The organism is Brevibacillus formosus (assembly GCF_003013405.1).
Lineage (GTDB): Bacteria > Bacillota > Bacilli > Brevibacillales > Brevibacillaceae > Brevibacillus > Brevibacillus formosus.
This window is the reverse complement of record NZ_PXZL01000007.1, coordinates 57,672-115,342: the sequence shown is the minus strand read 5'-3', so window position 1 is coordinate 115,342 and position 57,671 is coordinate 57,672. Positions and strand designations below refer to the sequence as shown.

The 57,671-nt window shown below is 43.8% G+C and carries 48 protein-coding genes and 1 riboswitch (2 of these 49 cut by a window edge); of the genes, 46 read left to right on the top strand and 2 right to left on the bottom strand.

Annotated features, from left to right (window positions below; all coding sequences use genetic code 11):
• The 13 genes from murA to C7R91_RS07230 all read left to right on the top strand — a co-directional run.
• Positions 1–1,048, top strand: the 3' portion of a protein-coding gene (gene murA, locus C7R91_RS07290) for a UDP-N-acetylglucosamine 1-carboxyvinyltransferase (protein WP_016740202.1). 278 nt of this gene lie to the left of the window's left edge; 1,048 of the gene's 1,326 nt are visible here — the last part of the coding sequence; its start codon lies beyond the left edge, outside the window; its stop codon occupies positions 1,046–1,048.
• Between the two features lie 174 nt (positions 1,049–1,222).
• Entirely contained in the window at positions 1,223–2,239 is a 1,017-nt protein-coding gene (spoIID, locus tag C7R91_RS07285; RefSeq protein WP_047069794.1) for a stage II sporulation protein D, read from the top strand.
• Between the two features lie 87 nt (positions 2,240–2,326).
• Complete coding sequence (locus C7R91_RS07280) at positions 2,327–3,061, top strand: M23 family metallopeptidase (RefSeq protein WP_047069793.1); 735 nt, start codon at positions 2,327–2,329, stop codon at positions 3,059–3,061.
• 180 nt (positions 3,062–3,241) lie between these two features.
• Entirely contained in the window at positions 3,242–3,526 is a 285-nt protein-coding gene (gene spoIIID, locus C7R91_RS07275; RefSeq protein WP_003388385.1) for a sporulation transcriptional regulator SpoIIID, read from the top strand.
• 81 nt (positions 3,527–3,607) lie between these two features.
• On the top strand, positions 3,608–4,624 hold the full coding sequence (locus C7R91_RS07270) for a rod shape-determining protein (protein WP_047069792.1): 1,017 nt from the start codon (positions 3,608–3,610) through the stop codon (positions 4,622–4,624).
• 7 nt (positions 4,625–4,631) lie between these two features.
• Complete coding sequence (locus C7R91_RS07265; RefSeq protein WP_047069791.1) at positions 4,632–5,621, top strand: flagellar hook-basal body protein; 990 nt, start codon at positions 4,632–4,634, stop codon at positions 5,619–5,621.
• A 15-nt stretch (positions 5,622–5,636) separates the two neighbouring features.
• Positions 5,637–6,470: a flagellar hook-basal body protein gene (locus C7R91_RS07260; RefSeq protein ID WP_047069790.1), complete on the top strand. Its 834-nt coding sequence runs from the start codon at positions 5,637–5,639 to the stop codon at positions 6,468–6,470.
• 35 nt (positions 6,471–6,505) lie between these two features.
• On the top strand, positions 6,506–6,760 hold the full coding sequence (locus C7R91_RS07255; protein ID WP_047069789.1) for a DNA-directed RNA polymerase subunit beta: 255 nt from the start codon (positions 6,506–6,508) through the stop codon (positions 6,758–6,760).
• Between the two features lie 130 nt (positions 6,761–6,890).
• A complete protein-coding gene (locus C7R91_RS07250) occupies positions 6,891–7,412 on the top strand; it encodes a CDP-alcohol phosphatidyltransferase family protein (protein WP_047069788.1) in 522 nt (173 codons plus the stop codon).
• 175 nt (positions 7,413–7,587) lie between these two features.
• A complete protein-coding gene (gene fabZ / locus C7R91_RS07245; RefSeq protein ID WP_047069787.1) occupies positions 7,588–8,046 on the top strand; it encodes a 3-hydroxyacyl-ACP dehydratase FabZ in 459 nt (152 codons plus the stop codon).
• A 267-nt stretch (positions 8,047–8,313) separates the two neighbouring features.
• A complete protein-coding gene (locus C7R91_RS07240; RefSeq protein WP_047069786.1) occupies positions 8,314–9,051 on the top strand; it encodes a WecB/TagA/CpsF family glycosyltransferase in 738 nt (245 codons plus the stop codon).
• Between the two features lie 27 nt (positions 9,052–9,078).
• Complete coding sequence (locus C7R91_RS07235; RefSeq protein WP_047069785.1) at positions 9,079–10,179, top strand: glycosyltransferase family 4 protein; 1,101 nt, start codon at positions 9,079–9,081, stop codon at positions 10,177–10,179.
• Between the two features lie 175 nt (positions 10,180–10,354).
• A complete protein-coding gene (locus tag C7R91_RS07230; protein ID WP_047069784.1) occupies positions 10,355–14,857 on the top strand; it encodes an S-layer homology domain-containing protein in 4,503 nt (1,500 codons plus the stop codon).
• Positions 14,858–14,933: 76 nt separating this feature from the next.
• Here C7R91_RS07230 and C7R91_RS07225 read toward each other — a convergent pair whose 3' ends face one another.
• On the bottom strand, positions 14,934–15,593 hold the full coding sequence (locus tag C7R91_RS07225; protein ID WP_047069783.1) for a YigZ family protein: 660 nt from the start codon (positions 15,591–15,593) through the stop codon (positions 14,934–14,936).
• Between the two features lie 272 nt (positions 15,594–15,865).
• On the opposite strand from C7R91_RS07225, the gene C7R91_RS07220 reads away from it, so the two are divergent.
• From C7R91_RS07220 to C7R91_RS07060, 33 genes are all read left to right on the top strand, one after another.
• Entirely contained in the window at positions 15,866–17,074 is a 1,209-nt protein-coding gene (locus tag C7R91_RS07220) for a TolC family protein (protein WP_047069782.1), read from the top strand.
• A gap of 451 nt (positions 17,075–17,525) precedes the next feature.
• Positions 17,526–20,693, top strand: a complete 3,168-nt coding sequence (locus tag C7R91_RS07215) for an S-layer homology domain-containing protein (RefSeq protein ID WP_047069781.1) — start codon at positions 17,526–17,528, stop codon at positions 20,691–20,693.
• 118 nt (positions 20,694–20,811) lie between these two features.
• Complete coding sequence (locus C7R91_RS07210; RefSeq protein ID WP_047069780.1) at positions 20,812–23,151, top strand: Ig-like domain-containing protein; 2,340 nt, start codon at positions 20,812–20,814, stop codon at positions 23,149–23,151.
• A gap of 170 nt (positions 23,152–23,321) precedes the next feature.
• Positions 23,322–24,041, top strand: a complete 720-nt coding sequence (locus C7R91_RS07205; RefSeq protein WP_047069779.1) for a tetratricopeptide repeat protein — start codon at positions 23,322–23,324, stop codon at positions 24,039–24,041.
• 30 nt (positions 24,042–24,071) lie between these two features.
• A complete protein-coding gene (locus C7R91_RS07200; protein ID WP_047069778.1) occupies positions 24,072–26,375 on the top strand; it encodes an O-antigen ligase family protein in 2,304 nt (767 codons plus the stop codon).
• Positions 26,376–26,492: 117 nt separating this feature from the next.
• Entirely contained in the window at positions 26,493–27,935 is a 1,443-nt protein-coding gene (locus tag C7R91_RS07195; RefSeq protein ID WP_047069777.1) for a lipopolysaccharide biosynthesis protein, read from the top strand.
• The gene (locus C7R91_RS07190; protein WP_047069776.1) at positions 27,932–29,371 is read left to right on the top strand and encodes an O-antigen ligase family protein; all 1,440 of its coding nucleotides are present in this window, start codon (positions 27,932–27,934) and stop codon (positions 29,369–29,371) included. Before C7R91_RS07195 ends, C7R91_RS07190 begins: the two co-directional genes overlap by 4 nt.
• The gene (locus tag C7R91_RS07185; protein WP_052773393.1) at positions 29,364–30,284 is read left to right on the top strand and encodes a glycosyltransferase; all 921 of its coding nucleotides are present in this window, start codon (positions 29,364–29,366) and stop codon (positions 30,282–30,284) included. The genes C7R91_RS07190 and C7R91_RS07185 overlap by 8 nt, the downstream gene beginning before the upstream one ends.
• Positions 30,281–31,378, top strand: coding sequence for a glycosyltransferase family 4 protein (locus C7R91_RS07180; protein ID WP_047069775.1), 1,098 nt, complete (start codon positions 30,281–30,283; stop codon positions 31,376–31,378). The genes C7R91_RS07185 and C7R91_RS07180 overlap by 4 nt, the downstream gene beginning before the upstream one ends.
• Positions 31,379–31,435: 57 nt before the next feature.
• Positions 31,436–32,539 carry a glycosyltransferase family 4 protein gene (locus C7R91_RS07175; protein WP_047069774.1) on the top strand — a complete coding sequence of 368 codons (1,104 nt, stop codon included), beginning with the start codon at positions 31,436–31,438 and terminating at the stop codon, positions 32,537–32,539.
• 23 nt (positions 32,540–32,562) lie between these two features.
• A complete protein-coding gene (locus tag C7R91_RS07170; protein WP_047069773.1) occupies positions 32,563–33,507 on the top strand; it encodes an NAD-dependent epimerase/dehydratase family protein in 945 nt (314 codons plus the stop codon).
• Positions 33,500–34,906 (top strand): sugar transferase, encoded by a 1,407-nt coding sequence (locus tag C7R91_RS07165; RefSeq protein WP_047069772.1) that lies wholly within the window; start codon positions 33,500–33,502, stop codon positions 34,904–34,906. The genes C7R91_RS07170 and C7R91_RS07165 overlap by 8 nt, the downstream gene beginning before the upstream one ends.
• Positions 34,907–35,998: 1,092 nt before the next feature.
• Positions 35,999–36,946, top strand: a complete 948-nt coding sequence (locus C7R91_RS07160; protein ID WP_047069771.1) for an accessory Sec system S-layer assembly protein — start codon at positions 35,999–36,001, stop codon at positions 36,944–36,946.
• A gap of 91 nt (positions 36,947–37,037) precedes the next feature.
• On the top strand, positions 37,038–37,985 hold the full coding sequence (locus tag C7R91_RS07155; RefSeq protein WP_047069770.1) for an SLAP domain-containing protein: 948 nt from the start codon (positions 37,038–37,040) through the stop codon (positions 37,983–37,985).
• A 41-nt stretch (positions 37,986–38,026) separates the two neighbouring features.
• A complete protein-coding gene (locus C7R91_RS07150; RefSeq protein WP_047069769.1) occupies positions 38,027–39,022 on the top strand; it encodes an SLAP domain-containing protein in 996 nt (331 codons plus the stop codon).
• A gap of 179 nt (positions 39,023–39,201) precedes the next feature.
• Positions 39,202–41,778 carry a S8 family peptidase gene (locus C7R91_RS07145; RefSeq protein WP_047069768.1) on the top strand — a complete coding sequence of 859 codons (2,577 nt, stop codon included), beginning with the start codon at positions 39,202–39,204 and terminating at the stop codon, positions 41,776–41,778.
• Between the two features lie 61 nt (positions 41,779–41,839).
• A riboswitch (SAM riboswitch) is annotated at positions 41,840–41,941 on the top strand.
• A gap of 132 nt (positions 41,942–42,073) precedes the next feature.
• The gene (gene metK / locus C7R91_RS07140) at positions 42,074–43,279 is read left to right on the top strand and encodes a methionine adenosyltransferase (protein WP_047069767.1); all 1,206 of its coding nucleotides are present in this window, start codon (positions 42,074–42,076) and stop codon (positions 43,277–43,279) included.
• Between the two features lie 149 nt (positions 43,280–43,428).
• A complete protein-coding gene (locus C7R91_RS07135) occupies positions 43,429–44,445 on the top strand; it encodes a polysaccharide deacetylase family protein (protein WP_047069766.1) in 1,017 nt (338 codons plus the stop codon).
• A complete protein-coding gene (locus C7R91_RS07130) occupies positions 44,442–45,584 on the top strand; it encodes a sensor histidine kinase (protein ID WP_047069765.1) in 1,143 nt (380 codons plus the stop codon). The genes C7R91_RS07135 and C7R91_RS07130 overlap by 4 nt, the downstream gene beginning before the upstream one ends.
• 33 nt (positions 45,585–45,617) lie before the next feature.
• Positions 45,618–46,325: a response regulator gene (locus tag C7R91_RS07125; RefSeq protein ID WP_047069764.1), complete on the top strand. Its 708-nt coding sequence runs from the start codon at positions 45,618–45,620 to the stop codon at positions 46,323–46,325.
• Between the two features lie 70 nt (positions 46,326–46,395).
• A complete protein-coding gene (locus C7R91_RS07120) occupies positions 46,396–46,761 on the top strand; it encodes a glycosyltransferase family 2 protein (protein ID WP_047069763.1) in 366 nt (121 codons plus the stop codon).
• A 147-nt stretch (positions 46,762–46,908) separates the two neighbouring features.
• Positions 46,909–48,897, top strand: coding sequence for an ATP-dependent helicase ComFA (locus C7R91_RS07115; RefSeq protein ID WP_047069762.1), 1,989 nt, complete (start codon positions 46,909–46,911; stop codon positions 48,895–48,897).
• Positions 48,894–49,673 (top strand): ComF family protein, encoded by a 780-nt coding sequence (locus tag C7R91_RS07110; RefSeq protein ID WP_047069761.1) that lies wholly within the window; start codon positions 48,894–48,896, stop codon positions 49,671–49,673. The genes C7R91_RS07115 and C7R91_RS07110 overlap by 4 nt, the downstream gene beginning before the upstream one ends.
• Positions 49,674–49,760: 87 nt before the next feature.
• Entirely contained in the window at positions 49,761–50,189 is a 429-nt protein-coding gene (locus C7R91_RS07105) for a TIGR03826 family flagellar region protein (RefSeq protein ID WP_047069760.1), read from the top strand.
• Between the two features lie 110 nt (positions 50,190–50,299).
• Positions 50,300–50,575 carry a flagellar biosynthesis anti-sigma factor FlgM gene (flgM, locus tag C7R91_RS07100; RefSeq protein WP_016742371.1) on the top strand — a complete coding sequence of 92 codons (276 nt, stop codon included), beginning with the start codon at positions 50,300–50,302 and terminating at the stop codon, positions 50,573–50,575.
• A gap of 72 nt (positions 50,576–50,647) precedes the next feature.
• A complete protein-coding gene (locus tag C7R91_RS07095; protein ID WP_047070324.1) occupies positions 50,648–51,139 on the top strand; it encodes a flagellar protein FlgN in 492 nt (163 codons plus the stop codon).
• A gap of 12 nt (positions 51,140–51,151) precedes the next feature.
• Positions 51,152–52,639, top strand: a complete 1,488-nt coding sequence (gene flgK, locus C7R91_RS07090; protein ID WP_047069759.1) for a flagellar hook-associated protein FlgK — start codon at positions 51,152–51,154, stop codon at positions 52,637–52,639.
• A gap of 17 nt (positions 52,640–52,656) precedes the next feature.
• Positions 52,657–53,559, top strand: coding sequence for a flagellar hook-associated protein FlgL (flgL, locus tag C7R91_RS07085; protein ID WP_047069758.1), 903 nt, complete (start codon positions 52,657–52,659; stop codon positions 53,557–53,559).
• A 22-nt stretch (positions 53,560–53,581) separates the two neighbouring features.
• Entirely contained in the window at positions 53,582–54,160 is a 579-nt protein-coding gene (locus C7R91_RS07080; RefSeq protein WP_047069757.1) for a DUF6470 family protein, read from the top strand.
• 14 nt (positions 54,161–54,174) lie between these two features.
• Positions 54,175–54,591: a flagellar assembly protein FliW gene (gene fliW, locus C7R91_RS07075; protein WP_047069756.1), complete on the top strand. Its 417-nt coding sequence runs from the start codon at positions 54,175–54,177 to the stop codon at positions 54,589–54,591.
• 11 nt (positions 54,592–54,602) lie between these two features.
• The gene (csrA, locus tag C7R91_RS07070) at positions 54,603–54,851 is read left to right on the top strand and encodes a carbon storage regulator CsrA (protein ID WP_047069755.1); all 249 of its coding nucleotides are present in this window, start codon (positions 54,603–54,605) and stop codon (positions 54,849–54,851) included.
• 175 nt (positions 54,852–55,026) lie between these two features.
• Positions 55,027–55,845, top strand: coding sequence for a flagellin N-terminal helical domain-containing protein (locus C7R91_RS07065; protein WP_106786178.1), 819 nt, complete (start codon positions 55,027–55,029; stop codon positions 55,843–55,845).
• A 73-nt stretch (positions 55,846–55,918) separates the two neighbouring features.
• Positions 55,919–56,737 carry a flagellin N-terminal helical domain-containing protein gene (locus C7R91_RS07060; protein WP_106786177.1) on the top strand — a complete coding sequence of 273 codons (819 nt, stop codon included), beginning with the start codon at positions 55,919–55,921 and terminating at the stop codon, positions 56,735–56,737.
• Between the two features lie 154 nt (positions 56,738–56,891).
• Here the strand turns inward: C7R91_RS07060 and fliB are convergent, their stop codons facing one another.
• Positions 56,892–57,671, bottom strand: partial view of a flagellin lysine-N-methylase gene (fliB, locus tag C7R91_RS07055; protein WP_047069753.1) — the 3' portion only. The gene runs 462 nt beyond the window's last position; only the last 780 of its 1,242 coding nucleotides appear in the window; its start codon lies off the right edge, out of view — the gene reads right to left on this strand; it ends in the stop codon at positions 56,892–56,894.

Sequence of the window (57,671 nt, the reverse complement as noted above, 5' to 3'; positions counted from 1 at the left end):
CGCATCTTTCCTCGTGATGGGGCCGCTTTTAGCCAGAAAAGGACAAGCTCGTGTCGCTCTTCCGGGTGGATGTGCCATTGGTACACGCCCGATTGACCAGCACCTAAAAGGGTTTGAGGCTATGGGAGCCAAAATCGAAATCGGACAAGGGTTTATTGAAGCGACGGTAGAAGGACGATTGAAGGGTGCGAAAATCTACCTGGATATTGCTAGCGTCGGTGCAACAGAAAATATTATGATGGCCGCTGCTTTGGCAGAGGGAACCACATTGATCGAAAATGCGGCAGAAGAGCCGGAGATCGTTGATTTGGCGAACTTCCTGAACAGAATGGGAGCAAAAATCCGCGGAGCGGGTACAGGTTCGATCCGTATCGAAGGCGTGGAAAAGATGAAGGGCTGCACACATTGTGTCATTCCTGACCGCATTGAAGCAGGAACTTTCATGGTGGCTGCAGCGATTACTGGCGGAGATGTCTTTGTGGAAGGTGCGATTTGCGATCATCTCAAATCCGTGACCGCCAAGCTTCGTGAAATGGGTGTGGACATTGAGGAGCAAGAAAACGGCATTCGTGTACGCCGCACAGGCCCACTGAAAGCAGTTGACCTCAAAACGCTGCCATACCCTGGCTTCCCGACAGATATGCAGTCGCAAATGATGGCGCTTTTGCTTGTTTCAGAAGGAACGAGCATAGTGACCGAAACGGTATTTGAGAACCGCTTTATGCACGTGGAAGAGTTCCGCCGCATGAATGCGAACATCAAGATCGAAGGCCGCAGTGCCATCGTCGAAGGCGGTTCCAAGCTGACAGGCAGCAAGGTAGCAGCAACTGACTTGCGTGCGGGTGCAGCACTTGTACTGGCTGGGCTCGTATCGGAGGGAGAGACTGAGGTTTCTGCCCTGCACCATATTGACCGTGGCTACGTGAACTTTACGGAAAAGCTGCTGGCTTTGGGAGCAGATGTAGAACGCGTGGTTCCAGAAGAAAAGGCTCGTGAAAAAGCAGTTTCCGAAACCATCAAAGTAAGCTTCTCTCCTAATTTTGCTTGATAAATGCGTCAACCATATGGCAAAACGAAAGATTCTCTGCTTATGCAGGGGGTCTTTTTTTCGTTCTCTCGACTCTCTCATTCTCTCGTTCTACCGCTCTGTTGCAGAACATAGACTTTAGTAGGTTATTTTAAGACTTTTCGTGTCTAGTACGTAACGGGGAGGATCTCTTGCATGAAACGCTATCTACTCATGTGGTTTATCGCTTTGCCGATCTTGCTCGTCCTGATGCCTGCTGCTCTGGTATTTTGGTTTTCACCCGCAATAGGCCCTGTCAGTCAGCCTACTGTGGCCGTCTCGGAGCCTGCCATACCGGCGATGAAGGAATCCGCTTCCTCTCTGCCGGTAAAGGTATACCGAACAGAAAAAAAGGCCGTGGAAACATTGCCGTTAGAAACGTATATTACCGGAGTCGTAGCGGCGGAAATGCCAGCCGAGTTCGAGCTGGAGGCTTTAAAAGCACAGGCGTTGGCGGCCAGGACCTATATTGTGCGCCGATTAAAAGAGGGCAAGTTTGATGATGTGCCATCAGGCGGTCAGGTCTTGGATACGGTGCAGCATCAAGTGTATATGGATGAAAAGCAACGGCGTGAGCGTTGGGGAGACCAGTACGAATGGAAAAATAAACGCATCCAGCAAGCAGTTATGGCGACGGCGGGAATTATCCTGACCTACCAGAACGAGCCCATTGACGCGACGTTTTTTTCCACCAGTAATGGTTTTACAGAAAACTCGGATGAATATTGGGAAAAGCCCATTCCTTATTTGAAGAGTGTTGCGAGTCCTTGGGATATTCAATCTCCCCGCTATGAGGAAACGGTCGTCATGTCTACGGTGGAGCTAGAAAAGAATTTGGGCGTCAAGCTCACGCAGGAGGCTTCTACCAATGGTTCCTGGTATCGGATCGAATCGCGTACAACCGGAAATCGCGTAGGGACCATCAGCATTGGCGGCAAGGAGTTTACAGGAAGAGAGTTTCGTGAAAAGCTCAATTTGAATTCTTCTTCCTTTACGTTGGATTTGCGTGGCAATCAGGTTTTCATTACGACCAAAGGGTACGGTCATGGTGTCGGGATGAGCCAGTGGGGAGCGAATGGAATGGCCAAAAGCGGCAAAAGTGCGGAGCAAATCGTCAAGCACTTCTATCAAGGAATTAGTCTGCAAGAGTATAAAAGAGTGATCCCAGCTTAAAAGCAGAGCAAATTTTTACTTTTCCCTACTCTCTCAGGTTTATACGCCAAAATTCTGGCGATACTGAGGGATGAGGTGATGAATAAAATGGAAGATCAAAAAAATCAAAATCAACCGATTCCATTCAAGAAGGCAAGTTCTTGGAAAAAAGTTTTGGGCAAGAAATGGGCGTTTCCTGCAATCTACATCGGCACCGCAGCAATCATTCTCGCTTTTGTGATGTGGTATCAGGGCAATGTCATGGACACGGTATCCAAAATGACGAATGGCACAGATGGCGTGGCAGTGACAACTCCTACAGCACCTGAGACGACTACACCGCAAAACGAAGAAGCGGTACCTGCTACAAGTGGCGTACAACCACTGGCTTGGCCAGTAGGAAAAGGCGTACAGTACAATGTGGGCATGAATTACTACGATGAGAAAGCCTCCAAGGAAAATCAGCAAAAAGCGTTGGTGAGCTTCGACAACTCCTTCTACCCGCACACAGGTATTGACCTCGTATCCACGGATGGCAAGGGCTTTGATGTCATCGCAGCTCTTGCTGGAAAAGTAGTAAAAGTGGTGAACGATCCACTTGTCGGCAACGAGATTGAGATTGAGCACGCAGACAAAATGATTACGGTATATCAAAGTCTGGAAAGCGTAACAGTCAAACCAGGCGATGAAGTGACACAAGGTCAAGTAATCGGATCTGCTGGACGCAACACCTTTGAAAAAGACGCTGGCGCACATCTTCACTTTGAAGTTCGCATCGATAACAAGCCTGTCAATCCAGAGCAATACTTGATTCAGGCTGATACAGAAGTAAAAAATCAATAACCAATGAATTTTGAAAAACACCTGCAAAATACAACAATTGCGGGTGTTTTTTTGCGTGTAGTACAAACTGTTGAAAAAAGATGCGGCCGTGCTGGCTTGTCAGGCTTGGAAACGTAGAATATGTGTCCCTACGCACCCATATATTGTATCAGACAATGTAGATACAAGGAGGCGAGTAATGTGCACGACTACATCAAAGAGCGGACCATCAAAATCGGCCGATATATTGTAGAGACAAGAAATACGGTTCGGATGATCGCCAAAGAGTTCGGTGTTTCGAAAAGTACTGTGCACAAGGACTTGACTGAGCGGCTGCCTGAGATAAATCCAGAGTTGGCGAACCAGGTTAAGGAAATTTTGGAATATCACAAAGCCATCAGACATCTTCGGGGAGGCGAAGCGACTAAAATCAAGTACAAACGACGTAGTAAAAAAGTACGAGTAGAACAGGAGGAGAGTGTGTAAGAAAGAATTTCCTTGTCCTCTCACGTAGAAGAGCCTATGATATTAGGTAGAAATGTAACTGGTAATCAGGGAGGACCTTTCATGTTTGGCAAAGATATCGGAATCGACTTGGGCACGGCCAATGTCTTGGTTTTTGTAAAAGGCAAGGGAATTGTCCTAGACGAACCATCTGTCGTGGCAATAGATAGTAAAACCAGAAAAGTTTTGGCCGTAGGAAATGAAGCCTATCGCATGGTAGGCCGCACCCCGGGAAATATCGTAGCGATCCGACCTTTGCGAGAAGGGGTTATCGCGGATTTTGAAATCACAGAGGCCATGCTGAAGCACTTCTTAAACAAAATTGGTGGGAAGAGCATGTTTGCCCGTCCGCGAATTTTGATTTGCTGCCCGACCAACATTACCTCTGTTGAGCAAAAGGCCATTCGCGAAGCAGCTGAGCGGAGCGGTGGGGCAAGAGAAGTATTTATCGAAGAAGAACCGAAAGTTGCCGCAGTTGGGGCAGGTATGGACATTTTTCAGCCGTCCGGTAATATGGTAGTGGATATCGGTGGGGGAACGACCGATGTAGCGGTATTGTCGATGGGCGATATTGTCACGTCTTCCTCCATTAAAGTAGCAGGCGATACATTCGATGTGGCTATTATGCGTTACATAAAAAATAAATACAAATTGCTGATTGGAGAGCGTACGGCTGAAGATATCAAGGTTCAGATTGGAACCGTATCCGGCGGACGCCAGGACGAAATGGACATTCGTGGTCGAGACATGGTAAGCGGCTTGCCGCAAACGATTACCATTCGCTCCAATGAAGTCCAAGAAGCCCTGGCTGAGTCGGTGAGTGCGATTGTACAAGCCTCAAAATCTGTTTTAGAACGAACACCTCCGGAGCTTTCTGCCGATATAATTGATAAGGGTGTTTTCCTGACCGGTGGCGGCGCATTATTGCACGGTATTGACGAGATTCTGGCAGAGGAGCTGAAGGTTCCTGTGCTGGTTGCGGACGAGCCAATGATGTGTGTTGCAAAAGGAACAGGAATGATGCTGGACTATTTGGACAAGATGCCGGCTCACTCGAATAAGCGATTATTCAGGGGGTAAGATTTAAGTGATCAGAGGCTTGTATACGTCTGCATCTGGCATGCTGGCTTTGCAGAACAGGCAAGAATCGCTGGCGAACAATTTAGCAAATATCAATACACCCGGGTTCAAACAGGACGTGGGTGTCATGCGTGCGTTTCCGGAGCAATTGCTCTCCCGCATGAATGATCAGGAAGGACTGGATGTTCCGGGCGTCCCTACTATGCCTGGACAGCCTGCCATTATCGGGCGTTTGCACACAGGGGTTTACATGTCAGAGGCGCTACCGAATTTTGCGCAGGGGGATATTGAAGAGACACGCAATCCGTATGATCTTGCGTTGATGGACAATATTCAACCAGATCAGGATGGCAATGAGCGGCGGTTGTTTTACAGTGTGGCACGGATTGAACAAGCAAATTTGGCACAGCCAGTACAGCAAGAGGATATCCGCTATACGAGAAATGGGAACTGGAGCGTGAATTCGGACGGGTACCTGGTGACAGCGGAAGGATATTATGTGCTGGATAGCTCTAATCAGGCGATTCGAATCAACCATGATCCCGCACTCGGTACCAATGTCGGTCAAAACCTGAAAATTTCCGAGCGTGGCGAATTGATGCAAGTTACCATTGATCCAACCACAAATACAGAACAGTATACGGCGCTTCCTACGCATGCTCGATTGGGACTTGCAGTGGTAACCGATCCGCTAAAGCTTGTACGTGAAGGAACGAATGTTTTCCGATTTGAAGGCGACATAGCGGTAGAAGGGATTGATTTGGCGGAAGCCAACGATCAGGCTGCTATAGCAGCTGGTACGTACAACACCCCTATGGTCGTAGGACGTTTCGGTACACAACAGGGCTGGCGTGAACGATCAAATGTAGACCCAGCTCAAACCATGACGAGTATGATGAGTGTTCTTCGCGCCTATGAAGCGAACCAACGGGTGATCACCACGATTGACGGTACGCTGGACAAGGCCGCTAATGAAATTGGTCGGGTTAATGGATAATAGGAGGTAGGAAGGATGCAGTCGCTTAATATTTCCACATCAGCTATGCGCGGTATTCAGCAAGCGTTGGACAATACAGCCAACAACCTGTCGAACATTGATACGATTGGGTACAAGCGCAGGGTCGCATCGTTTTCCGAGCTTCTCACAGACTCAATGAATGAGCAGCCGGCAGCGGACAACCAAAATCGTAATACACCAGTGGGGATAAGAATCGGTAGTGGAGCGCATCTTGGCATGACCAAGCTGGATCTCGGTCAAGGCAGTCTCAAGCAGACAGATGTGCCGACAGATGTTTTGATTGAAGGAGATGGCTATTTTTTGGTCACTCGTAAAATCAAAGATGCGAATAACATCACCGTGGATGAAGAAAGTCGCTTTACGCGTAATGGTTCTTTTAAGCTCAGTTTTGATGCTGATGATAATGGATACGTATTGCACACCGCTTCTGGTCATATTTTGACAGACGAAGATGGTACGAATATCGTATTCCCGGAGCCAGTAAAAAACATCTCGATTTCTCCTGATGGTACTTTCAGTGCGGATGGAATGCCGGCACCTGTAAAAATTGGTGTATGGAATGTAGAGAACCCTGATCAGCTAAAGGAAGTCGGTGAGAATCTGTTTGATGCCGAATTGGCTTTCCGGGCAGGACCGCAAAGTAAATATACCAGTGCCTATGATAATGGTGTAACATTGCGCCAAGGTGCTCTCGAATCATCCAACGTCAGCATGACAGAGGAAATGTCCCAACTGGTGAACATTCAGCGTGCGTATCAATTGAACTCACGTGCAATCGGCATCAGTGATCAAATGATGGGCATTGCGAACCAACTGAGAAGCAGATAAACCCATATCATTTCAACATGACGGAGGAGAGGAGCATGGAACAAGGGAAGGGCAAACGTTTCCCGCGTCAGACCGAAGAGGTTAAGTCAAAAGCAAGAGAGCGGGAACGGAGCGGCAAAAATTGGCGGCTGAGAGTTGCCAAGATGGTGCTGGTCCCACTCCTGCTGTTTTTCTCACTGGTCATTGGTCTGATGATTGGATACGGTGGGGTTGGCAAGAAGCCAATGTCTGATGTATTCGATCCGGGAACCTACAAACATATGTGGGATTTAATGTTTGAAGATACGTAAAAACCAAGCTGGACAAGCCCGAACCTATGGTTGGGGCTCCTATTTTTTCGAGGACTTGTTGTGGTGTTTGTCCACAGAGTATAATAGGTCGAGTGGTTGAAAAAGGAAGTGACGATTTGAATACGGAGGGATGTCCGTGAATCTTCCTAATTTGCTTACGATCTTTCGCATCGTGCTCATCCCTTTGTACCTGTATGTCTTTTTTTCGGAGTTTCCGTATCATGTTGAAATCGCTTTAGGCATTTTGATTTTGGCGGGAGTGACCGATATTGCGGACGGGTACATCGCGCGGAAGCATAAGCTTGTGACCACCATCGGAATGATGTTAGATCCTCTGGCAGATAAATTAATGATGCTGGCGGTCATCGCCTCATTATTTTTGACGGATCGAATCAGTGTATGGGCCGCCTTGTTTTTCTTTGTGCGCGATCTGGCAATGATAGTAACAGGAGCTATTTATCATTTCCGTGGCAAAAAAACGGTCCCGGCAAATGCCTATGGCAAGCTGACAACTGTTCTTTTGTATCTGGTCATTCCGCTCGTTATGTACCGTTATGAGTACAGTGAAGCGATACTTTGGTCGGTTATAGCGTTCTCATTTATTGCGAGTGCGATTTATCTGGCAAAGGCTCGACTATTGAACCGCGTGTAAGGGTTCCTGCACGTTGAAAAAGAGCACTTCCCGCTTTTATGGGAGGAAGTGCCCCTTTTATCTTAACCCCGCTTGTCCGTTTTACTGGGGCGGGAGTTATGTATATTGTTTCGTCAGTTAAAGGGTATTCATGCATAGACAAGTCTAGTTAAGTATGGAAATGGAGCGATACATAATGGAAATCAAAGCGCCTTTGGATATTATGCAAATTCAGGAAATCATCCCACACCGTTACCCGTTTTTGCTGGTAGACAAAATTGAAGAGCTGGAGCTAGGAAAAAGAGCGGTTGGAATTAAAAATGTCACGATAAACGAACCGTTTTTCCAAGGCCATTTTCCTGGTTATCCAGTCATGCCTGGCGTCCTTATTGTGGAAGCATTGGCACAGGTTGGTGCAGTAGCGATGCTCAGCATGGAGGAACATCAAGGAAAAATCGGACTGTTTGCAGGCATTGATGAATTCCGTTTCAAAGATCAGGTGAAGCCGGGAGACACGCTGGTGCTAGAGGTTGAGCTTACTCGTGTACGTGGAACCGTCGGCAAAGGGCATGGCAGAGCACTGGTAAATGGGAAAGTAGTAGCAGAGGGCGGATTGATGTTTGCCCTGACGGCAGGAAATAAGGCACATTCATGATCATCTTGAATGTGCCTTTCTTTTCGGGTAGAATGGCTAATGGGCAGCTCCATGCATGAAAAGGTAGTTTAAAAGTCGTCTTTTGATCACGAAGTAAGTTATGAAAGCTCATTCGACATCGAAACTGACGTTCACCATCGAAGTCCGGTGCTCATGTAGGTTCCCTACACTCCGCTCCTCCTTCTTCAGGTTCTCGCCATTTTCTCGGTGCTGAAAAGACGACTTTTTAATACATTCATTTACTAAGAAGCACTTGAAGGTGAAGAAATGACCAAACAGGTCGCAACCATATTAGATGTGCCATTTACGACTCGCGGTTTTCGTGAGACTGTCGATCATATAACAGAGCGCATACAAAGCGGTCAAAAGACCCACGTGGTGACTGCCAATCCGGAAATCGTCATGGTAGCGAGAGAGAATCGCGCTTTCCGTTCTATTGTAGAACAAGCCTATGTCGTTCCAGATGGAATTGGAATCGTGTACGCTGCTAAATGGACGAATCAGCCGATTTATGAGCGCGTTACCGGTGTGGAGCTTCTGGAAGCGCTCATGGCGAAAGCCGATCAACATCAGTGGGGCGTGTATTTACTCGGCGCCAAGCCAGATGTCATTCATTTGGCAAAAGACAAACTGAGTGCTCGTTACCCGAACGCCCGAATCGTCGGATGCCGGGATGGCTATTTTTGCCCAGAGGAAGAAACTCAAATTGTACAAGAAATTGCCGAAGCGAAACCGCAGCTCCTGTTCGTCGCGCTGGGTGCGCCCAGACAAGATGAATGGATGGCGAAGTATCGCGATCAGTTAAATGCCTCCCTGATGATGGGGGTAGGCGGTAGCTTTGACGTCATTTCCGGGAAAGTAAAGCGCGCTCCCGAGATTTGGCAAAAACTGCATTTGGAATGGTTTTATCGACTTGCTTCTGAGCCTTCCCGCTGGAAGCGTCAACTGGCTATTCCTCGGTTTGTTCTAACCGTACTGAAAGAAAAATGGAGTAGCCGTTCCTAGATGCATCCGTAGAGAGGAGAACAGTCGATGTCTACACTAATCCTCGGATTTCTGACTTCGCTGATCATATCGTTTATTGCAACACCGTATGTAAAAAACCTGGCTGTAAAAGTAGGAGCAGTGGATGCCCCGAACCAGCGCAAGGTACACACGCGAATCATGCCACGTATGGGTGGCTTGGCTATTTATATCGGTTATTTGGTTGCGTTCTTTCTATTTGTCCCGTATACAAGCATATCGGAAATGCTGGGAATTTTCATCGGAAGCACGATCGTTATGGTTGTCGGCATGCTCGATGACAAATACCAGCTCTCGCCAAAATGGAAGCTGCTCGGGCAGCTAGTCGCAACAGCGATTGTCGTCATTCCTTTTGGCTTGCAGATCGGCGTCGTGAATCTGCCGTATAGCGGAAGCATTGATTTCAGCAGTGGCTGGCTCTTCTGGCTGGCGATTCCGATCACGATGTTTTGGATTGTCGGGGTAACCAATGCGGTGAACCTGATTGACGGTCTCGACGGCCTGTCGGCAGGTGTGTCTGCGATTGCTGCAGGGACAATGGGCGTCATGGCCTTGTTGATGGATGATTACAAGGTAGCGACCTACTGTTTCGTGCTCCTCGGAGCGATTTTGGGCTTTCTCTACTTTAACTTCCATCCGGCTCGTCTGTTCATGGGCGACACCGGTTCGCTTTTCTTGGGCTTCAACCTGGCTGCCTTGTCGATCATGGGCTTTAAAGAAGCGTTGTTCGTTTCCTTTATCATTCCAATCGTCGTGCTGGGTGTACCGCTCTGGGATACGTTCTTCGCCATCGTACGCAGGATCGTGAACAAAAAGCCGATCTCGAGCCCAGACAAAGGGCATTTGCATCACTGCTTGCTAAACATGGGTCTGTCGCACCGCTCGACTGTACTCACGATTTACTCGATCAGCATTTTCTTCGGGACGATGGCGATCCTGCTGACGAAAACGACGAAGTGGACTACGATTATCGTCATGGTCGCGCTGCTGATTGCCATTCATCTCGGAACGGAGATCGTTGGACTCGTAAGCCGCCGTCACCGCCCACTGATTAATGCTTACAGACGCATCAAAATTAAACAGACCGAGCAACAACGGCGGACGAATTAGAAATACAAAGAACCCTAGCATCCTTTTGGTGCTAGGGCTTTTTTTCGCCAAAATTTAGGGGGAAACACTTAAGTATAAAAGGGAATTGTCCGATAAATAAAGGGAGAAGGATTATGCCCGATCATTCCTATTGCGGGACAAAAAGCGATTCATAATAACACAGAGAGGTGAAAAAATGAATAAGTCCTATCAACAATTCCGTCGTTGGCTGGCAATGTGCCTGACGATGATGCTGATTGTTACAGGTGTATTGCCTGCCGTTCCTGCTTTTGCGGCATTTGGTTCCAACTGGAATACTGGAGCAGGTATCCAGACACCAGCTGACTATGTTGTGGCACCTAAAGGCGATGGTACAACTTATGGCACGCCGATCAAGACCATAACCAAACTGGTACATGGAGTCGAACTTACTTACAAGGATAGCTCTAAAAATGGTCAAGGCGTGGACGTACTGATTGATAATGTCGCGCTTCCGAACAATCAACTATTCGTAAACGACAAAATTAAACTACCAGATTTTCAATTGAACAGCAGTGGAGCAGTGACAAAAGTAACGGTGAGGCCAAAAGTAACGGTTGAACCAACAAATGATACAGCAGAGATTTTCTTTCAGTATACGCCAAACCCTGCTGCTCCTGGGTTAGGAAAGCTAACATTTAATAACACCGGACAAGGTGAGCATCAAAGTGACCCAAAAAAGGTAACCAACAGAACAGTTTCTAATCTGGGGTACACTTATAGTGTCACAACGGCAGTAGATAAAACACAAGCTGTTGAAGTCCAAGTAAATGGTGTGACTGTTCGTACTGTAACGGGTCCTGGAGGTACCCTGCCAGATATTGATTTGTCTCCTGGTCTAAATGCAGTTCAAATATTTGCGCCAAATACAGGAGAACGTGACATTATCTATTACGAGTACAACTCGCAGAACAGCCCAATCTCCATTACCAACTTCTCTGGAGGAACGACAGCTTATACTCCAGTAGTTTATGGAGACTCTACGATAACCTTAGTTGGTACGTATGGCAGTGGAGTAACAGGAAGTAGCTTGCGACTGAAGCTGATCACGAACAACGGCACTTCCGTTCAAGACTTGGCCAATACTGCGCCAGCGATTAATGGTAGCACCTTTACATTTAGCAATATTGGTTTGAAGCCAGGTCTGAACCAGATCGCTTTCTACGAAAAAGTGGGGAATGTAACCAAAGAGCACTACCAGTTCTATGTTCAATACAACAACACACCACTTGTCAGTGACTTGAAAGTAAATGATACACCACTGAACGATCCGAATGTCAATACGAGTCCGACCTATATCACGGTTCCTTCGATCAATCGTCTGAATTTGAATATGGATGGAAAAGCGCTCAATGCGGATACCGTTGAAGTGAAAAACCTGCGCACAGGTGATGTGGTCAAAACGCAAGTGAACCGCACTGGATCTTTTGGGTTGAGTGTACCTTCGCAGCTTGGTGAAAATACCCTGGAAATCAGAGTGTTTAACCAAAATAAAGAAGTGGGGACATTTGTCCGCAAGCTGTTGGTCACCACTACATCATCGGGAAGCTCTGATCAGTATTACAAAGTAACATTGGGTGGAGTAGCGCTGCAGCCTAACCAGCTATCTACGGTAACTGGTTCAACGTATTCTCCTGCGATGACTTTGAATGGTGCGGCACTTTTGAAATTTGTAGATATTGCTGGTACTCAACAGTTCCAGGAATTCAAGGTCACGATTTCAGAAGGTGGAAGTAAGACTGAATACAAGAGTGGAAATGGAGTAACCTTTACGCCGATCGGTAATCCGCAAAGTGGTTTTACCGAATATGCGGTTTCTCTGGCGGTACCTGCTGGAGTCTTCCAAGATGGAAAAACGTACAAAGTATCTTTGAGCTATCAATATCTGACAAAGGCATCGGATAATACAGTAACTTCTCCATCAGGCTTTATTAACGTCGCGAACTACGAATACGAATTCAAATACTTGGATAGCTCTAAGCCGAGCATTTCACAAGTGATTAATTTGGCAAATGCACAAGTATTGTCTCCAACGGCTTCGAATATCATTGTTACTTCACCGTTGGAATTGAAAGCAGTTACGAAAAATATACCAAATCCAACTACTGCAACGATTGCTTATAACGGGCAAGTATTAACTTCAGGAACAGACTATGTAATTACGGCTGGGACAGATGATTTTACGCTTACTCTGAAAAAGCTGCCTCAAGGTCAAGGAAAATTGGTGATTGGATATACTAGTGCAGCGGGCTCATTATCTGCTACTTACACTCTGGATATTCGCATTACCCCATTTGCCCAAGTCACCTATGTAGATGCTACCGGACAGGTGCGCAGCTTTGAAGATGGGTATCAAGTAAAGAGTGAGAATGACATCCGCAATCTCGACGGGAAAGTGTACAACTATGTTTTGAAGTCAAATAACATTGAGGCAACGTTGAACGGCGCGGCCATCACAATATCTGATATTAACACAGACAAGGGTACGTTCCTTATTGCGAAGGATGTGCTGAAATACAAAAAAGGCAGCAACGTCCTGAAAATTACCTTGAAAGACGATCCAAAAACAGTATTCACCTATAACGTTTCCTACAACTCATCCAAGACGCCATCTGTCGAGGATGTGAAGCTGGAGATCATCTCCAATGGTGAAAATGAGGAACTGACCAAGAAAGCTGGAGATGCATCTTATAAGACAGGTGCCAACTTCCTGACCAACTTGAGCTTTACAGTAAATGATGCAACACATGTCTACATTGAAAAGAACGGGAAGCGTATCAATGATTTCCGCTACAAGAGTGGAGATTGGGAACAAGATACGACAAACCAGGAATACGTAAAAGCACGCCTGGAAGCATCGTTGAATAATGATTTGGAAGACTTGTTCGATGAGCACAACATTGATTCACAATCTCGTTCCCGATTTGAAGGAAAGATGACCACAAAGAAATACGGAGATCTTGTTGAAGAAGTGCAAGATGCTGTGACTGATGCTAAAGAACAGGAGCAGAAACTGGCGCTCTTCCCACTGACGCTGAAGAAAGGTGGCACAACGGTCTACACCATCGTAGCCGAAGATGACAATGGTACTGTCATTCGCTATGACATCAACATCGATCAGAAGTATTCCAGCTGGGAAGTTTTGGCCCCAGTGAAAGCAAAAGAAACTGACCCATACATCATCGTAAATAGCAACAGTGCGGTTGTGAAAGTGTTTGCGGAAAATGCAGACAAAGTATTGTTCGGCAAAACGGAGGCAAAAGTAACCAATACAAGCAACCCTGACTTCTATTACGATGACGATCAAGGGAAAACAATCCCTGAGACTTACTATGTCTTTACATCTACAGTTGCACTTAAAAAAGGTCTAAACACAATTAAATTCTCTGTTGTGGTAGGCGATAGCACCTATAAAGACGAAATCAAGATTTACAATGCAAGTTCGACTGTAAATGGTGCAGAATATCGTGATGTATTAGGGAAGAAAACTACTTTCAGCGTATTTGATAAGCAGTTTGAGTTGAAGTTCCCGAAAGGTACCGTATTGCTGTCACCAGATGACAGCCGTGCTGGTCAAGAAGTGAAGAATCCTAACGGTGATATTTTTGTCGATGTACCTCTATACTTCGGTATGGCAGACCGGACAACAGGACAAATAAACATCGACGAGGATAATCTGGAAGAACGACTGGTTCTGGAAGCGAACTTTAACTATGCAAGTCCTCTGTACTATGTAGATGCAGGTGATACAGAAGCTCCGGGTGGTCGTGATCCATACTTCGATGAAGGCGATGCAGAAGACTTCAAGAGCCGTTGGCAAGACAATCTAGTTCCTAGCCTTCGTGGTACACTTACCATCAAATACGATCCATCCATTGTAAACGCAGCGAATAACATCCTGACCGTTTACTATCACAATGGGGATGAATGGAAAAACATTGGTGGCGTAGTGAGTACAAGCAAAAAGACTATTACGGTGCCGTTTGCTGGTTTTGGTTATTACATGGTCATGAAAACGAGAGAAACATACGATGATGTCATCGGACATGATTTCGCTCGTGATGCAATTGAGACGCTGTACGCCAAAGGAATCATGCCAGCATACAGTGGAAGCAGCTTTGGTGCTAACCGTGACATGACTCGCGGCGAATTTGCAACGATGCTGGTCAAAGCGATGGATCTGCCAATTAACGCTGGGCCATATCGGGATAGCAACGAGCGTGATCCGTTAGAACCGACCTTTACCGATGTTCGTCCGAATCGCGATTCGTGGGATTATCAGTACAAATACATTGAGACGGCTGCTCGCGCTGGGATTATTCGTGGAAAACAACCAGGGTATTTCCGTCCAGATGAAAATCTTACTCGCGAAGAAGCTTCAATTATGATCGCCCGTGCGCTTAATCTCAAATTGGGCACACTCGATGCTTCCAAGCTGGCTTTGAACAAAATGTTCTCAGATGCCAAAGACGTTAGCTACTATGCAGCTCCATCCGTACTTGCTGTCAGCAAGGCGAAGCTGATGAACGGCGAAATAAATAATCCAGGTGAGAAAAAGTCAACCTACAGCTTCAAACCAACAAACAACCTGACTCGTGCTGAGATGGCTGTCATCACTATCCGTGTCATGGTCCAACTCAAAAAACTGCCTAAGCAGTAAGCCGAGATATTTCGCTATATATAATAGAAGAAAAGCTGAAGAGGTCATCGCCTCTTCAGCTTTTTTCATTGAGAAATTACTCTTCTTCCACATCGCCAACCGCGTCTACAGGAACCTCCACATATTCCTTTTCCCCGAGCACGATCTGAGCTTGTCCATTCGTCAAATCAACCATCCGTGCAACAAACTCATCCTGTTCCCCCTCAGGGATCAGCACATGAGCGGTAACCTTGTCTGTAAAATCCGTACCACTCACGCGATGTTCGCCTAGACGCAGCTCGTTCTCCACCTTGCCCCACCACGTATAGTCCACGCTGACAGAGATCGTCTGATGCAGCGTGTGCACCACGATCTTTGCAGCCTTCAATGCAGTGACGGTTCCAGCTGTATAAGCCCGAACGAGTCCACCAGCCCCAAGCTTGATTCCGCCGAAATACCGAGTGACCACCACGACCGTATCCTTCACGCCATTTTTCTTGATGCATTCCAGGATCGGCTTGCCTGCCGTACCGCTAGGCTCCCCATCATCACTCGAACGTTGAATCTGGTCGTTTTCGCCGATGACAAAAGCAGAACAATTATGGGTAGCGTCCCAGTGCTTCTTTTTAATCATCGCGATAAATGCTGTCGCTTCTTCCTCAGTGGTTACCCGCTGGGCATATCCGATAAAACGGGAGCGCTCAATGACGATAGAATCCTCACCGTAGCCAGCAATGGTTTTGTATTGGGTAAGCATCGTACAATCACCTCAAGAAAAGGATAGCATGCCAAAGAAATGTTGGCGAACATTGAAATGTTTTTGACACATAATCGTAGTACTCTATGTGGTGCTTGTGGAATAAAAGAGGAAAGGGAGGAGTTACTTATGATTCCCTTATGAAAATGCTGGTATGGCATAATTTTGCGTGTGAGAAGTATAACTCTGTGATATAGTGATCTTGGGACAAACCACATATTTAATGTGGTTAATAATTTTATGCTCAATATAAAATAAAGGAGTGGAATTCAGTGAATTTTCCATATTCGAAAAAGAAATGGATGTCTATCAGTTTGGCGGCGTTATTAACAACAGCACTTGGCGCAGGAACCTTGACAGCATCTGCGAATACAGGCTCCGATCAAGCAAAGGCACCTACGACTGTACAAGCATCTACCGATAAAGTAGCAGCTGAGGCAGGCAAAGATAATACGACAACACCTGATACTGCCGCAACAGAAGAGTTGACGCTGGATAAAGCGATTGAACAAGCTTTGAAAACCAACGTTACATTGCAAAATGCTATTCTGGATGCGAAAAATGCGGATATTAACAACTCAATTACTTACAGAAGCACGGCACAAATGACAGCAGACATGCTGGAATCCTTGGACGCAGCGCAAGCAAAGTATGTAAGAAGCGCCCAAAGTGAAATGACCAAGAAGCTGAATGCTCTCGCTGTTAAGTCTACAGAAGGAAAAATCAAGTTAGGCGCACAAGATGCCTATTACAAACTGATTTTTGCTCAAGATGACGTGAACCTGAAAAAACAAAGCTTGGCTCGTGCAGAAGCACAACTGAAAGTAGCCAAGGCTGCATTTGATGTGGGAACGAACGCGAAGACTGACGTCCTCGAAGCAGAAATGGGCGTAGCTGGTGCAAAAGCTCAGTTGACGACTGCGGAAAACAACTTGGAAATTGCCATGATGAATTTGAACGATTTCCTTGGCGTTGATCTGCAAAAAGAATGGAAAATTGTCTCTGCCAATAAGAAAATGGCTCCAATCTCGATCACCATGGAAGATGCCGAGAAGCAGGCCCTCTCTAAACGTTTGGAAATTACCAAAGCAGAAGAAGAGCTCAAGCTGGCAGAATTGAATGTAAAGCTGATCGCTGAGTATACAGCGGCGTCAACTCTTTCTGGTCAACAAGCTCGCAACAACGTCGAGAAATCGAAGCTTGCCATTGATGAGGCAAAACGTACCGTTTCAAAAGATGTTGCTCAGGCATACCTCAACCTAAACGCAGCTCGCGAGGCGATTGACTTCCAAAAAGCAGCAAAAGATTCCGCAGCTGAGAGCTATCGCTTGAAAAATTTGCGTTTTGAAAATGGACTCGCGACGACTTTGGAAGTTATCCAATCGGAAGAAGCACTGTCTACTCGTGAGAACGAATACCAAAAAGCTGTTCTGTCTTACAACCTGGCTGTCGTAAACTTTGAAAATGCGTTAGGAAATTAACCTAATTCAAGCAAGATTTATGAGGTTTTGAACCAAATTGGAAAAAGGTTCAGTCGTGACAGCCCGCCATATGTCCTCTATAATACGGATTGTGGCGGATGTCACTTCGTACATAATAGACAGGTGAATAACGAACCACGAAAAAAACTTTAAATTTTTTTCGAAGGCGCCGCAACTTTTGATTCGCTCAGGCGTTTAATAGGATGTCACACGAAAAACGGGGAATTGTGTAAAAAAGATTCACGAATTCTAGCAGTTGTGTTACACTAGTGATTGTTGCATTTTACACAATACTGAATATACTAGAGATTTTTAACACAAAAAGCGAGGCTTTCCTGCGAAAGGAGGTGACACGCGCTTGCAGGATTCGGGCTTTAAAAAGAAAGATAGATTAACAACAAATATTCCCCAAGAACAATTTGTTTATACTAGAGGAGGAGAACACAAGGTTATGAAAAAGGTCGTTAACAGTGTATTGGCTAGTGCACTCGCACTTACTGTTGCTCCAATGGCTTTCGCAGCAGAAGAAGCAGCAACTACAGCTCCTAAAATGGACGCTGATATGGAAAAAACCGTAAAACGTCTGGAAGCTCTTGGCCTGGTAACAGGTTATGGCAACGGCGATTACGGTGTAGAAAGAACTATCACTCGTGCAGAGTTCGCTACTCTGGTCGTTCGCGCTCGCGGACTCGAGCAAGGTGCGAAATTGGCACAATTTAGCAATACTTACACAGATGTAAGATCTACTGATTGGTTTGCTGGTTTCGTAAACGTAGCTTCCGGCGAAGAAATCGTAAAAGGTTTCCCGGACAAATCTTTCAAACCACAAAACCAAGTTACTTATGCTGAAGCAGTAACTATGATCGTTCGTGCACTGGGCTATGAGCCAGCTGTTAAAGGTGTATGGCCAAACAGCATGATCTCCAAAGCTTCCGAGCTGAACATTGCTAGAAGCATCACTACTCCTAACAATGCAGCAACTCGTGGCGATATCTTCAAAATGCTCGACAACTCTCTTCGTGTAGACTTGATGGAGCGCAAAGGATACGGTACTGAAGCTACTTATGAGATCACAAAGGAAACTCTCCTGACTAAATACCTGAAAGTTACTGTTCGTGACATGGAATGGGCTCAAGAAGCTGGCAACGACAGCGATGACCTGCCATTGGTAACTAACGTACCAGCTATCGGTCTGGGCAAAATCAAAGCTAACGAAGTTACTTTGAACGGTAAAGACGCTGGTATCGGCAACACTACTTACAAAGTAGCTGACGGTATCAACGCTAACGATTTCGCTGGTCAACACGTACAAGTGTGGATCAAAGACGACCGTGAAGACGTAATCGTTTGGATGGAAGGTTCCACAGACGAAGAAGTTATCATGGACCGCCTGGGCGAGTTCACTCTGAAAGGCAAACTGTTGGAAGATCCAAAAGATCTGAGCAACTCTGATCTGGCTGATCTGAAACTGGAGTTGGACGCTAGCGAAAAAAGCTACCGCTTCAACAAAAATACCCAAGTAACTTACAACTTCACTCGCTTCAACGATGCAGTTGATGGTTTGAAAGAAATCATCAAAGACAACGCTGATGGCGGATTCACTTTCGGTGCAAAAGTTGTTCTGGACAACAATAACGAGATTGCTTACATCCACGTTATTGACGACCAATCCATGAACAAAGAAGAAGAAGGCGTTAAATACGGTTCCGAAGTTATCTCCAAAATCGATGCTGATAAGAAGAAAATCACGAACCGTGATAACGACAAGTTCAACGAACTGGAAGACAAAGAAGAAGGTAAAGACTTCTTGGTATTCCTCAACGGTAAACCATCTAAATTCAGCGAACTGAAAGAAGGCATGGTTTACAGCGTATACTACGCTGATGGCGACGAAGACAAACTGCTGGTATTCGCTACTGACACAGTAGTAGAAGGTAAAGTAGACAAAGTTGTTAGCCGTAACAACAACGACTACCGCCTGACTATCGGCGACAAAACATACCGCGTTTACGAAGGTGCTACTTTCTCCGATGACGGTAACAAAGATGTTCAAGACATCGACAAAGACCACTGGGATCTGGTTGACAGCTTGGACGACGAAACAGTAAAACTGTACCTGGATGCTTCTGGTCGTGTTCGTCACATCGAAACTAAGGATGCTATCGACGATCGCAAACAAAAAGCAATCATCACTCGTGCAGCTACTTTCAACACAAGCAAAGACACTTGGGATTTCACTGTGTTGACTCAAAAAGGTAAAAAAGTAACTGTTTCCCTCGAAGCTAAAAACATCTATGACTTCGATGGCAAAAACTACGCTAGAGATGGCAAGTCCGAGTGGGATCTGGAAAACATCCTGGTACCAAGCAAAGACAAAGACACTCTGCTCGTAGAAGTAACTCTTGATGCAGATGGCAAACCATCCAAAGTTGAATTCCTGAAACCTGTAAAAGTTGAACAGGAATCTGGCAAAGCTTGGGATGACCTCGCGGATGAAGACGACGATATGGTTGGCGACTACGAAGTTACTGACAAAACAGCTGTCTTCAACATGACTGGTGAGTTGGAAACAAACGGCAAACGTGCAGAACTGAAAAACGCTAAAACTGCGAAGTTCAAAGACGTTGCTGACGAAAACGACCTGTCCGTAATCTACACTGTAAACGATAAAGACGAAGTAGAAGCAATCTTCGTTGTTGAAGGTGACGGTTTGTCTGGTGACGCTATCTACGGTCAAGTGATCGACTTCGGTCGCGCTGGCGGTAAAGACACCATCAAAGTATGGGTTAAAGAGAAAGACAGCAACAAAATTGTTGAGAAAGAATACAAACTGGATGGCGATCAAGACGATCTGAAAGATGACGACATTCGTCGTAACGACTTCATCGCATTCACAGTTGATTCCAACGACGAAGTTATCGTTGACGATGTAGTTGAAGTAGTTAACAAAAACGCTAAAGGCATGCTCGCAGAAGTAACTGACGAAAAAGGCCTGAGCGATGCAAACATCGACAAATTGACTGTTGGTTTGGTTGATGATGTAAGCAAAGACACCATCACTTACAAAGATGCTGACGGCAACAAGAAGAAAGCTAGCATCAAATCTGCTACAGTTTACTTCGATCTGTTCGATGACCTCGGTGAAGCAGATGGCGTTAACGAAGGCGATTACGTTGTAATGATCGACAGCGGTGACATCTCCGGTACTAAATACGACTTCGTACTGATCGTTTCCGACGAGAAGACAGTTCGTAAAGAAGACCTGGAAGATGAAGCAGAAGCATTCTTGAAACAAGAGCCAACTAAGCCAGATCCAGGTGAAGATAAATGGGATGCAATTCCTTCCAGCTTCACTGGTAAAGCAGTAAGCAGCGCTGGTCTGTATCAAGTAGTTGTTGAACTGAACAAAGGCGTTTCTCGTTCCGATGTTAAAGACTTCGCTCTCTACATCGAAGGCAAAAAAGTAGACAAATCTACTTACGACATGATCGAAGACGGTAACGGTTGGAAAGTTCAATACTACGTTCAAGACGATTCTAAAGTAACTAAAGGCGAAGTCAAAGTTACTAACGACAAAGGTGAAACCGATACAGCTTCTGTTAAATTCGAAGAAGCTTAAGAGTAACACTTTTATCAAAGCAATATAGTAAATGGGAGCATAGAGGGGGATATCCCCTCTATGTTCTAAATGCCCTATAAAAATAGAACTTCCTATCAAACTTACGGAGGGGTAGTACGTGAATAAAAAAGTAGTCCTTTCAGTTCTCTCGACTGCAGTAGTAGCTAGCATGGCGACTTCCGCTTTTGCAGCACCTAAAGCGGGTATTTACATGGGCGGCAACGTCAAAAAATACTATTCTACTGATGTAGTATTGAACATGACCAAAGAAGCAAGAAAATCTTACTTGGAAAATGTTCGCCTTGCTGGTCCTAACGCGGTTGTACAAGTTGACAACCAAGGCCGCGGTGCTTTCCTTCAAGAGATTCTTGATGAAGGTCGCGCAAAAGCTTATGAAGAAAAACTGGTAAAAGAAGATTTCATTGACCTGTACGATGTAGTAACTCTCGATGGTACTATTAAGGGTACAGAAGATGCAAAATCTAAAGTTGACCCAGCTCCTACAGGCGACCTGAAAGTTGATTCTGTAAGTGCAGTTGACGCTCTTACATTGCAAGTTAAGTTTAACAAAGAAGTTCGCCTTGATTCTGCACAAGATCCAGCTAACTACAAGCTGAATGGCGCAGCTATTCCAGGTGGAACTGCTACCAAATATGAGCTGCAAGCTGACAAGAAAACAGTATTGATCACTTTGCCGTTTGCTAACAAGCTTGCTAATAACAGTACTTATCTGATGTCTGTATCTGGCGTGATTGGTGTAGACCAAAAACCATTGGCAGCTGCATTTAACCAAGCAATTTCTTTCAATGATACTACTGCACCTACACTTGGCGCTGTAACTTATGAAGATATCAACACTGCAAAAGTAAGCTTCTCTGAGCCAATGATTCAACTGGCTGGTGCTTCTATTCGCATCTACGATGAAACTGGTGCAGATGTAACAGCTACTGGTCTCGAACCTGTAGTAGATGCTAGTGGATTTGCTATTGCAAATGGTGGCAAAACTATCACTCTCGACCTGACTAATGCTGTTGCTAACAAAGCATACACTGTTAAAGTTTACGGTGCAGTTGATGCTTCCGGTATCGGTGCTGGTACGAAGACCTTTACTGTAACGAAAACTTCCAGCGACATCACTAAGCCTCTTGCAACTACAATCGCTGCAACTGGTTTGGATACCTTCAAAATTACTTTCAATGAGAAAGTAGTAAAAGACGCTGCGAATGGCGGTCGTTATGGTACAGTATCCATCGACAATCAAACAGCTTTCGATCTGGTTCAAGGCGGATCTGTAGCTGCTCTTACTTTGAATGAAACTGGTACTGAACTGACAGTTAAACTGTCTGCTCCGTTGACAGGTGGTCTGCACACTGTAGCAGTAAACAATTTCGTTGATGCTTCTTTGAACAAGCAAACAACTGCTTTCAGCAAACTGGTTAACTTCGCTGCAGACGTTACTGCTCCGAAAGTAACTGGCACTACTGTACAAACAGTGGGTGGAGCTGACAGCATCATCGTTTCCTTCGATGAAGAAATCAAGAAAGCTTCTCCAGTTCCAGCTAACGCTATCACTGGTGGTAAAGTTGTCTCTGAGAACGTAGAGTATGCTGTTCCTGCATTTGGTGCTTCTACTAACCTTTACGATCCAGATGGCGATGGCAAGTCCAACATGCTGAGCATTGCTCTTCCAGCAGGTTCTAAGTCCGGTGCTTACACTGTTACTCTTGCAGCTGGTGTAGTTGAAGATCTGGCAGGTGTGGATAACGCGTCTGGTTCCCTGACCTTCACTTACAACCCTACTACTAGCTCCAGCAAGCCAAAAGTTGTAGATACTGACGACAACCCGAACAACGGTGCTAGCGGAGTGACTGCTCAAGCTGTTGGTGCTCCAAACGAAATCACAGTTGCTTTCAGCAAGGAAGTAACTGATGCAACTGCTTTGAATGTTGCTAACTACACTGTTGATGGCGAGCAAGTATTTGAGAAGGCAGTATTCGTTGGCGACAAGAAAACTGTGAAATTGACTCTGAAACCAGAGGCAATTAAAGCTACTGCAAGCTACTCCTTCCAAGTGAAGAACGTAGCAGATGCAGCAGGAAACGTAATGGATACTGTAACATTCATCCAACCGTTCACTGAAACTGTAACACCTACAATCAAGTCTGCAGCTGTTGCTGGTGTAGATAGTCTCTCCATCACTTTCAGCGAAAGCATGGATGCTGCGTCCCTGACAGACAACAATGATTTCGAACTGTTGATTGGTGGCGTGAAAGCTGCTGGAACTCTGTCCGTAACTGGTTCCGGTACAACTTACACTGTAACTCGTGATACTTACTTCACACCGGATGACTTGAACAAAGACATCCAAATCAAAGTTCTTCCTACTACTAACGCAACAGATGCTTCTGCAATCAAGAACGCTCTGAAAGGCGATGTAGTAGTTCCTGTAAGCAAGTAATAACAGGAAGTAAAAGGCCCGATTACTCGGGCCTTTTTTCTTTGTCATGAAAGCACTCTGTATATTAATTATAGTTACATTGTATTTACATATTATTTAGGTGAGAATTATGATAGAATGAATAAGTCTGTTACAATTTATACATAGTTTTGTAAGTGGAGGAAAAGTACATGCATATAAAAAGAACGATATACTCTTTATTGCTGGTTACTTCAATGATAATTAGTTCTGCATGTAGTGATAATGACAAAGTTGCTCCAGATGAAGGAGCATCTAATACCGCGCCATCGTCTCAAAGTGGACAAAAGGGAACAGTGTCGAACGAAGTTGCCAAAAAGTTTGAGCAGGGAGTAAGTTTGTATAACCAAGAGAAACTGGATGAGGCATTAAATGTATTCCAAGAATGCATTGCTGAAGATCCAGCGAGTGGACAATATGAGTATTATATTGGTAACATCATGCGTAAAAAGAAGGACCTTCAAAATGCTCTAATTAACTATCAAAACGCGATTAAAAAGTCACCTGACTTGATCGAGGCGTATAATAATAGTGCAGCTATTCAAATGGCCACTCAAAATTTTGACCAGGCCCTGCAAACTGTGAATGACGGGTTGAGTAAACAACCAGATTTCAAGGATTTACAATTTAAAAAAGCACAGCTTCTCTATGTTCAACAGCAATTTAAAGATTCCATAGCACTATTAACCCCATTAGCACAAGATCCAGCATATTTTGAAGCCAATCGTTTTTTGGGATTAAGCTATAATAACCTAGGGGATAAGGCGAAAGCTTTAGAACATTTTAACACTTATTTAAAACAAGCTCCTGAGGGAGTTCCTTTTAAAGAGACTGTTAAACAAATGGTTGCTGAATTGGAAAAAAACAAGTAGTTTGATGACTTCATCAGTCCGGAGGTTACAATGGGACGAGTAATAAACCTAATTAGCCTAATCGTTATTTCTTTACTTTTTATCTACACTCCGTACCTACGGGGTTTATTTTTTGATAATGATATGTATTTGGTTCAATTCATCGTATGTACATTATTCATGATGAATATGGCTGTAGTATTGAAACAGCCAAAAAACCAATTGTTACCTTATTTGCTTGTGTTTATAATCCCGCTTTCTCAAACTTTTTCCGTTTTTGGTTCTGAAACGTTATCAGGTTCTTTCGATAATATGATCAAGTGGTTTACTTATGCTGCTTTTTTTATTCTATTAGTTTACATTAAGCAATCTGATAAATCCCGAAAATTGGAGAGAATGTTATTAGTTGTTTTTCAAATAACAGGGATATGGATTGCCTTTTTTGCTATCTTTGGTTTAGGTGGTTGGGTGGAGTACCAGGACATATTCTTAGGGAACAGGTTGTCTGGGACATTTCAGTACCCAAATACGTTTGCTGCCGTTATCTCAGTTTTCTGGCTATTCTCCATGATTATGCTTTCCAAAAAGAATAGCTCTTACCTATACTCTATTTTTTATGGATTACCCTTGCTTGCTTTTGGTGTTTCCTTTTTTTTCGCGGATTCTCGAGGAGCTATGCTTTTCTTCCCAGTAGCATGGCTACTAGGGGTGTGCTTATTAAGGGGTAAAAATCAAATCAATTATTTCGTTTATTCTATCATGTCTATAGTTGCTTCCTTGCTCGTATTTAACCAAATGAAAAACCTGTTAAGTTCTGGGGCAGGCTCTTCAGCAATGAATGTTTTCATAATAGCAACTGTTCTGTCGGTGGGTATACTACTAATTTCTCGCATGATTCTACTGGCTATTTTTAAGAGTACAAAAGCGAAGAGCCTCTATCGGCAGTGGGTATTGCCAGCTATTCTAATAGCCCTTGGAATTGCTGGCGGCTTGGACTTGCAAAACAAAGGCTTGTTGTATCAAAACCTGCCAGATAGTATTCAAGTTACGATTTCCGATATTAACCTGGAAACAAGTAGTGTATTAGGAAGAACAAGTTTCTATGAGGATGCATTGCGTATAAGTAAGGAGTCTCCTTTATTCGGTTTTGGAGGCGATTCGTGGAAGATACTTTATCCCAAGTATCAAACGGTTCCATACATTAGTAATGAGGTGCATAGTGGCTACTTAGAAGTTGTCATTAGTCATGGATGGGTAGGTTTACTGATTTTTGTGGGCTTCTTTGCAATGTTATTTTTCTTGGCATTTCGAAGCAGACAATCTGCTCAGGATAATGATAAATTTGTACTCGTTACAGCTTCCCTAACATCATTGTCAATCCTGTTTATGCATGCATTCATTGACTTTGATTTTTCATTCGGTTCAGTCTGGTTTATTATATTCTGGCTTTTTACCATGGCAATCCCAGAGAATACTTTTAAAAGTTTAGAAGCGAAGTTGTCCGCAGGTAGTAAAAAGATACATATTGTGAGACTTGCTCATATTTGTTGTATCTTGTTAGTGGCAGGAAGTGCATTCTTTTCTATTCGGTTCTATTATGCAGACCAACAAGTAAGTTCATTATTACAAAATACATCTCTTGCAGAAGCAAAACAAACGTATGAAAGTGCTATAAGTGCTAACCCATATAAAAGCGATTATCACATCAAATTGGCTGAAGTATATGCAAGTGAAACGAATCTGCAAAATCGAGAAAATAATGCGATACAAGTAGAGAGTCATCTGCAAGCAGCAGAAGAGCTTGAGCCAAATAACTCAAATAACTACTTAATGGCAGGTAAAGTGTATGCTCTATTAGGTGAAATAGACAAGGCCAATGAGAGTTTACGAAAATCGTTACTGATAGACAGCTTCAATATTAATGCGTATGATAGTGTCATCCAACTGGAAGCACAAATGGCGATTTACTTAAAACAAAACCAAAAGAATGAGGATGCTCAACGCTGGGCAATAAAAGCACTTGAAGACTACAAGCAGTATCGTAAGACAGTTGACCCGTTTATTGACCAAAGTATTCCTGATAAACGGCCACTTGAATTACAGAAATCAACACAACTCTTAATAAGCCAATGCTACTTAATAGTAGGGGAGTATAAAAAAGCAATTGAGCATTTGAGTATGATTACGGATGAGAATCCATACGATATTCTCGAGATAGCTTATGCAGTACGAGTGGTGGCAAATGAAGCGTTAGGCCAATACCCTGAGGCAGGGCGACTTACAAAAATCATGCTGGAGAAATCAAATGAGTTTCCAAAAAGTGTAATTTCACTAAGGCCACTGGTTAGTAAATAAGTAGTGAGTCATGGATAAGCAGAGAAGAAAAGGTCTCTGGTCGATTTATATCGACCGAGACCCCTTTTTTAAAAACGAGTTTTATGCGAAAGACAAAACCGAACCAATGAGGTTGTCATGAAATTTTTAAAAAACTTAGCTTCTGTCTATGTAGTCAATATTATTAATGGCATATTAGGAATTATCTTTATTCCTGTGTTTATAAATAACATGGGACTTACTGCATACGGATTATATTCAATTTATGTGACGGTTGTTTCTTATATGAGTTTAGCAGAATTGGGAATATCTAAGAACTTAACTCGACTATTGGCATCGGAGAAAGATGAGACGAAAAGAAGAGAGCATTTTCAGATCGTAGCGGGGTTGTATACGATTGTTATTTTACTTCTTCTCTTACTTCTTCCTGGGCTTAGTCAATTATTGACGAAGTGGTTTTCATATGGGGGAGAGCTACAATCTGTCATTGCATGGATTGCTGTTCTTTCGGTACTAGAATATATTTTAGGGATCCCTACATCAATGCTACAAGCAAATTGCATTTCGAATGAAAAGTTTAATCATTACTCAAAGTTTACTTTTTTATCGGGTTTATATAGATATGCATTAATGTTCGTAGGGATCCTATTATTTGAAAATCCCGTATATGTTATTGGTCTTTTAGTGTCAAGAAAAGCAATTGATTTTGTTGTCGCTTATAAAGTTATGGGTGGGTTACCAAAAAGTTATTGGAAACCGGTTTTCCAGCCGTCAAAATTTAAAAGTTTGGTATCTGAGTCGGCGGTGCTTTCAGGGTCTCAGGCGTTACAGATTACGATCATATCAATTGGATCAATCTTAGTAGGGAAGAATTTTGGTGTGGAAAAACTAGGATTGTACAGGTCGATTTTTGATTTGGTAAGTAAAGTTTGGTTAGTTTCCAATGTGTTGGGATTAGTTGCTTTTCCTATGTTCGCTAAAATACTACATAAACCTACAGAGAATCTGAGGACGATAAACCAGATTCCTCAATATTTGAATTTAAGTTGGTCTTTCTACTGTTTGGTAGGTTTTTTCGGGACTATGCTTGCTCCTTATATACTTGGGATATTTGATTTTCCTGAAACAGATGTGAACGAATTGTTCGCGTTATTGTTAATCGGTGTAATACTGAACGCTCATGCCAATCTCAGCTACGAATATCTGCAGGCAGGCGGAAACTATTTGAAAACACTTATATTATCGTTACTTGCTCTTGGGATTCTTTTTATAAGTTACTTTTTTATACTCCATCATGCCGGTTTTAACTCAATTGGGTGGGCGTGGATGGTTAGTATGTTGATCTATGCATTAGTTGCCGATTACATTATTATGATGGAAATAAAAAGGTATATAATAAAACGAGTACTTCCTGATTTTGTTTTCAAGCTACTGACAATTTTACTCTGTGTCTTCTACTCCTTGAACAAGGATAGCCTATCAGGGGTAATGATTTGTCTTATTTTGTTGCCAAACCTAGTATGGTTTTTTTACCTTTTTCTTAAATCATATTACTACATAAAAACAGGAGATAGGACATGAAAACGCAACTGAATTACATTCGTGACAATGGCATCGTAACAAAGGTTTTCCTATTGATATGGGTTGTTTTAATAATGTCAGCTGATCTAAAAATTACACTGTTTAGTAAGGTGCATTGGGTTGTTTCTTTATTGTTTCTTCTCCCCATTTTTTTGTTGAATGATAAAAAAATGGGTAACAACAAATTTGTTGTGTATTTACTTATTCCTTCAATTCTTTTGATTAGTTCAATCCTCATCAGTAGCTTTTTTAGTCAAAACTACTTGTATGATTTCTTTCAAGCTGGGAAAGTTGCCATGATTTTGATAGTTTGTTATCTCTTTTTTTTAGTGAGATCTGAACTAGCACAGCTTGCTTTTAAAGGATTTATCATTTCAGCATATATTAATTTTATTCTATTAGTATTGGGTGTTTTGTCCTTTACTCAACTGGCTTCTATTATGACGTTAGATGGAAGATGGGGAACTTTTTTAAATTATCCTGGTTCTCTAAGTAAGGTCGGTGTAGTTGTTTACGTTTATGCTGCTTTTCAGTTATTTAACAGGACTGCTCTTTCTATCAGCAATATCATGCTTTTAATTGCCTCTGTATTCATTGTTTACTTTGATGGGTCTCGTACCTCGGAAATTTCCCTGATACTTGGGACGATTTTTTTGTTCATTATATGGCTCATTGAGTATGTTAAAAACATCTCTAGACCTAAGTTTTCCAGCATGGTCGTATCAATCCTAGTGCTTGCACTCGTATTAAGCGTAGCCAAGGTATCCGTTGACCAAATCACCTTATCTATTGAAACCAAGCGCGCTATAGAGCTAGCCAAAATCGAGGCTGCAAAAGAAGCAGAAAAAGCTAAACAAAAACCTGTTCAACCAACTGACTCAAATGCTGTAAAGCAAGAAGAAGTCAGCACTCCTCCAGTTGAAGTCCCCACTTCTGATGAGCTTAAACAGAGCAACGACCGAACTGGCTCTGTTTTCGCTAGCATGAGTACGAACGGAATCTTAGCGGGAATCGCTTCAAGTGATCCGATTCGTTTTCAAATGATCATTACAGCGCTAGATGAAATTGTAAGCCATCCGTGGGTTGGACAAGGTATTGGAACCACAAAATATCAAACAGAATCAGGCCCTATTGTCGTTCACAATGCCTATCTGCAAACTTGGGCTGACCTTGGTATTTTAGGGTTACTTGCTCTTCTTGGGTTATATTTTGGCTGGATTATAAAATTACCTACTGTGATGCGACATATTCAAGGTTCAAAAAGCGTGAGAGAGCGCTCTTTATATTACAATTCCATTTTTATCCTTCTCTATATGTCATTTAGTGCGCTATTCCATCCGTTAAGCACAGAATGGTCAGAATGGATTTTGTTCATTATAGCTTCTGCTATATACTGGGGATGTACCAAAAGAAAAGAGGTCCCTGTTCATGGATAAGCCTAGCTTCTCTATCATCATTACAACTTATAATAGAGCTCATTTAATAGGAAGAGCCATCGATTCAGTTCTTCAACAACAGAATGATGCAGAGCTCGAAATTATTGTAGTTGACGATAATTCATCAGATAACACACAACAAGTTGTAAATGAGTTGTATCCAATGGTTACGTATATGAAACAAGAGGAAAATCTGGGACCTGGCCCGGCAAGAAACAGAGGATTGAAGAAAGCGACAAAAAGTTGGGCAATTCTATTTGATGACGATGATACACTATTGCCAGGCAGTCTATCACTAATTTGGGATGCGATGAAGAATTTTGAGTCCCTGGAAGAATATCCTGTACTTAATTTTGCCCATTCAAATGGAACGATTCAAAGTGATTTTCATTGTTTTTCCATACAAGACTATTTAGGTGATAAGATTCAAGGGGATTTTGTACCTGTCATTCAAGTGAAAAAGTTTCTGGAGTTAGACTATGCATATCCTCATACAAAAATAGGAGGCGAGCATCTTCTCTGGTGGCAAATTGCAAAGGATAGCGGTATCCCTACTTGGGCCAAATGTGTAGCAAAGGTCCATTCCGACGCCCCTATAAGATTAACATCGTTTGAGGCACAGGCAAGTAGGGCTTTGGAATACGCTCAATTACAGGACAAAACAATTGAGTTATTCGAAAAAGAGTTATTACTTTTTTCTCGTTCTAAACTTAGAGACAAATGGCTTGGATCGATCGTTTACTGGAAATTAGCTGGTTCTAAACAAAACGCTGTTGAAAGGTTAAGAGCAGCCCGAGAAAAAGGGGTGGTTTCTACCTCTGTTTTGTATTGGTTGCTTTTATTCTTTTCCTATATGCCAAGTGCTTTATGCAAAAAAATGTTTGTCTTTGCTAAGAAAGTGAGGGCAAAGTGAAAATACTTCAATTAATAAATAGTTTAGATTACGGTGGGGCAGAAGTCCTTTTAAAAGATTTGATCATCCAGTTTCGAAAACTTGGAGTAATAGTAGATGTTGCTGTACTAAAAAAGCTGGATTCAAAAATTGAAGAAGAGTTGTTGCACGACGGAATCAAGATTCTTTACTTGGATCAAAAAAGTATATACAACCCTATGCATGTAGCGTCACTAAACAAGCTTATTAAGGATTACGATATCATCCATGTGCACTTGTTCCCTTCACAATTATGGATGGCTGTTTCCATGATGATCTCCAATTGTAAGCGACCTATCATTACCACTGAACATAGTACCCATAACCGTAGAAGAGTTTCTTGGTTCCGCCCAATTGATAGATGGATGTATAACAGAATGGATTCTATCGTGTGTATTAGTGATGGAACTAAGCATAGTTTAGTGGATTGGCTTCCCAATCTATCCGATAAAGTAGTTGTAATCAATAACGGAATCCATGTAACTAGGTTCTCAAGTGCCAAACCAAAACAAAGCAAGATTGATATCATTGGAGTTGACGCTCCACTTATCCTAAGTATTGGTCGATTTCAGCCTGAAAAGGATCATCGAACTTTGCTCAAGGCAGTCGCTTTAGTTGAGGAGGCCCATTTACTATTAGTTGGTGACGGAGTATTACTGGGGGAAATGAAACAACTTGCTGACGATCTCCATATAAAACATAGAGTACACTTTTTGGGAAGAAGAAATAATGTTCCAGAGTTAATAAAGTTGGCAGATGTTTATGTGCAACCGTCTATTTGGGAGGGTTTTGGTATTGCGGCACTTGAAGCAATGGCGGGGGGAACTCCTGTCATTGCTAGTAAGGTTTCTGGACTTCAGGAACTTGTTGGGGACGCTGGGATATTGTTTGAACCAGGAGATTATGATGAGCTAGCAAATAAGCTGAAAATTATTCTGAATGATGAGGACTACCGCCAACAATTATCAAATAAGGGAGCTGCTCGATCATTGCAGTTCGATATTAAAAGTAGTGCTTTAGAGTATGTTAATCTCTATAATCAAAAATTAAAATCAAATAGTTCGAGTATGGACTAAGGGCATAAGACGAGTTATGGATTTTCTCAAAACATGCCGGTATGAGGAGGATCAAGGTTGAAGATAGCGCAGCTAATAACTCGAGCCGATTCAATTGGTGGCGCACAAATCCATGTGCTGGATCAATCGAAATCTCTACTTGAGATAGGACATGATGTAACAGTATTAGTCGGCGGAGATGGACCGTTTATTGACCTTCTCAGCAAGAATCAAATAAGATTTCAAATACTTCCTAATTTGAAACGCTCTATACATCCGTATTATGATGGAATTGCTCTTATGGAAATCGTTAGAGCACTAAAAGCAATACAGCCTGATCTACTTGCTACTCATTCATCTAAAGCGGGATTATTGGGTCGTTTGGCTGGTAAAATTATGTCCATACCAACTGTATTTACTGCACATGGGTGGGCTTTTACTGATGGTGTACCGCCTCTACAGCGTCGGATATACACTCTCGTCGAAAGATTAACTACGCCATTAACCCAAAAAATAATTACGGTGTCAGAATACGATAAAAATATTGCCTTAAAAAACAAAGTTGCTTCTACCGATAAACTTGTCACTATTTATAATGGAGTTCCTGATCTTGATGTAACTTTGATGGCAAACCAGAAAACAGACTGTCCCAAAATTATTATGGTTGCTAGGTTTGAATCCCCAAAGGATCAAATTACTCTTCTCGAGAATCTTGCAGTTCTTCGTCACTTGAATTGGACCGTTGATTTAATAGGCGACGGACCTTTGAAGCCAAAAGCTGAGGAAGTAGTTCAAAATCTGAATCTCTCTGATCGAGTACGATTTTGGGGAGCCCGACAAGATGTTGCTACAATATTGGCCCAGGCACAGATATTTGTTCTGATTTCAAATTATGAAGGATTTCCCCTAAGTATTTTGGAGGCTATGAGAGCAGGATTGCCTGTTATTGCATCAGATGTCGGAGGTGTAAGTGAGTCTGTGATTGAAGGAGTCACAGGGTACTTAATACCTAGAGGCGATTCGGTTAAACTGCAACAAAAATTACATAAACTGATTGATTCGTTTGAATTACGAAAAGACTTGGGTAATAACGGAAGAGAAAGATATGAAAAGTATTTTACTGTCCCTCAAATGGTAGATAAAACGGTGCAAGTATATAAAACTGCTATATCAGAGAAATGATTATGTGAAGGAGAGTAGAGACGATGAGAGTCCTAATAACAGGTGGTGCAGGATTTATAGGTTCTCATATTGTGGATAGATTGGTAGGAAATGGTCACGAGGTTATTGTACTCGATAACTTGGTTTCAGGGAAGTTATCTCATGTTCCTTCAAATGTAAAAGTGTACGAGGTTGATATTATCTCTGAAGAAATCAATTCTATTTTTGCAACCTATAAGCCTGAAGTTGTGATACATCACGCTGCCCAAATTGATGTCCAGCTATCTTTGAAAGACCCTATGTTTGATGCGGATGTGAATATAAAAGGTACAATCAATCTACTTCAGGCCTGTGCAAAGTATCACGTGAGGAAAATTGTTTACGCATCTTCAGCAGCTGTATATGGAACTCCTTTAGCACTTCCAATAAGTGAAAGTCATCCCACAGCTCCCATTTCGTTTTACGGCATTTCTAAACTAGTTCCGGAATCTTATATCAGGGTGTATTCTGCACTATACGGGCTGGAATATACTATTTTGCGTTATTCAAATGTTTATGGAGAGCGGCAAGACCCCAAAGGAGAGGGTGGGGTAATTTCTATTTTTGCAGATAAAATTATTTCAAATCAAACACCAACTATTTTTGGAGACGGTAAACATACACGTGATTTCATTTATGTTGGGGATGTAGCTGATGCAAATCTGGCCGCATTAAGTTTAGGAAGCCAACAAACATTTAATATTAGTACAAATACAAGTACAACCCTCCTTGAACTGTATGACACCATGAGAAAAGTTGCTGGAAGCGACATTATTCCTGCACATATGAGTGAACGTGATGGAGATATCAAGCATAGTAGATTAGATAATGGTTCTGCTCTAAATGAACTAGAGTGGACTCCTAGAGTCACATTAGCGGAAGGGTTGGAAAGAACCATCCACTATTATCAAGACTTCATCGAAACCGAGAAGAGGGAAATATATGTATAACAAAAAAACCTATCTCGCATTAATAATATTATTGGACACTCTTGCTATACATGCAGGTTTTATCATGGCTTTCTTCATACGGTTTCAAAACAATTTACCTGAAGAAAACTTGGTAGCATATCAGCAAACAGCACTTTGGCTCTCTATTGTTTCAATTATTCTTTTCTACTTTTTTGAGTTGTATTCTAATTGGGCAAGGAAGAGTTACCACCAACTCATATACTCAGTAACTATTTCTGTCGGGTTAATGATGGTTTTTACGATGGCTGTCTCTTTTTGGTATCGTGAGTTTGCGTTTCCACGGAGTGTCATTCTATTGTCAGGAGTTCTTAATCTTGTATTGATTGGAATCATACATACAGCGGTCTGGTACACTCAACGCTTAACATTTGGGAAGAAAAAAGTGCTCATTGTAGGTCAAGATGTAAACGATGGCCTATTAATCGCAAACAAGGTACTCGATCACAATAAGGGATGGTTTACTGTAAAAGAGTTTGTCCCCTACTATGATCAACCAAAATTCTTACTTTCACTTACACAGGCAGAGGTAGTAATTCTTAGTCCTAATATACCTAAAGATGAAAAAGTTAACATTATTCATCATACAATACAACAAAATAAAGAAATTCTTTTGGTTCCTGAAACATATGAATTATTTATGCTTAGTGCTGAAGCGCAACAAATTGATGACATGCCGGTCCTATCGATTAAGCCTTCAAAGCTCTCCACCATGCAAAGAACAACAAAACGGATGATGGATCTGTGTTTATCAATCATGATGCTTGTATTAGCAAGCCCGGTAATGATTGCTTTATATGTGATTATCCCGTTAACTTCACCAGGTTCAGCGATTTTTAAACAAGAGAGAATTGGGCTTGGTGGGAGACGTTATCAAGTTTTGAAATTTCGAAGTATGGTTAATAATGCTGAGGCGTATACGGGCCCGGTTCTTGCAACACAAGGAGATTCAAGGATTACTAAAATTGGACACTTTATTAGGACAACTCGCCTCGATGAGTTACCTCAATTGTTCAATGTCATAAAGGGAGATATGAGTCTTGTAGGACCTCGTCCTGAGCGAGAGCATTTTATAGATCAATTTAAAAAGGCGATTCCAGAGTATGGGTATCGTTTAGCAGTAAAACCTGGTATCACAGGTTTGGCACAGGTGATGGGGAAATATAGTACAACTGTCGAAGATAAGCTTCGCTATGACTTAATGTATATTCACAACTATTCCTTCGTTTTTGACTTGAAGATTCTGTTTCAAACTCTCTTGGTAGTTGTACAAAAACAAAAATCGGCAGGTGTTCAAAACGCAGGATCCGAAAAGGAACAAGTATTGCTAGGGTTGTTAAATATCAGTGAACAAGAAGTAGCTGCTGGAAAAGAATATTGATTTGGTAGCTGTTTATAGATTCTAGATATGAAATGAGAAGCTTATTTGCATTTGCTAGCTTATATAATTGATAATCTAGGCTTGAAGAAAAAGCGCAACTTAACGGAAAAAGGTCGTTAAGTCTGTGCTTTTTATCACGAGTGATTTGCTTTATTAGAATTCCTCAAAATGTTTAAAACCATTGTTGCATGGAGGAAAAAATGAATAATCGATATGTAGAGCTAGATCGTTAAGGGGATTAGCTGCTATTTCAGTTTTTTTAAGTCATATGTACCTTATCTTCCAAGAAACTCTAGTCAAAAAATATATAGAGAGGAGTTAATTAACAGATCATGTTTGCGCTTTTACCTAATCGTTTTTCCAACTTATTGGGAAAGAAGTTTTTTGGGGCTTTTGGGGAAAATATACTATAGCCTGTAATAATACATCTGCCTGTACTGATGACAATGGCTCATTTACTACAAGGAATAATTCCTATTTAGCTTATTTGTCTTTTGACTATAGCGGTAACAATATTAGTATCGTGTTTAATGTATTATTTCGTAGAAAGACCGGCTATAAATTTGAGTAACTCGTTAAAAAAATCAAATATGAAAAAAGACGTGATTCAATCAAAAGTTTGACCATCATTGCAAAAAATTATCCAACATGGTATGGGTCAGAATAATATCAGGCTCATGCCTTTTCAATTTGTCCTGATCTATTTGCGGATATTAGAGTCGGAATCACTTTCCGCAAATAAAAAAAAGAGCCAACTGACCTTGTCAATTGGCATATGAATGCTTCCCCAAGTTATTTGTTTAGACTCTTACATTTTATCAATAATAAACAAGGTTGTAAACTTTAACTCATTATGGAAATGTCATACAGAATTCCTATCGACGTCTATCCTTCCATTCCTTGACATTCCCTGCTGCGTACGGGTATCCTAACATAACTAACAGTACGAATGGGGCAATAAAAAGGTTGCAAAAGCTGTTTGTTTTCTGCTTGGAATGCCAAGTTTTCTATGTTGCAAAAGGATGTCACTATGCTATAGTGGATGACGAATGTTACTATATATAGATGTAGAGAAAAGTTGGGAGCGACGATATGTTATCCTTCTTGAAGAACTTAATGGGGAATAAACCGACAACGAATGAGGTGCGAGAGCAGGTTCAGGAAGAATCGATCCTTTCCGCTGCTGATACCGAACAGTCACATCAGGAAGAACAACAGGTACAGGTTGAATCAACTGGCGTCACAACAACACTCTCTCTGCATGAATCTTGGGAGAGCCAGCTTAGTGAGCAAGAAAAATATTCGCTCTCTTTCATGGCTCTGGAGCTGGAACCGTTACAGCCGGGGAATATTTCTTTGGCCGGAACTGCGCTTGTTCCACATGATGACGGGATTGAAGTGACGGCATTTGTCCGGAACAGTACGGACAGACCGATTCGCCTAAATGAAATGACACTGGTGGTACTGTTTGGTGATCAGGAGCTGTTTACACGCCAATCCTTTGATTTGAGCGCGCTTGGCGAAATTCCGCCGCGCTCTGCAAGGCCATGGGCGTTTGTATTTGCTAGAGAACACTTTTTACAGTTAGATGTTCTCTTGATGAATTGGAAGATCGCTTTTGAGATGGCGCAGAAGAAGATGGTCCTTCCACAGCAGTTGGAGCTGGAGGAATCTTGGATTAAGGCGATGACTGATGAGCAAAAAACGTTCTTAATTGAATTAGCGAAGAAGCTCCCTGCTCTAAACGAGGGAGAAGTAAATATACAGAGCGTGCAGATTCGTCAATCGGAAAATGGTGCTCTGAATGCGATGCTTTTGATTCGCAATGGCTCTACACAGTCGCTGTCCTTCGAAACGTTGCCGCTGGCGCTCTATGATGCGAGCGGGGATAAGGTGGCAGAAGGCCTGTTTGAACTAGGAAGCCTGACTGTAAATGCCAATACAAGCAAGCCGTGGCTGTTTATTTTCCCGCCAGAGAGCATTCAAAAGGAAGAGCTTGACTTGTCTCGTTGGAAAGTGAGCGTTCCCCAAGGAGCCTAATGCAAGAGAGCGGAATTTGCATGGGCTAGTCAAAAAAGTTTATCATGATAAGAGAGCTTCGTTCGTGTCCGGACGTGTGAGGAGGTAGCCTATGTTTTCCTTTATGAAGAATTTACTGGGTAAGGATCAACAGGATCTGAAAAAAGACATTCAAGAAGAGTCTGCTATCGATGTCGCTGAGTTGAAAAACACCGAGGTCGAAGTGGAAAGCAATGAGCAACAGGAAGAGTCTGTAGGTGGAGTTGAAAAAATTCGTACGGAATTGTCTCTAAGCCCGATTTGGGAGGCCGAGCTGGATTCCGAGAAAAAGTATACGCTTCGCTTTTTGCAAGAAGAATTGCCAGAAATGCGTAAAGGCATGATCAGCGTAACGGGATTCAGTATGATTCCCCAGCCAAACGGGATGACGGTAGCGATGTTCTTCCGTAACTCCACAAATAAGCCAGTGCGGATTAAAAACGTTGGGTTAGCGATTTATCTTGATGATAACGCGTTTGCACGGATCAGGGTGGATTTGTCAGATATGGGGGCAATTCCTCCGCATACCAGCCGTCCATGGGAGGTATTGTTCCCGGAAGAGAGCTATCTGCATGATAATTTCACCTTTAACCGCTGGAAAGTGGTAATGAAGGCTGGTAGAAATTCGCATGTATGGCCTCGTAATCTGGAGATCGATCCTGAAATGGAAAAGCGCATGACTGATCGCCAAAAAGATCGTCTGGAAGCGTTGACGCAGTCTTTGCCAGTGATTCCGATTAATACGGTACAGGTTACTGGTTTTGACATCGGAATGACAAAGGAAGGACACCTGGTAGCAGCGATGCTCTTCCGCAATGGGATGGCCCATGATTATCGTCCAGATGAAATCAAGCTGACGATTGCTGATGCAAATGGTGATCTGGTAGCATCAGGTGTACTGGACGCAAGCAGCATTAATGTGAAGCCGGGTTACAGCCGTCCGTGGATGATTGTATTCCCGCCAAATTTAGTGAAAAAGCCTGATGCCGACCTGAAAAGATGGACACTTGACGTAGAATAGAGCGCAATGCTTTTGAGGTGTGGGAAAGAGGAGGTTGACTTATGAGTTGGTTATTGGAAAATTGGTTTGGTTCCAAGGAGAGCTTGGAGCAAGTACGCGAAGATATTCATGAGAATCTTCATAGAGAGTTTTATTTGGGTGTATCCGGATTAGAGAATCCACAACAATCTGCGAACCGTGTGGAATCCAAGGAATTGTTTTTGGTGTTGAACGGTCCGTGGGATGATCAATTGGACGAAGCGGAGCATGAGCTCTTGCAATACGCACATGATGAAATGCCTCCGGTTGTTCGCAATGAAGTAGGTATCATTCCTTTCTTCACACAGGTTACCAATGATGGATACTTGGTTCTTACCTACGTTCGCAATGCGACTGACCGCAGCATTTTGCTGCAAAAGCTTCCGTTGTCTTTGGTGACGGAGGATGGAGAGGAAGTCGCGAGAAAGACTTTTGATCTGATCACATCTGGTCCAGTGATGGAAATGTCCAGCCGTCCGATGGAATTCATGTTCCGCTGGGATGAGTTCGACCGTATTCCTGAAAAAGAGGTTCCTCTGAAGCTGGCCTATATCAAACCGAAAAAGCACGAAGTAGAAGAGAATCAAAACTTTAATTTGGGTCTGAGTGCAGATGAGTCCAAGCAATACATGCAGCAGGCAGCAGAGAAGGCTCCGATTGTAGAGGGCGAAGTAGATTTGCAAGTCCTCGACATCAAGCCAGGTGAAGATAACGGGCTGAAAGTCATCGTAGCTTTCCGTAACGGTCTGGCAAAACGTCTGGAGTTTACTGAAGTGCCGATTATCGTTCATGATAAGGATGGCGATACCGTAGCACGTGTACACTTTACCCTGGAAAACATGAAGGTAGAAGCAAATAGCCATCGTATATGGGCATTTGATATTCCGTTCTCTTCCATCAAAAAGGAAGAGGTAAATCTGGCGGAACTGACTGCTTTTATTCCGAAAGCTCAGCAAAGAAAAAAAGAAAAAGCTCAGGTAGCACCTGAAGTGGAAGACAATAAAGGTTTGTTACAGTAAGGAGAAAACCCTTTTTGCCCATGGTGAAAAGGGTTTTGTACTGTTATAACGTTCCAAATATTGGCTAATCAGGGTTGCATGTCTCCCTTTTCATCCGCTATGCTAGGACGAGAAGATAAATACCTGAATTCCTTTTAGACTGCTCATTTTGCAGGGGAGAGAAGGAAGGACTGTTTTACATGAAAAAATCAGTGAACATGTCAGTAGCGACTGTGATAAGTGTCGCGCTATTAATGGCAAACAACCAAACAATCTATGCTGCAGCACCACCAGCATCGAATGACTACTATTTAAGTAACCAGCTTCATTTAAGTCAGATTAGAGCTCATCAAGCTTGGTCAGTCGTAAATAGTAATGAGCAGATTATCATCGCGGTGCTGGACTCCGGTGCGGACTATAAGCATCCTGATTTGAAGGACAATCTTCTGCCGGGTGTGAATTTGGTCAATCCCGGAAGATCTGCCCAGGATGATAATGGACATGGAACAGAAGTAACGGGTGTACTGGCTGCTAGCGGGAATAATAGCATTGGTGTATCCGGTGTTTTGTGGAATGCCAAGATATTGCCGATTAAAGTTTTGGCTAAAAATGGAGATACTACGGTGCAGACTCTTGCGAAGGGTATCAATACTGCCTTGGATCGTGGTGCCAAAGTCATTGTGATGTCTCTCAGCAGTATGTCCTACTCCAAGGAACTGGCGAATGCTGTGCAACGAGCTGAAAGAAGCGGAGCTGTTCTGATTGCAGCAAGTGGCAATGAGAGTAGCCGTGTGGCTTATCCGGCAGCTTATCCCACGGTAGTAGCGGTAGGAGCTGTAAGGAGTAACAATGAAGTGCTGTATCAAAGCAATACGGGACCCGAGCTTAACCTGGTAGCGCCCGGTTTCAATGTTTATACGACTAAGCTTGGTGGGAAATACGGTTCTTTTAGTGGTACTTCAGCTGCGGCACCACAAGTAGCGGGTGCAGCGGCGCTCATACTAGCTCGTCACCCAAAACTAAGTCCATTTGATGTAAGACAATTGCTTTATCAGACGGCTACAGACTTAGGGGAAAAGGGATGGGACCGGAAAACGGGCTACGGGTTGTTAAATGTCGACAAGGCAGTTCGAACGGCCTTATCCTATGACTTTTTAGAGCCGAATAATCAGACGTATTCAGCCAAAGCGTTCCCGATCGAGTCACAGATACGTGGAAATTTGGGGCCGAAAGACACGATAGACTGGCTGAAGATGGACATCCCTTACGATGGTAAGGTTAGCTTCACAGCGACAGTGACTTCCGGTATTTCTTCAGCGATGGCTGCTACCTTTTACCCAGAGAATCGTCCGCCGATTGTGCAGTACTTCGGGAATGGGGATACGATAACTGTTCCGGTCAAGGCGGGAAAAATGAATATCCGGTTAATGCGTAACGGAGGGGTCAACAACTCTTTTACCTATGTGCTCACGAGTAAGTTTACCATCAATCCAGACCGTAACGAACCAAACGATACACAAGAAACCGCAAGGCCGCTCGTAGGTAACCAAATCAGTGTAACAGGCAATTTTCACGATGAAGGGGATCAGGATTGGTTCTCCTACTATGTTCGTGAATACGGGCATTTGGATGTCTCCGTTAGTCCTGATAACAAGCGTGTCGATCTAATGCTGAGTATCGGTAAACAAGAGCTCGGCAAAAAGATGGTTGTCTGGGACCCTACCTACGATAATGGAACGAAAGACAATCCGACAGAACGCGTCCAAAAAGAAGTGTCACCAGGCAAATATTACATCCGTGTGAGTGAGTACAATCGCAATGCGGTGAATGGCGAATATCAGCTGGATCTTGGATACACGCCGGTAAAAAAAGATTTTAATGAGCCGAATGACACCTATCAAAAAGCGTCTCCGTTAAGCGGTGGGACAGTGATGTCAGGCACGATACCGACAGCTTCTGATTCCGACTGGTTCCAATTTACTGTGAATAGTGAATCGTATGTGACGTTCCGAGCGCCGTACATTCCTGTCGATAGCGGCTTTCGTTTCGCGCTCTACAGCGATCGAAACATGAACTATGCGATTGCTTCGACGAATGAGGTAGCGGAGCTGTCTAATCGAGGAAGCGATATTTTCGGTTTGCGTTTGCAGCCAGGAAAATATTATGTTCGCCTTAATAGTGGTACTTCTTTCAAATATGAATCGTACCGGCTCACGGTGACGCAGCAGAAATTGATAGCGGGCTATCGCGATATTTCGGACCACTGGGCGCGCTCAGAGATCGTCAGACTTAGCGCTCGCGATATTGTAAATGGATTTAATGATGCGTCGTTCAAGCCGAATCAGGCAGTAACCCGTGCGGAGTTTGCGACGATGCTGCTTAAATCGATGCGTGCGACCGGTTCTAAGGTAGCGACTACCTACACAGGAAAAACGACCTTCCGGGATATGCCGAAGCGGCACTGGGCGTATCACAACCTAGGTGTAGCTTATCAATTGGGAATATTGAAAGGGTACCCGAAGAATGAAATGAAGCCAGATCAGCCGATATCGCGTGCGGAGATGGCGGTAATGATCGCGCGTGCACGTGATGTATTGATGTATAACCGTGGTACCTCGAATTATCAGGATGTGCCAACGAGTCATTGGGCTTCTCCTGCCATTGAGGCTTTGACATCTAGAAAATGGCTTAGTGGATACGGTTCCTCCTTTAAACCGAATGGAAGGGCAACTCGCGCCGAGGTAGTGGTGGTACTTTCCAAAGCCTATCAATTATAAGTAAAATTTTTCCTATTGACATCTCTGAAAAAAACAATTATTCTATTATCCGTAATGGATACTCTTATCCAGAGCAGGCGGAGGGACTGGCCCTATGAAGCCCGGCAACCGATCTTGAGCGGTGCTAACCAGCAGAACGGACATCTGTTCTGGCCGATAAGAGGATGAAGGAAGCAAAAAACGCTCAAACCTTTTCCTCCTAAAAATGGAAAAGGTTTTTTATTTGCGTTTACGTAGATAAAATCCTAACTCGGCTACCACACTATTTGTATGAGGTCAAAGGAGGTATTTTCTCATGGCTTTGCAAAAAGGTCGTCGTCTGTTTACATCCGAATCTGTAACTGAAGGACATCCGGATAAAATTTGTGACCAAATTTCCGACTCCATCTTGGATGCGATCCTGTCCAAAGATCCAAACGCTCGCGTAGCTTGCGAAACTTCCGTAACTACTGGTTTGGTTCTCGTAGCAGGTGAAATCACTACGAACACTTATGTGGATATCCAAAAGCTCGTTCGTGAAACCATTCGTGAAATCGGTTATGACCGTGCGAAATTTGGTTTTGACGCTGACACTTGCGGTGTTATTACTGCAATTGGCGAGCAGTCCGCTGACATTGCACTTGGTGTAGACCAAGCATTGGAAGCGCGCGAAGGCAAAATGACTGACGCGGAGATCGAAGCGATTGGTGCTGGTGACCAAGGTTTGATGTTTGGTTTTGCTTGCAATGAAACACCTGAGCTGATGCCACTTCCGATCAGCATGTCCCACCAATTGGCTCGTCGTCTGACTGAAGTACGTAAAAACGGAACACTTGCTTACCTCCGTCCTGACGGAAAAACACAAGTAACTGTTGAGTACGATGGCGACAAACCAGTTCGTATCGATACAATCGTTATTTCCACTCAACATGCTCCTGAAACAACTTTGGAGCAAATCAAGCAAGATCTGGTTGAACACGTAATCAAACCAGTTGTTCCAGCTGAACTGTTGGACGCTGAAACCAAATACTTCATCAACCCAACTGGCCGTTTCGTAATTGGCGGACCACAAGGGGATGCTGGCTTGACTGGCCGCAAAATCATCGTAGATACTTACGGCGGTTATGCTCGTCATGGCGGCGGTGCGTTCTCCGGTAAAGATCCAACAAAAGTGGACCGTTCCGGAGCTTACGCAGCTCGTTATGTAGCGAAAAACATCGTGGCTGCTGGCCTCGCAGACAAATGCGAAGTACAAGTTGCTTACGCAATTGGTGTAGCACAACCAGTTTCCATCGCAGTAGATACATTCGGTACAGGTACTATTTCCGAAGAAGATCTGGTGAAATTGGTTCGCAAGCACTTCGATCTGCGTCCTGCTGGTATCATCAAGCAGCTCGACCTGCGTCGTCCTATCTACAAACAAACAGCTGCATATGGCCACTTCGGACGCAATGACCTGAATGTTCCTTGGGAGCAAACAGACAAAGCAGAAGTTCTGAAGCAAGAGGCTGCTCAACTGTAAATTACTGAATGACATAAAAAGAGCCTGGTATTGCTACTGGGCTCTTTTTTATGTCAAGAGCAAAGTCATCCAATTATTGGGTCAATTGTTGCACAGGAATTTGTATGACTGTGTCGAATCTCCTAGTGAGGAGTAGAGGAGGGGTTTTTTTGCCGAACAGAAGGCTCTTCCTGATCGTGTTTCTTACTTTTTTGTTTTTTGCAGTGGCTATTGGGTTGTTAGGCGAATCTTTTCTGGAAAAAAAGAATAAACAAGAAGTGCAACCTTTTCCCCAAGTGGATACGTCTATAAGCATAAGTGAGACAAAAAATGCTGAGCCAAACGTCACACCAATTGAAGAAGCAGTGGTTCAAACGAAAAAGTGGTATAACAATCAGGTTGTGGTTTTGACGTACCATCATGTTACGGATCAATCGAATCAGCGGTATGTCATAGCTCCTGATCAATTTGCCCGACACATGAAATTTTTGCATGATAACGACCTGAATCCGATTTCGTTGGAGGAGTTCCTGCGATTTATGGAGACGGGTACCTTGCCGACTGAGAATGCTGTATTGATTACGTTTGACGATGGGTATGAGAGTTACTACAAAGAAGCATTTCCGATCTTACGTACATACGGCTACCCTTCAGTGAACTTCGCGATTGCGGGGCGCTTAAGAGATGTAGCTGACCGAAAACGGGAGAATATGACGCCACCACTTACGCGTCAACAAGTTAACGAAATGATTTATTCGGGACTGGTTACAATCGGTTCCCACACGTACAGTCTGCATGAAGAGGAAGAACGAAATGAATGGGGCGATTTAGGCCCAGAAACAGCTCCGGTCTATCTCAAAGACTTGCATCGTTTAGAGGACGAGAAAGAGTACAGGGACCGCCTCTATGTGGATTTCAGTATATCTCGCGTCAGCTTAAGCGAATGGATGAACAAAGAGATCGAAGTCATCTCGTTGCCGTTTGGCTTCACAAGTCCAATCGTACTGGAGACAGCTCGTCAAGCTGGCTACCGCTATGTATTTACATCCAATCGTGGATTCGTCAAACAAGGAACAGATCCGTTTGCCATTCCGCGCAATGACATGGGACTGCGAGATGTAGAAGAAGAGCACCTCCAACAGTTGTTCACGAAGGCTAAAAATGAGTTTGAAGGAGAGCAATCATGAACAAAGCGATAGACATCAGCGTGCTGGACGGGGTGATCAAGAGAACGATTGAAACCGTAGAAACGAGTAAAACCCAAATATTTGATATAGCTGAAAACGCCAGACAGCATGGCAATTCATTGAAGTTTGATTTACATGAACTTCGACAAGAGATTTCCAAAGTGATTCAAAAAGTCGATGCGCTTGAACTTGCGTATCGCAAATCGCGCAACAAGCTCGTCTTGGTCAGTCGTAATTTTCATATGTACACGGAGGAAGACATTCGGGTTGCGTATGAAGAGGCCAGCCGTATTCAGGTAGAACTGTCCATTTACCGCGAGCGGGAAAACAACTTGAAGCGCAGAAGAAATGATTTGGAGCGCCAACTGCGTACCTTGGAAGAAACTATCGTCCGTGCAGAAAAGCTGGTTTCTCAAATGGGTGTCGTGCTTGGTTACTTGACGGGTGACTTAAGCAAGATAGGCGAGGCGCTGGAATCGGCTAAGCAGCATCAGCTGATGGGCCTAAAGGTAATCCAGGCTCAGGAAGAAGAGCGCAAGCGTGTCGCGCGCGAGATTCACGACGGCCCAGCTCAATCGATGGCGAATGTCGTGCTGCGTTCGGAAATTGTAGAACGCATGTTGAAGAACGAGCGCATTTTGGAAGCGCAAATGGAACTGCACGAGCTGAAAGAAATGGTACGCTTGAGCTTGGCGGATGTTCGACGTATTATTTTTGATTTGCGTCCAATGGCATTAGATGACTTAGGGCTAGTACCTACCTTGCAAAAATATATTCAAACGTGCGAAGAGCGTATTCAGTCTTCCATTGATCTGGTAGTATTTGGTGTGGAGCCTCCTTTGCGCAGTTCAGTAAAGGCTGCGATCTTCCGTTTGGTTCAGGAATGTCTGAACAATGTGGAGAAGCATGCAGGCGCTACGACCGTACAGGTGAAGCTGGAATTTGTACAAGATTCGTTAAGTCTTGTTGTCAAAGACGATGGGGTCGGATTCGATCTGGAAAAACGCATGGCGAATGGCAACTCTTTTGGACTCTTGGGAATGCGTGAGCGTGTACAGCTCTTAGAAGGCAGTGTCGAGCTGCAATCCGCTCCGGGAGAGGGAACCAAGGTTATATTCCAAATACCGATAAAATTGTGACGTGATACGTAAATAAGTACTGGGGGATGAACCATGGATAAGAGACAGCAAGAACTCCGCATCGTAATTGTGGATGACCATCAATTATTCCGCGAGGGCGTAAAGCGAATATTGGAAATGGAAGAAGATTTCAAGGTCGTCGGGGAAGGTGCGGACGGAGGAGAAGCCACAGTATTGGCGGAAGAGCACAAGCCGGATGTCTTGTTGATGGATATTAACATGCCGAACATAAATGGCGTTTCTGCTGCAGAAAATGTGATTTCAGTAAGCCCTTCTACTCGTGTGATTATGCTCTCGATTCATGATGATGAGGGATATGTGTATCGTACACTCCGCTCTGGAGCGTCTGGATACTTGCTGAAGGAAATGGGAACGTCAGACCTCGTTGACGCTGTGCGTGTAGTGGCGAGTGGTGGTGCATACATACATCCGAAGGTGACGGGCAAGCTGATTGAAGAATTCCGACGTCTGAGCGAGCAGGAAGGGACGGCAGAGCGTAGCTTCTCCGTAGATGAATCGCAAGCCATCGATCCAAAAGTGATCGAATCACTTACCCGTCGCGAGCGGGAAGTATTGCAGCTGATGGCAGAAGGGAAAAGCAATCGTGCCATTGGGGAATTCTTGTTTATTAGTGAAAAGACGGTTAAAAATCACGTTAGCAGCATTTTGCAAAAGCTTAATGTTCAAGACCGGACACAAGCTGTTGTCATCTCCATTAAAAACGGCTGGGTGAAATTGTAGGAAGCGCTTCCTATTTGCACTCTGTTCAAGCCATGCGGCATACCTTGATATAGGAGGAGGTATGACCGTGATGGAAGAGCTGATTGTATGGCTTTTGGCAGCATTTGGCTGCTCCTCTTTGTTGGTAATGATCGCGGAGCGCTGGACCAATCGGACAGATAGCGCGAGCGAGCTCCCGCATGAGCATTATCGGTTGCTGGTGCGCAATTCGGAACAGGTGCTGGAACGTGTAGTGCGGAGTCTGCTGTTTCGCTCGTATTGGAGTGGCAGACCGATCCGAATTACCTTGATAGATGATGGATCTGACGATGATACGAAACAGATGACAGCCGTCTTGAATCGTTATCCGTACGGTTATTGCTTGGGAGACGTACAGGAGGAGATTGCGGCTGGAACCATCGTCATTGATCTGCGGGAGAATAAAGAGGGAGCATAAAAGGTTACTGAGCGTAAATATTACGAGCTGTCGACAATAGATCGGCAGCTTTTTTATTTTTCTACGACCTGATTTTGGTTGTGAAATTTATTTGCTGGACCAGTCTGTCTTTTTGCACACTAAGAGCAAGGGCGGAGGAGTGAGCGTATGCGTGAGTATTTGCTGTATATCAAAGCTTGCGGCGGATCAATACCACAGGTGCAGACTTATATTACGCCGAGCTTTTCTGTAGATCGTTCTTTTTGGCAGGAGAGAGAAGGCTGTGTCCTGCATGTCATCGGGAAGACGTCATCGCTTGCCCTGGCTTTTTCCTTGCGTGCAAAGGTGAACGGGTATGTGATGGATCAAGTCGGTAAAGGGCGGGCGCTGACGGATGGATATGTAAAAGAGTTGAGAGCGCTGGCGGTAAGTAGCGTGTGCGAAGCGAGCAGCTTATATGGACGGGAAGTAATGAGTGTACAGGACCGCCGAAAGCATGGGTGGTTTTCTTGGGAACCGGTTGAGGAGAGTGTGGAAGTTCCGTATCAAGGTGGCAAAGAATCGGAGAAATTGCCGGGTACTCGGGTGGGCTATTCAGGTGGTCGCGAACTTCTTGGAAGGAGCTCATCGCACGAGAATTCACAAGAAGCTGTTTTGTGCGAGATTTTGGACGGGCGTGCGCTCCTTTGGGAGGAAGTGGAGGCCTTGCTGAATAAGCGAGGGGTGGACGTGCATGATTTGTCAGCCATTTTGCATTCATTCGTGCTTGCAAACAAAGCGGAGTGGCGACCTGGCATTCGTTTTTCGGTCACAAAAGGATGGTGGCGCAATAGGCTGGAGTTGGTCTGTGAACGCTGTGGAAGTGCAGGAGCGAAGGTGGAGCTTACGTATTGTCATACGTGTGAGCAAGGCTGCGCTTATTGCACAGCTTGTTTAGGGATGGGCAGGAGTAAGTGTTGCACGCCGTATTTTTTAATGGATGTAGGGGCATCCCTTATCCGTAGCGCAGAACACTTGGAAAACGTGGCGAGATTGGAGTGGGCGGGAAAGTATTCGGCAGATCAATCGCGGGCAGCTGAGCGAGCGCGTTGCTTTGTAGCCAATCCGAGACCAGGGCTATCGGAGTATTTGATTTGGGCAGTTTGTGGAGCGGGCAAAACAGAATTGTTATTCCCGTCTGTTACAGAGGCACTTGCTGCTGGCGGTCGCGTTCTGATTGCGACACCTCGAAAAGACGTCGTGTTGGAGCTGGCTCCGCGTATTAAGCGAGTCTTTCCAGGGGCTAAAGTGATTGCCGTCCACGGTTCGAGCTCGGAAAAGTGGGAGGAGAGTGACATCACGATTGCGACTACGCATCAAGTTATGCGCTACCATCGGCGTTTTTTGCTGGTGGTTCTCGACGAGGCCGACGCGTTCCCTTATCATAATGATCCTATTTTGTATCGCGCTCTATCCAGAGCAGTGAAAAAGAATGGGAAGCTCCTCTATTTAAGCGCGACTCCTCCGGGATATTTACAAAAGCGGCTCGTTAGAAAAGGGCGCTCAAACTTAGGCTCGTCTGGCGCGATTCCGCTATTCTCTGATACGCATGTTCTGTTGCCTGGGCGCTATCATGGAGCTGCGCTTCCTGTGCCCAAGATTCTCACGGTACAAGGCTTACATAAGCGCGTTCAGACGAATCGAATCGTGGCGCCACTAATAGACACGGTGAACAATTCCTTGAATGAAGAACGGCAAGTATTTGTTTTTGTCCCTCGCGTCGATGAAATTGACAGGGTGCTATCATACCTTCAAAAGTGGCTTCCTGCTCACGCAGGGGAGATGGCAGGAGTCCACGCGGCAGACCCTATGCGGGAGGAGAAAGTACTCGCATTTCGAGAAAAACGGTATACCGTCATGGTGACGACAACGATTCTGGAGCGGGGCGTGACCATACCGAAAAGTGACGTAGTAGTGGTAGGTGCGGAGGCACCCGTTTTTGACGAGGCGTCATTGGTTCAGATAGCAGGGCGAGTAGGACGATCCGTTGATGATACGTCGGGTAGCGTTCTATTTTTGCAAGCAGAACGATCTACTTCTCCAAAGCGGGCTGTCAGACAGATTTCGCAGATGAACTGCTTGGCTCAAAAGCTCACAGAACAAAGAGGTCTTTCATGACCAGTGGGATGTGTGTCCGTTGTGGTGGGCTTATCGTAGCATTCCAAAAGGAGTCGGTCGCTCGAGAAAAAGCGCGACAGCTATCGGATCAGGCGGGCTATCCGGTCATCTATCGCATGGTAAAAGGGATTGTGTTGTGTGGAGTTTGCCTTGATGCTTTGCCATTGATTGGGCATGATATATGCCAACGGTGCGGGCGAGATAGGGAGCTGCAGGCTGGCATCAATAACGTAGGGTTATGCAGGGATTGTGTTCATGGAAAAGATAGTGAGAATTTGGTGGCAAATCGGAGTTTGCTTCGCTATGAAAAGGGAGAGAGGGATTTGCTCGGATTGTTTAAATATCGCGGTGACGAACGGCTGGCTTCATACTACGGTACGCTTCTCGCCATTACCGTTCAGCGTTATTACAGGTGTATGGGGTTTACCTGTATTACCACGGTTCCCCTACATCCGCAACGATTGTGGGAACGCGGATTCAATCAAGTTGACTTGCTGGCTCGCCATTTAGGAGCAGCAATCAAAATTCCTGTCAAACCGTTGCTTCTCCGAACGAAGGACACCCCGAAGCTGAGCAAGCAAAAAGGGCGTGCAGCACGTCACGAAAACATGCGTGAAGCTTTTGTGTGGGATGGCCAAGATATGCCCTCTGCTTCTAAAATCCTGCTCCTTGACGATATTTATACGACTGGTTCGACGCTTCGTTCGTGCGCGCGGACAATCAGAGAACATTTGGGGTCAAGCTGTGAAATATATTCCTTGACAATATACCGATAGCCAGTTTTGAAAAATTAAGCTATGATGTAGGCATACAACGGATGTGGAACCGTATGAACTTTCTGAACGGAAAAGGGGTTGTCCGATATGTCTATGGGCAAGTTGGCAAACTGCTCGCGGTGTGATGCTGTATTTGTACAAGCAGTCCGTGACATTTGCCCCAAATGCTATAAAGAAGTTGAACAAGAATATGAGGCATGCGCCCAGTTTTTGCGCAAGCGCGAAAATCGCGGATCGAATATTCACCAGGTAAGCGAAGCCACTGGCGTGAGCGTGAAGCAAATCACGAAGTTTATCAAAGAAGGGCGCATTTCGGTTGCTGGAAGTCCCAACCTTGGCTATCCATGTGAGCGCTGCGGTTTTTTGATTCGAGCGGGCAACATTTGCGAATCTTGTCTAAAAGGCTTGAAGCATGAAATCACGCAACAAATCGAGGTAGAGCAACGATTGGAGGAATTCCAACGCGCCGATCTGGCTCAGGCAGCTTATCGAAGAAAGCAGAATAGTGACGAATAGTTTTGTTCAAAAAAACTAATCGTACATGATGAATTTGCCGATGATACTACTAAGAGGTGTCATCGGTTTTTTCTATGAAAAGACCGTTGGTATGAGAGGATGGTAATCAGATGCGGATTAATGAACCTAACCGTGTCGGGATGATCAATGCTTACAACAAAACAGGCAACAACCAGGTAGGCAAAAGCGGCAAAATCCCGATGGGCAAGGATGAAGTAAACATTTCCACTGAAGCGCTGGAAATGCAAAAGCAAGTAGAAGATGTCAACTCTCCGCAACGTCGGGAAAAAGTGGAGCAGTTGAAGAAGCAAGTGGAGGAAGGAAAATATCACGTCTCAAGTGAGCGGATCGCTGATAAGCTCCTGTCCTTTTGGAAAAAGCTGTAACACAGATCTGAAGAGGGCTTTTTGAACGGCCTCTTTGAATAGTTTTCGATGGAAGATGAGGAGAAGCAAGGAATGAATAGACTCTACGATCTGCTCGACAACTTGATCCAGTTGCACAAAGCCTTGTACACCTTAGCTACGCACAAGAAAGAAGTGCTGGTAAAAGGGAATGTGGATGAACTGGTAGCCATAACACGCCAGGAGCAAAAACTGATCAAGGGTGTCACAGAAGCTGAAGCAGCCCGCCAGCAAGTCGTAAAAGAACTGACAGCACAGAAGGGCTTTGCGCTGCAAGAAGGCACACTGGCTGAATTGATCAAGTTGACGACCAGTGCGGAAGAGAAGATGCGACTCACCTCCTGTCGTAATGAGCTAAGCCGGATTGTGACTGAACTGCGCGATGCTAACGACTTGAATCAGCAGTTACTGGAGCAATCCCTTTCTTTTGTCAACATGACGCTCGACCTGATCACGGATACGCCCGAGGACGACTACATCTACGGAAGGCCGACCTCGGATACGTATCGTCAGGCTAATCGAACTTTTTTCAACAAAAAAGCGTAAAGAGGTGTCGAAATGCGCTCTACTTTTCATGGAATTGAAGTCAGCAAACGCGGCTTGTTCGCTCAACAATCCGCGCTAAATACAACGGGACATAATATCTCCAATGCGAATACGGAAGGTTACAGCCGCCAGCGTGTGAATATGCAGGCTACGACGGGCTTGCCTTATGTAGGGATGCAAGCGAGTATCGAGCCAGGATTGCTCGGGACAGGGGTTCAAGCTACTAGCATTCAGCGTCTGCGGGAAGAGTTTTTGGATATTCAGTACCGGAATGAGCATAAGCGTCAAGGGTATTGGGATGGTCGTTTGGAAACGTTGGAGAAATTGGAAGGCATCATGAACGAGCCGTCTGACACTGGTTTGCAAAAGGTTATGGACCAAATGTGGCAAGCATGGCAGGACTTGGCCAAGGACCCTACTGATACATCAGCTCGTGCGGTTGTTCGGGAACGAAGCAAGGCAGTAGCGGATACGTTTAATACGCTGACCAATCATATTAAGGAAGTACAAACTGATCTCAATAACGTGGTCAATGTAAAGGCGATGGAGATCAATTCCTTGGGCCAACAGATTGCTAACTTGAACAATCAGATTGCAAACGTTGTACCGCATGGCTATCAGCCAAACGATCTCTATGACCAACGTGACGTGCTTTTGGACAAGCTCTCCAAGCTGGTGGAGGTCCGTACAACTCAATCAACGGCTGGTATGGTTAACGTGACCATTGAAGGTCGTGAGTTTGTTACTGGAATTACATCGCAGCCGGTAGCTACTGTACAGAATCCAGCTACGGGCCTGAGTGACATGACGTTGGGCGGAGCGGCGTTTGTGCCGACAACCGGCTATATGGCAGGAACGTTCCAATCTCGTGACCAGATCGTTCCGAATATGCTGAAACGCTTGGATGTTTTGGCGGTGAATCTGACGAAGGAAATCAACGATCTGCATCGGGCAGGACGAAGCTTGAGTGATATTAACAATGGCACTGTACAGGATCTTCCGTTCTTTGTGGATGCGAATTCACTGGCTGCTAATCCAGCTACAAAAGATTATCCGAAAGGTGCATCCAGCCTCGCTATTAACCCAGAGATCATGAAGAGCTTAGATGCGATCGCGGCGGCACAAGAAGAAGCAGGTAGCACTCCTGTAGGGAATAACAAGAGCGCTCTCGCCATTGCTTCGATTAAGTTCAAGGTATTGACTGCGGGTACGGGTCCGAATGACTTGGCAGAAAGCTCAACGTTGGATAACTACTACCGTTATACGATCAGTCAATTGGGTGTCGATGCCCAGGAAGCAAAGCGTAATCAATTGAACTCCGAAATGCTCGTTGGCACTGTTGACAACCAGCGACAATCTGTATCAGGTGTTTCTATCGATGATGAGATGGCAGAAATGGTGAAGTATCAACATGCATACAGCGCATCTGCACGTGTCATGACAAGCATGGACGAAGTTTTGGATAAAGTCATCAATGGCATGGGCCGGGTTGGTCTCTAATTAGGAGGGTATAGATTATGGCGGTACGCGTAACGCAGAACATGCTGAATAGTAATATGCTACGGAATTTGCACAATTCCATGCGTAACATGGATAAGCTGCAGGATCAATTAGCATCTGGCCAGAAGATTGCAAAACCTTCTGATGATCCTGTTGTAGCAGCACGTGGTATGTTTTATCGGTCATCGCTGATGGAGAATGAACAATATACACGTAATGTGGATGAGGCAAAATCTTGGTTAGATATGACCGATAGTACGATGGACGAAGTTGGGAACGTTATGAAGCGGATCAAAGAGCTTTTAATCTATTCTGGCGATGGAGCTATATCGCCAGAGGATTTAAAAACAATGGCTTCAGAGGTTCAGGAATTGAAGAACCACTTGGGAACACTTGCTAACCAACAAATAAATGGAAAGTATATTTTTGCAGGTACTGATACAAACAAAGCTCCGTATGATGCAGCAGCAAATGGTGGGAAAGGAGATTTTGTTAATACCAACAGTTCGCTGATAAATCTAGAGGTAAGTCAAAATGTCTTTGTGACCTCAAACGTAAACGCGCAGAACATATTTAATTTTCCTGATAACGCAAACAATATGTTTAAGTTGTTGGATAACATCATTACTGAACTTAGTAATGGAAGAAGCGCCGCACAATTTCAGCAAAAAGCAGACCAACAATTTGATAAACTTCTTGCGGAACGCGCATCGCTTGGTGCAAATGTAAATCGGGTTGAATTAATTGCCGAAAGATTGAAGACGCAAGAAGTAAGTATTTCTGATTTAATGTCAAGAAATGAAGATGCCAACATGGCAGAAGTAATGACGGATTTAAAAACGCAAGAAAGTGTTCATTCAGCGGCGCTAGGATCGGGAGCACGCATTATTCAGCCAACATTGCTAGACTTCCTTCGCTAGGAATTGTAAAGGGGGAAGCTAAATGCAGATTCAGCAAATTCGGATGGAGAGTACCTTTGCCCGGATAGGTCTAGATATCAAGAAACCTATTCAGGAAATAAAGCAGCCAAAGGCAGAGATGAACCTACGTCAAGAAGCGGCTAGTATCTCGATTGAGCAGGGAAGAACGGAGTTACAAATTGATTCTAGTCAGGCTAGAGCCAACATTGGGATCATGACGCCCATGCAGTTTAGTGATAGTAATGCATCTTACGGGCGACAAGAGTGGTTACAGGCGATTGCGGAGAAGAGTCAAGAGGGCGACCGTTTAATGAAGATTCACACGAGAGAAAATGCCATCGCTAACATTGGAAGAGAGAAAGGGCTGCGTGCTTTGGAGGGTGGGTATACCCCTCCAGCGGCATCTTTAGATGAGGGAGTCGACGTAAGCATCCAGGCAAAACCTGCAGTTATTAACGTAAAGCGTAACGGCATGAGTATGCATCCAGTGTTGAGTCCTCCAGAGCTTTCCTATACACCAGGTAAAGTGGAACCGTATATGATACAATATAATAGTCTCAAAATAGATGTGGTGGGTAGTCAACTGGATAGAACAATGTAAGTGAGGGGGAGAATATGAACACGAGTCAAAAAGTGGAATTGGGCAAGTTGTTTTTTGAAGATGGGATCCCTGGATTTTCTCATTTGCAGTTTTTCCAGTTGATGCAGGAAGAGGAGAGCCCGTTCTTTTTAATTCAGTCTACAGAAGAAAAGGATGTTGGGTTTTGGGTAGTAGATCCATTTGTGTTCTTTCCTTCCTATGAATTTTCGCTATCATCTGTAACAAAAGAAGCTTTAAGAATAAATGAAGCGTCTCCGGTGGCTGTTTTCTCAATCGTAACGATACGAGAAAATAACCAGACGACGGTAAATTTAAAAGCTCCAATTGTAGTCAATCTATCGAATCGGATGGGTAGGCAGGTTATTTTACAGGAAGATTCATATTCTATCCGTCAGCAGTTGATCGAGCAACCAGCTACGGAAAACAAGTAGGTGGTGTTTACATGTTGGTCCTTTCTCGAAAGAAAAATGAATCAATCATGATCGGTGACACCATCGAAATTAAAATTATTTCTGTGGATGGCGATCAGGTACGTATTGGGATAGAAGCGCCTCGAAATTTGGACGTCTATCGCAAAGAAATATTTGATGCTATTCAGGAAGAAAATCGTCTTGCTACCAAGAGTCAAAATGATTGGTCTGCCCTAAAACAACTACTCCAAACTAAGTTAGAATTAAAAGATGGTCAATAGATCCATCTTTTTTATTTTTTGTAGAAAAAAATAAAATAAGTACTAAAAACCTGAAAGTTATAATCCGATAATAGAATTGTAGGGACAAAGTCGCAAATCGCGCGATTGTGACGCGTCTCAAATTTATGGAACAGCTACAGGGACGTGGCTGTCAACAACTCAAGGAGGAAAAACCATGATTATCAATCACAATATTTCCGCAATGAATACACACCGTCAATTGGGTGTAAACACTGGCAGCTTGGCGAAAAACGTTGAGAAACTGTCTTCCGGCTACCGCATCAACCGTGCAGCTGACGATGCAGCAGGTCTCTCCATCTCCGAGCGTATGCGTGCACAAATCCGTGGTATGGAGCAAGCTTCCCGCAACTCCCAAGACGGTATCTCCTTGATTCAAGTAGCGGAGGGTGCTCTGCAAACAGTAAATAACATGCTTGTTCGTATAAAAGAACTGGCTACTCAATCTGCGAACGGTACTTATGACAGCACTAACGACCGTGCGCGTATGCAAGAAGAATTGGATGAACTGGCAAATGAAGTATCAAACATTAAAGACAATACAAAATTCAACGGTATTGATTTGCTTAAAGGCGGTACAGACATCGACTTGCAGATCGGTCAAGAAAGCACTCAAAAGCTGACTTTGAAAGTGGATAGCTTCAAGTTGACTGATGTAGACACTGCAGTTAATGCCTATAAAGTTGATACCCAAGCAAACGCATTGACTACATTGGGTGATGTAGAAGCTCAAATTAATAAAGTCAGTGCAGCGCGCTCTTATCTCGGTGCAAACCAAAACCGTTTGGAAAACACCATTAACAACCTGAACATCACTTCTGAAAACCTGACAGCTGCTGAATCCCGTATCCGTGACGTAGATATGGCGAAAGAGCAAATGGCTTTCACAAAGAACAACATCTTGACTCAAGCTTCTCAAGCAATGCTTGCTCAAGCGAACCAACTGCCACAAGGCGTTCTGCAATTGCTTCGCTAAGTAGCTAACATATTGTCATAATTCCTGATCAGCTACAGGGACGTGGCTGTAAACAACTCAAGGAGGAAAAAACATGATTATCAACCACAATATTTCCGCAATGAATACACATCGCCAATTGGGTGTAAACACAGGCAGCCTGGCGAAAAACGTAGAGAAACTGTCTTCCGGCTACCGTATCAACCGTGCAGCTGACGATGCAGCAGGTCTCTCTATCTCCGAGCGTATGCGTGCACAAATCCGTGGTATGGAGCAAGCTTCCCGCAACTCCCAAGACGGTATCTCCTTGATTCAAGTAGCGGAGGGTGCTCTGCAAACAGTAAATAACATGCTTGTTCGTGTAAAAGAACTGGCTACTCAATCTGCGAACGGTACTTATGACAGCACTAACGACCGTGCGCGTATGCAAGAAGAATTGGATGAACTGGCAAATGAAGTATCAAATATTAAAGACAATACAAAATTCAACGGTATTGATTTGCTTAAAGGCGGTACAGACATCGACTTGCAGATCGGTCAAGAAAGCACTCAAAAGCTGACTTTGAAAGTGGATAGCTTCAAGTTGACTGATGTAGACACTGCAGTTAATGCCTATAAAGTTGATACCCAAGCAAACGCATTGACTACATTGGCTGATGTAGAAGCTCAAATTAATAAAGTGAGTGCAGCGCGCTCTTATCTCGGTGCAAACCAAAACCGTTTGGAAAACACCATTAACAACCTGAACATCACTTCTGAAAACCTGACAGCTGCTGAATCCCGTATCCGTGACGTAGATATGGCGAAAGAGCAAATGGCTTTCACAAAGAACAACATCTTGACTCAAGCTTCCCAAGCAATGCTTGCTCAAGCGAACCAACTGCCACAAGGAGTTCTGCAATTGCTCCGTTAATAACTTCAAAGTACTTTCCATTACAAAGCTGTCGAATTCATTCGACAGCTTTCTTTGTATGTTAGAGAAAACCAAATAAGAATAAAAAAAGTCTCATCACATAGTACAGTCAGTGAGAGACTTAATGGTTGCTATTATTAATTGGAAGTAAGGGCTAATTTTTTATTAGAATGGCCAAGTGTGCAAGAGAACCTAGTTCTTTCTCGCGCAAATTTTTAGATATTTTATATAGGTAGATAGGAGTGTGTTCAATTGCTCTGGCAAAAGAATAGATTAGTTTAACGACATGATCTACAGTGAAGTTTTCTTTGTAATGGCTTGTCATACCGATTAGATGAAGCTTGATCATTGAAAAATGTAGCACGAGCCGAGAGAACTCATCAAATAAATTTTGGCCAGTAGTTTGGAACGGAAAAAGATTTTTGTACACATAGTTTACAAGATAATGTTCCAGTAAATACTCATGCTTCGTAATGAATGGCAGGTAGTATGATTCAGAAGCATGCTTATATTTTTGAATGAGTTCTTCATTATTAGAATCTTCCTCAGTAAACGAAAGGCCATCTAAAGTATCTTGAACACACTCAAGATAAGATTGGCTATTAACTCCTAATAGCACACGCATGTCCATCATATATTTAACGAGTTTAAATTGTATCTCATAAGAGGTTGGTATGGCTTGTATTGTTTCTTTTAAAGTTTCATTTTTTACAATAGTCTTATATGATTCAATGAATTGAGGAAGTTGTACAAGCTCATTCTGATCAATTAAGGTTTGAACCTTTTCATAGAATGTTCCTAGAAGTAATAAGCGCTCAGGGATAGAGTAATCTCTATTTTGTAGTATCTCTATGCTAAAAATACGTAAATTCCAAAAGTAATATTGTGGTAGATTAGCATTTTCTATTTCTAGCGTTTTTCCTACAATGGTCTT

Coding starts and splice junctions, on each gene's coding strand:
- fliW (WP_047069756.1), top strand. CDS start 54,175: ATGAACACGAGTCAAAAAGTGGAATTGGGCAAGTTGTTTTTTGAAGAT.
- spoIID (WP_047069794.1), top strand. CDS start 1,223: ATGAAACGCTATCTACTCATGTGGTTTATCGCTTTGCCGATCTTGCTC.
- C7R91_RS07155 (WP_047069770.1), top strand. CDS start 37,038: ATGTTTTCCTTTATGAAGAATTTACTGGGTAAGGATCAACAGGATCTG.
- C7R91_RS07170 (WP_047069773.1), top strand. CDS start 32,563: ATGAGAGTCCTAATAACAGGTGGTGCAGGATTTATAGGTTCTCATATT.
- C7R91_RS07120 (WP_047069763.1), top strand. CDS start 46,396: ATGGAAGAGCTGATTGTATGGCTTTTGGCAGCATTTGGCTGCTCCTCT.
- C7R91_RS07185 (WP_052773393.1), top strand. CDS start 29,364: ATGGATAAGCCTAGCTTCTCTATCATCATTACAACTTATAATAGAGCT.
- C7R91_RS07200 (WP_047069778.1), top strand. CDS start 24,072: ATGGGACGAGTAATAAACCTAATTAGCCTAATCGTTATTTCTTTACTT.
- C7R91_RS07255 (WP_047069789.1), top strand. CDS start 6,506: ATGGAACAAGGGAAGGGCAAACGTTTCCCGCGTCAGACCGAAGAGGTT.
- C7R91_RS07225 (WP_047069783.1), bottom strand. CDS start 15,593: ATGCTTACCCAATACAAAACCATTGCTGGCTACGGTGAGGATTCTATC.
- C7R91_RS07250 (WP_047069788.1), top strand. CDS start 6,891: ATGTCCGTGAATCTTCCTAATTTGCTTACGATCTTTCGCATCGTGCTC.
- C7R91_RS07145 (WP_047069768.1), top strand. CDS start 39,202: ATGAAAAAATCAGTGAACATGTCAGTAGCGACTGTGATAAGTGTCGCG.
- csrA (WP_047069755.1), top strand. CDS start 54,603: ATGTTGGTCCTTTCTCGAAAGAAAAATGAATCAATCATGATCGGTGAC.
- C7R91_RS07195 (WP_047069777.1), top strand. CDS start 26,493: ATGAAATTTTTAAAAAACTTAGCTTCTGTCTATGTAGTCAATATTATT.
- C7R91_RS07215 (WP_047069781.1), top strand. CDS start 17,526: ATGAAAAAGGTCGTTAACAGTGTATTGGCTAGTGCACTCGCACTTACT.
- C7R91_RS07260 (WP_047069790.1), top strand. CDS start 5,637: ATGCAGTCGCTTAATATTTCCACATCAGCTATGCGCGGTATTCAGCAA.
- C7R91_RS07105 (WP_047069760.1), top strand. CDS start 49,761: ATGTCTATGGGCAAGTTGGCAAACTGCTCGCGGTGTGATGCTGTATTT.
- C7R91_RS07165 (WP_047069772.1), top strand. CDS start 33,500: ATGTATAACAAAAAAACCTATCTCGCATTAATAATATTATTGGACACT.
- C7R91_RS07150 (WP_047069769.1), top strand. CDS start 38,027: ATGAGTTGGTTATTGGAAAATTGGTTTGGTTCCAAGGAGAGCTTGGAG.
- C7R91_RS07130 (WP_047069765.1), top strand. CDS start 44,442: ATGAACAAAGCGATAGACATCAGCGTGCTGGACGGGGTGATCAAGAGA.
- C7R91_RS07270 (WP_047069792.1), top strand. CDS start 3,608: ATGTTTGGCAAAGATATCGGAATCGACTTGGGCACGGCCAATGTCTTG.
- C7R91_RS07280 (WP_047069793.1), top strand. CDS start 2,327: ATGGAAGATCAAAAAAATCAAAATCAACCGATTCCATTCAAGAAGGCA.
- C7R91_RS07115 (WP_047069762.1), top strand. CDS start 46,909: ATGCGTGAGTATTTGCTGTATATCAAAGCTTGCGGCGGATCAATACCA.
- flgM (WP_016742371.1), top strand. CDS start 50,300: ATGCGGATTAATGAACCTAACCGTGTCGGGATGATCAATGCTTACAAC.
- C7R91_RS07095 (WP_047070324.1), top strand. CDS start 50,648: ATGAATAGACTCTACGATCTGCTCGACAACTTGATCCAGTTGCACAAA.
- C7R91_RS07060 (WP_106786177.1), top strand. CDS start 55,919: ATGATTATCAACCACAATATTTCCGCAATGAATACACATCGCCAATTG.
- flgL (WP_047069758.1), top strand. CDS start 52,657: ATGGCGGTACGCGTAACGCAGAACATGCTGAATAGTAATATGCTACGG.
- C7R91_RS07110 (WP_047069761.1), top strand. CDS start 48,894: ATGACCAGTGGGATGTGTGTCCGTTGTGGTGGGCTTATCGTAGCATTC.
- fabZ (WP_047069787.1), top strand. CDS start 7,588: ATGGAAATCAAAGCGCCTTTGGATATTATGCAAATTCAGGAAATCATC.
- C7R91_RS07080 (WP_047069757.1), top strand. CDS start 53,582: ATGCAGATTCAGCAAATTCGGATGGAGAGTACCTTTGCCCGGATAGGT.
- C7R91_RS07065 (WP_106786178.1), top strand. CDS start 55,027: ATGATTATCAATCACAATATTTCCGCAATGAATACACACCGTCAATTG.
- C7R91_RS07240 (WP_047069786.1), top strand. CDS start 8,314: ATGACCAAACAGGTCGCAACCATATTAGATGTGCCATTTACGACTCGC.
- C7R91_RS07160 (WP_047069771.1), top strand. CDS start 35,999: ATGTTATCCTTCTTGAAGAACTTAATGGGGAATAAACCGACAACGAAT.
- C7R91_RS07190 (WP_047069776.1), top strand. CDS start 27,932: ATGAAAACGCAACTGAATTACATTCGTGACAATGGCATCGTAACAAAG.
- flgK (WP_047069759.1), top strand. CDS start 51,152: ATGCGCTCTACTTTTCATGGAATTGAAGTCAGCAAACGCGGCTTGTTC.
- C7R91_RS07230 (WP_047069784.1), top strand. CDS start 10,355: ATGAATAAGTCCTATCAACAATTCCGTCGTTGGCTGGCAATGTGCCTG.
- metK (WP_047069767.1), top strand. CDS start 42,074: ATGGCTTTGCAAAAAGGTCGTCGTCTGTTTACATCCGAATCTGTAACT.
- C7R91_RS07125 (WP_047069764.1), top strand. CDS start 45,618: ATGGATAAGAGACAGCAAGAACTCCGCATCGTAATTGTGGATGACCAT.
- C7R91_RS07205 (WP_047069779.1), top strand. CDS start 23,322: ATGCATATAAAAAGAACGATATACTCTTTATTGCTGGTTACTTCAATG.
- C7R91_RS07235 (WP_047069785.1), top strand. CDS start 9,079: ATGTCTACACTAATCCTCGGATTTCTGACTTCGCTGATCATATCGTTT.